Here is a 57,671-nt window from a genome sequence, read left to right on the forward strand (position 1 = left end):
GCGGAGTCGCCGACCTGAAGGACCACCTGCAGGACGTCCTGCGAGGCCCCGTCGAGCAGCTGGAACGCCTCGGCGGCCCGTTCCAACGGGAACGTGTGACTGATGAGCTCGGTCACCCGCAGGGCTCCGGACTCGGCCAGCGACATCGCCGTACTGTCGAGCCGGAACCGGTTCCAGCGGTGCTGCAACGCCGGCGCCACCCCGGAGATCTGGGTGGACACCACCTGGACGCGGTTGTGGTGAAACTCCTCGCCGAGCCGCAGCCCGATGCCGTCGCCCTGCATGAAGCCCGCCGCGCAGACGCGGGAGCTGTAGGCCACCGACCGGATGGCCTCGTGGAGCGCCGCGTAGTTGCCGGTCACCTCGAGGCACACGTCCGCGCCCCGTCCGTCGGTCCGGGCCCGGATCCGCTCCGCGACCTCGCCGTCCGCGGGGTCGAGCGCCTCCGCCGCGCCCAGTTCGAGCGCCAGCTCACGACGCGAGGCCACGCCGTCGACCGCGATCACCCGCGCGCCGTTCAGCCGGGCGAGCTGGGCGACCAGCTGGCCGGGCACCCCGAGCCCGAACACGGCGACGGTCTCTCCGACGTGGATGTCGGCGTCGAGCACGACGTTGAGCGCGATCCCGCCGATCTGCGAGAACATCCCGACCCGCGGGTTCACCTCCGGAGCCAGCACCCGGCCACGGGTGTACTCACCGGTGACGACCGTCTCGCTGCGGTGCCCCCACGTTCCCCAGATGCGGTCTCCGACGGACAACCCCTCGACGGCGGCGCCGATCTCGACGACCTCACCGACCTCCTCGTAACCCCAGCCGAGCAGGGGGTACTCACGCGAGGCCGTGCCGTCGACGAACAACCGAAGCCGGTTGTCCCACTGCTTCGTCAGATAGGGGTTGGTGCCCCGGTAAGCCGTCAGCTCCGTACCGGCGGAGATGCCGGAGAAAAGGGTGCGTACGCGGACGTCGTGCTCGGTCATCGGGCGTACCGGCTCCTCGACCACCTCGGCGACGCGCGAGGCGGTGAAGCTCACCACTTTGTTCATTACTGCCTCTCTGTTTATTTGGAGGGCTCAGGCGTCCCAGTCGGTCAGCGGTTGCCGGTACGCCGAGGCCGGGGGCACCACGGCGGAGCCGGGCATCGCCCAGCGCACGGCGTTCGCGAGGACGAGCCGGACCTGCGGGTGGCGATAGACGGGGTAGGCCTCATCGCCGGGACCGAAGTAGAAGACGCGGCCCCGGCCACGGCGATACGTCACGCCGGAGCGGAAGACCTCGCCGCCGGCGAAGGAACTGATGAAGACGATCTCGTCGGGATCGGGGATGTCGAAAGGTTCCCCGTACATCTCCTGCTCGCCGATGACGATGGGCTGGTCGACCCCGGCCGCGATCGCATGGCCCGGAGCGATCGTCCAGACCAGTTCGCGCTCTCCGTCGTTTCGCCACGCGAGGGAGCAGGTCGTCCCCATGAGCTTGCGGAAGATCTTCGAGTAGTGCCCGGAGTGGAGCACGATGAGGCCCATCCCGCCGAGCACCCGGGACGCGACCCGCTCGACCAGGCCGTCGTCGACCTGATCGTGCGCCGTGTGACCCCACCAGAGGAGAACGTCGGTCTGCTCGAGCAGCTCCGGGGACAGTCCTTGATGGGGCTGCTCAAGCGTGCCCGTCCGGACCTGGGAGCCCGGCAGGGCCGCGCGGAGACCGTCGGCGATCGCGCCGTGGATTCCGTCCGGATAGATCTCGGCCATCTCCGGTTTGGTGCGCTCGTGGAGGCCTTCGTTCCAGATTGTGACTCGCACGGTGATGATCATCCTTTGGGAAGGCAAACGACCTGTCTTGGCTGACCCCAGCCCTGCGGGAGGCTCACGGAACCCCCACGCGGTGCGACGCTAACGGCCCGCACAGGGGTGGAACCATGCAGTTTTCTGCACGGTTCCTACGGTTTATTCCAAACGGACGATAAGCCCAAAGTGATGAATACCATGCAAAACCTGATATAACGGTCAAAATTAGTAAAAAGTTGATAAACCCTGTCAGAGATCACCCAGATGGAGGTACGCGTGAGCAAGATGCAATAAATGTTCATGTACGAAAACGCGGCAGGATAAAGTCAAGATCTTCGGAGGGGGTCCGGTGGGGAGACTGAGCAGGCGCGGGCTGCTGACCGCCTCTGGCGCGGGCGTGGTGGCCGGTGCGGCGGCGACGGCGGGCGCCTTTCTGCTGGGTGAGCCGGAGCCGTCGACGAGCGCGGCCCCGGCACCGGTCGTGGACTTTCATGGGCCACACCAGGCGGGCATCGCGACGCCCGTACAGGACCGCCTCCACTTCGCGGCCTTCGACGTGACCGTGGGCACGCGCGAGGAGCTGATCTCCCTCCTGGTCTCCTGGACCAGGGCCGCCGAGTTGATGACGGCGGGTCGTGTCAGCGCCGCCGACGACTCCGGCGAGGCCCTTGACCTGCCCGCCTCCAGCCTGACGCTGACCGTCGGATTCGGGCCCACGCTGTTCGAGCGTGCGGGGGAAGATCGCTTCGGCCTGGCCGCCTCGCGGCCTCCCGCGCTGGCCGACCTGCCCTCCTTCCCCGGTGAGAAGCTCGACCCGGCACGCGGTGGCGGCGACATCGCCGTCCAGGCATGCGCCGACGACCCGCAGGTCGCGGTGCACGCCATCCGCACGCTGGCCCGCATCGGGCTGGGCCGGGTGAGCGTGCGATGGTCGCAGCTCGGGTACGGCAAGACCTCCTCGACCACGCCCACCCAGCTCACCCCGCGCAACCTCATGGGCTTCAAGGACGGCACCGACAACATCCCGCACGACGACCACGCCGCGCTCGACCAGCACGTCTGGGTGGGTGCTGCCGACGGGCCGGCGTGGATGGCGGGCGGCAGCTACCTGGTCGCGCGGCGGATCCGCATGCACCTGGAGTCGTGGGACCAACTCTCCCGGCAGGACCAGGAGGCCACGATCGGCCGTACGAAGACCGAGGGCGCCCCGCTCGGTGGCAAAGGCGAGCGCGACGGCTTCGACCCGGCCGCGCTCCCCGCCGACTCCCATGTGAGCCTGGCCCATCCCTCGGCCAACGGCGGCGTACGGCTGATGCGGCGCGGCTACTCCTTCGTGGACGGCAGTGACACACAGGGACGCCTCGACGCGGGCCTGTTCTTTCTCGCCTACCAGCGCGACCCGCGCCGCCAGTACGTGCCCGTGCAGCGCAGGCTGTCCGCCGAGGACCGGCTCTCGACCTACATCCGGCATGTGGGGTCGGGGCTGTGGGCATGTCCACCCGGCGTGTCTCCCGGCGGGCACTGGGGCGACACGCTGCTGGGCTAGAAAAGCCCACCCGTGCCGGGCTGGAAGGCTAGAGCTCGTCCGGCTGGACCCAGCCGCCGGGTACCAGCCGGGCGAGCTGTTCGCGCAGCAGGTCGCGCAGCGGCCCGGCGGGCTGCTCGCCATAGAGCTGGAGCAGCCTGCCCGGCCGCTCCAGGATCTCCTCGGGGTCGTCCTGGCGGTCGGTGTACTCGGCGATCAGCTCCGGCAGGCGGACGGCGACGTGCTCGTCCAATCCGAGCCGGACCGCCGAGCACAGCTCGTACTCCCAGGCCACCAGATAGCGCCAGAGCTTGTCCTCGCCCTCAAAAAAGGCGCGCTCCAGCCGGGAGAAGGCGCCGAGCACCGCACCATGGTCACCGTCGCGGTAGGCGAGCACGACGAGGTGGAACAGCGCCCACTGATGCCCGCGCCGCAGCAGCTCCGCCCGCTCGAAGGCAGCCCGTGCCTCGGCGCGGGCACCCAGCAGGTAGAGCGTGTAGCCCCGCACGTAGTGGGCGTCGGCCGAGCCGGGAGCCTCCTTCAGCAGCCGCTCGCTCTCGTGCAGCAACCGCCCGAACGTCCCGGGAACGTCCGGCCCGTCCTCCGCCGCCTCGATCAGCTCGGCGATCGAGGCCGGCCCGGTGACCGGGGTGTCAGCGGGCACCGCTCACCATCCTCCGGAGTGGCCGGTGGATCTGCCGTTGGCCATCCAGCGCTTGGCGGTGGCGCGCAGCTCCCTCTCGACCTCAGGCAGCATACCCGGGTGCTCCCTGATGAAGCGTTCGAGATCCCTGGCGGCGGCCTTGAAGCCTTCGCCGTGCCGCCCGCTCTCGAAGCCGGTGTCGCCACGGTACCTGTCGCGGATCTCGCGCTTGACGGAGTTGGCCCACTCCGACGGGGACAGCCAACCGCAGGGGTACTTGGGACGCGGGCTGTTGTGGACGAGGACATCGGTCCCGCCCTGGACCACGTGGTAGGTGTTCGGACCGTCCACGCTGAGGTTGTGGACACGCTGACTGTCGCGATGCTCGGTCTCCACCGCCGACACCTGGACGAGGGTGCCCGCCGAGGTACGCAGCCACATGCCCGGCCGCAGCGCGGAGGCGGGCAGCCAGGTCTTCAGCGCGGGCACCCAGAACGGGTGGTTGTCGGTGGCGACCAGCACCCCGCCCGCGATGCCCACCTTGACCAGGTCCTTGGCGCCCTGGCTGGTCATGGTGGCCACGACCGGCTGCGAGCTCGTCTGCCCGGTGGCGGGATCGGTCGCCAGGACCCGGTCTCCGACGGCCACCTCCTCGATGGCCCTGGCGCTGCCGTCGGCCATCCGCACCTTGGTGCCTGGCACGAAGCTGCTGGTCAGGCGGCAGGTCTTGCCGACGCTTTCCACCGCCTCGTCGCCGTACTTGCCGAAGCGGGCGAACTTGGTGCCGCCGAAGGTGATCGAGCCCAGGGCGCCTTCCAGGCAGCCCTTGCCGAAGCCCCGGGCGTAGTCGCCGAAGGAGTGCTTGCGGCCGAGCAGCGCACCGGCGACGGTGTTGATCAGGCCGTTGCCGACGCATGCGCCCGCGGCGGCGACCAGCTGCGGCGGGATCGTGCCGTCGGGGTCGGTGTAGTCAACCGGGTTGCCCAGCGCGTACTCGTAGAGGTTGTAGCCGCCGCCGAAGCCGATGGTGTCCTCGGAGACGAAACGACGCAGCGACGGGGAGTACAGGCGGGATCTGTTGTCCTGCAGCCCGCCGGGGATCGGCGGGCCGGAGACCCGGCCGGTCCAGCGCACGGTGTTGGGGTCGTTGGCCGTGGAAGACGTGGTGGCGCCGAACAGGTCGTAGCCGTAGGTGGTGGTGATCTGGCCCGAGCCGTCGGTCAGGGCCAGTGTGGAACCGAGCGCGTCGGGGAGCAGTCCCTGGACCTGGCCGTCGCCGCTGATCCTGGCGAGGGCCTCGTCCTGGCCGAAGCCGTTGAGGAAGGAGACCTCCGCCCCGCCCGGCCCGCTCTGACCGATGAGGGCGTCGCCGTCGAAGCGGAAGCGGGTGGTGTCGGAGCCCGTGGTACTGCCGACCCTGCGCCCTGCCGGGTCGTAGCCCAGGGTCGTGGTGACGCTGCCGTCCGACACCGACACGAGCTCGCCGCGGGCGTTCCAGGTGTAGGTGAAGACTCCGTCGGAGGTCAGGTTGCCGGCCGGGTCGTAGCCCAGGGTCCTGCCGCCGTTGCCGGTCAGCCGGTTGGCGTCGTCGTAGGTGAGGCCGGTCGCGGGCGCGGGGAGCTGGGCGCGCACGAGGGCGCCGTGCATCCGGGTCCGGCGCCCGACCTGGTCGTATTCGTAGGCCACGTCGCCGACGCCGGCGGTGCCCCGCTTGTAGCCGATCGAGGTCAGCAGGCCCGAGTCGTCGTAGCCGTAGGCGGCCGTGATCCCGCCGGGCAGTGACTTGGAGGTCATCCTCGCGTCGTCGTCGTAGCCGTACACGGTGCTGACCGCGCCTCGGGTGACCGATTTGAGCAGGCCGTTGGGGAAGTAGTCGTAACCGACCGCCGGCTGGCCCGAGGCGATCATGGACTTCAGGCGCCCGGCCGCGTCGTAGGTGTAACCGACGCTCCCCGCCGAGCTGGTCTCGGAGGTCAGGTGGTCGAGGTCGTCGTAGCCGTAGGTGATCTTCCCCGCGCCGGCGGTACTGTCGGTCAGCTCGCGGATGCGACCCCTGTCGTCGTACTGGACGCTCTGCGTCGACTCGAAGCCCTGGCCGTTCTTGCCGAAGCCGGTGAAGGTCGCGCGGCCGAGCTCGTCGTAGCGGTACTCGGTGATCTTGCCGCGCCGGTCGGTGACCGTGGACAGGCGGTTCATGCCGTCGTAGGCGAAGGTGTCCTTCGCACCGAGCGGGTCGATGCGTTCGAGCAGCCTGTCGGCGGTGTCGTAGCGGTAGGAGGTGATCTTTCCGCGGGCGTCCTCGACCGAGGTGATGTTGCCGTTCTCGTCGTAGTCGAAGGCCGTCTCGTCGCCGCCCGCGTCGGTGACCGACCTGAGCATGTCGGCCGCGTCGTAGACCCGCTCGGTGGAGGTCCCGTCAGGGGCGATCGTCTCGATCACGCGATTGGCCGCGTCCCGGATAAAGCGGGTCTTGCGTCCCTCCGGGTCGGTCACCGTGCTCAGAGCACCGTCGATGTAGTCGTAGGTGGTGACGCGCCCCTGCGGGGTGGTCTGGGTGCGCGGGCGGCCCTGGGTGTTGTAGCTGGTCTTCCAGGTACGGCTGTTCGCGTCGGTGATCTTCTCCGGGTTGCCGTGCGCGTCGTACTCGAAGCGGGTGACGGCTCCCGTGGGGTCGGTCAGCGTGTCCGGCCTGCCGTACGGAGTGCCCTGGTAGGTGGCCCGGCCCGTCACGGTGGCCGACCCTGCCACGCCCTTGAGCTCCGAGGGGTTGCCCGCGGGGTCGTAGGTCATCGTCGTGGTGCGGCCGAGGCCGTCGTCGATCGTCCTGGGCAGGTCGCTGTCCGGGTCGCGGGTGATCCTGATGGTGTGCTCGCGGCCGGTGCCCGCCGCCTGGGTGTCGGTGACCAGGTAACCGAGGTTGTCGTAGGTGGTCTTGCGTACGGCGCCGTCCGGCTCGGTGACCTGGGTGGCGACGACTCGCGAGCCGTCGAGGGTGTAGGCGAAGACGTAGGTGCCCTGACCGAGGATCGTCTGGGTGGCGACCCTGCCGTTGGCGTCGTAGACGTTGGTCAGGTAGGTGTGGTCGCGGGCGTCGGTGATGGCGTTCATCCGGCCCGCGGGGTCGTAGCCGTAGGTGGTGGCGTGGCCGGTCGGGCCGGTCACGGTCCTGAGCCGGTCGCCCTCGTAGTCGTACGTCACCGAACGGCCCGCGTTGTCCTCCACCTTGGTGACCCGGTCGGCGGCGTCGTGCGAGTAGCTGAGCCAGAACCCGTTCGGCGAGCGGACCTCCGTGATCGGCCCGAGGTAGCTGCCGAAGCTGTTCTTGTACTTGCGCAGGATCTTGACGGTGTTGCCCTGCGCGTCACGGATCTCCTGCAACGGCGCCTCGTCGCCGAAGACGTAGGTCATGCCGTTGCGCAGTTTGAGATGCCAGAAGCCCCTGTTGCACTCGCCCACATAGCGGAAGCCGGACCCGGTGAACTCCGGCGAGGTGTCGCGTGCCTCGAAGACCGCGTCGCAGAACCCGGTGCCCGGCGAGGTCCGCACGTAGTGCACCTGGGACCCGTCGGGGAAGTTGAGGTCGGCCTCCTCGTACTGCTTACGCGACGACAGGTACATGTTGTACAGGTCGTTGCTCCCGATGCCCATGGAGCGCTTGCGGGTGTCGCCCGGGTTGTAGCCGCGGTTGACGGTCAGCGGCATGACATCGTCCACCATGAGATCGGTCTGGCTCAGGGTGAACAGTCCGCTGCCGAGGTCGACGGGGTCGCCCGCGGAGTTCATGAACTTCAGCAGCCATTTCCCCAACGGCTCCTCGTTGCCCGGCACGTTGATCATTGCGCCGTCGAAGTCGGAGATGGCCGTGCCCGCATCGGGGACGACCTGCCGGGCGGCCTGATCGACCTTGCCCGCGCCGAAGATCTCCCAGCCCTCGCCGCTCTTGTCGTAGTGCCAGAAGTTGACCCGCTGCCCCGCCGGGAGCTTCAGGTAGTTCGGGTAGACGATCCGGGCGGTCCCGCCCACCAGACGGCCTCCCGCGGGCTGGACCGTGTAGTAGACGGGTACGCGCACGCCGTCCGGCATGGGGATAGGCGTGCGGTCCACCGGGATCGGGGTGACGCCGACCCGCCGTACAGGCTTGCCGTCGGCGTCCTCGATCGTCACGCCCGCCGGGATGCGCACCTCCAGGCCGGGCACGCCCGGGTTGGAGAGCACGACCTCCTCGGTGGTCGGCGAGGGAATTTCGATCTCGTAGTCGGTGTCCAGGGCAGGCAGGTACGGCGTGTAGAACAACTCGTTGCCGCCCGCCTTGAGCGGCACCTGCACGTCGAACACGCCGTACGTGAGCTTGCCCGTCGAGGCGCTACGGCCGTCGATTCGCAGGAGGCGCACGCCTTGGCGCAGGTCGGTGAGGCGGAAGGCGCCCTTGGCGTCCGTGCGGGCCTCGCGGCCGTCGGCGCGCAGTGTGACGCCGGGCAGCGGCAGCCCCGCGGTGGTCTTCACGACCCCGGTGAGGCTCGCCGCCTTGGACCTCTTCGCGGTGAACGTCGCCACGGGCGCGCCGCGCTCGACTCCGTCGGGTAGTGCCTCCTGGTCCGTCTTGGCGGGTTTCGCGGCCTGCTTGCCGGCACGCGCGACGGTGGCCGCGGACGCGACGCGGATGGTGGCCGACCCCGTCTCGGCGTCCTTGGGACTGATCCTGAGGGTGTAGGCGCCGGCAACCGTCAGGGTGGTGGTGCGGTTGCCGTTCTTGGACAGGCACGCGGACCACAGGCGCGCACCGGTGGGCGGCAACAGCTCCGTGGTGAGGCAGCTCGTGTAGGTCTCGTCCACCATGGTGAACTTGACGCTCTGCCCGGCGGTGCCGGTGAAGGTGACCACCGAGTCCTGTCCGGCCTTGGTCGTGGTGACGACGACGTCCGGCCCGCCGACGGTCGCCGTCTTCTGCACGTCGGCGGGCACGCTCAGCACCTGCAGCGTCGGCGTGCCCGTCCAGGCGTCCTCGGGGTTGACCGTGAACCGGTAGACGCCGTCGGCGGGCAGAGTGACCGTGTCGAAGTAGTCGGTCGCCTGGTAGACGCAGGTGTCCTTGACCAACTCGGTGCCGTCCGGCTTGAACAGCCGCACGTCCAGGGCGCAGGAGGGCGCGCCCGCCGGAACGGTCAGCTTGGTGAAGACCCGCTGCCCCGCCGTACCGGTGAACGTCACCGCCCCGTTCTGGCCCGGCTTGACGATCGCCACCGAGGACGGGGCCGCGTCCGGCGAGGTCGCCACCACCACATCAGCGGGCACGCTCAGCACCTGCAGCGTCGGCGTGCCCGTCCAGGCATCCCTGGGGTTGACCGTGAACCGGTAGGTACCGTCGGCGGGCAGAGTGACCGTGTCGAAGTAGTCGGCCGCCTGGTAGACGCAGGAGCTCCCCTCCAGTTCGGTGCCGTCCGGCTTGAGCAGCCGCACGTCCAGGGCGCAGGAGGGCGCGCCCGCCGGAACGGTCAGCTTGGTGAAGACCCGCTGCCCCGCCGTACCGGTGAACGTCACCGCCCCGTTCTGACCCGGCTTGACGATCGCCACCGAGGCCGCAGCCGCGTCCGGCGAGGTCGCCACCACCACATCAGCGGGCACGCTCAGCACCTGCAGCGTCGGCGTGCCCGTCCAGGCGTCCTTGGGGTTGACCGTGAACCGGTAGGCGCCGTCGGCGGGCAGAGTGACCGTGTCGAAGTAGTCGGTCGCCTGGTAAAGGCAGGCGTTCTTGACCAACTCGGTGCCGTCCGGCTTGAGCAGCCGCACGTCCAGGGCGCAGGAGGGCGCGCCCGCCGGAACGGTCAGCTTGGTGAAGACCCGCTGCCCCGCCGTACCGGTGAACGTCACCGCCCCGTTCTGACCCGGCTTGACGATCGCCACCGAGGCCGCAGCCGCGTCCGGCGAGGTCGCCACCACCACATCAGCGGGCACACTCAGCACCGCCGCCTTGTATGTGCCGGTGACCAGGCCCTTGGGATCGACGACCACACGGTACGTGCCGGCTGCCGGCAGCGTGACGTTGTCGAGGAAGGAGTCGGCCGCGTACACGCACGTGTCCTTCGCCAGATCGGTGCCGTCGGGGGCGCGCACACTGACGGTCACGTCGCAGACCTTCGTGCCGGCCGGCATGCCGAGCTTGGTGAAGACCCGCTGGCCGGCCGTTCCGGTGAAGGTGAAGGCGGCCTGCTGGCCGGGGAGGCTCGTGGTGAGGGATCCCTGCGCCCCGTCCAGGGCGAGCGCGGCCGTGGCGTCGTCGACGGCGGAGGCCAGAACGTCCACCTTGCCGGTCTGGGCGTCCTTCGGGTCGATCAGCACGGCGTAGGTCCCGGCCTTCGAGCCTTCCGGCAACTCCCATTCCCACGTGGTCGTGCACATGTTCTGGCTGTGCAGTGTGGCTCCGCCGGGGCCGTACACGGTAAGGGGAAGGCAGTCGGAAAAGGTCCTGCCGGACATGTAGAGCATGGCGCGCTTGCCGGCCTCCACCTCGAACAGCGCCATCGCGATCTGCTCCGCCGCGCCGACCTGGACCGCGGTGAGGGTGTGCTGGGCCAGCCGCACCGCGCCACCGGTGCCGATGTTGGCGGCCAGGTAGGGCGCGGGCGGGACGACCACGTCACCGGCGGAGACCGCGCTACCGCCGGGGTTGACGACCTTCAGGTGCCCGAACGCGGGACCCGGCGGAAGCTTGACTTTCAGGTCGCCCGTGGTGGCATGCGTCACCTGGATCTTCGATCCGTTGAGCGAGGCGACGTTGCGCATCTTGTCCTCGTCGAAGCCGCCGCCGGACACGGCGAACTCGGCTCCCGCGTCGCCGACCGTGATGCCGGTCAGGGAGACATCGGGCTTGGGCGGGGCTCCGGTGACCTTGAAACCCTTCCAGGCGGCGGACTTGCCGCCGACGGTCACGGTGACGTCGCCCGAGGCGGCTCCACCGGGGACCTTCACGGTGATGGTGTGGTCGGTGACGGCGCTGGGGGCCGCGGTGGTGCCGCCGAAGGAGACCGTCACCGCGGACTTGTCCGTGCCGAACGCGGTGCCGTAGATCGTCACGCCGGTGCCCGGAGCGGCGTTGGGCGGGGAGACCTGGGCGACCGCCAGCGTGCCGGCAGGCAGGTCGCGGACCTCCGTGATGTTGCCCGCGGAATCATGGCTGATCTTCGAGCCGTCGCCCGGCTGGGCGAACACGCCGGTCACGCGGCCGTTGGCATCGTGCGCGTACGTCACGTCGGCGCTCTGCGCGGGCGCCTGCCGCTTGGTGACGGGTTTCTCCGCGGCCTGCGTCCGCGTCGTGGCGGCGACCGGAACCGCGCCCGCGGTGGTGGCCCGCGGTGGTGCGGCAGGTGAGGGAGGTGCCAGACTCGCGACCAAGGCAGCAACGACTAAACCCACGATCACCCGCATGAGAACGCCCCCGTCTCAAATAATGATCAATCTGGGCAAACCATAAGGATCATTACAAGGGATCGTCAATGATCTCGAACCAACTTGTAGACACCCGAGCTCGCCGCCCGACCCGAGACCGGGGAGATCCCGTCCATCGGTGGGCACATCGCGGCGCCGGCTGTCAGGCATCCCGAACCTCTGGCAGCCCCGACGTCGACGTGGTGCACGTGATGCCCCGCCAGGCCCGGTCCCGGCGGCCACCGCCTTGGCGGCGTCGACCGGTTCCCTGTGTGGATGGTCACCGCGACCTGCGGAAACACCAAAGGTCGTGTTGTCGCGCCGGACCATCCCACACTTGTGCGATCCAGGTGTCATCGCTGGTGAGAAAGCGACACGCGGCGCGAGACCCTACAACCGCGAGTGTAGGGATCCTGTAGTTGTGAGCAGTGGCGAGCATGTGGTGCACCTACTTGAGCACTGACTCCTGCGTGGAGTGCTGGGGTAGTTGAGCATTCGGCTGGGACTTCGGTGATGGATCTTTGGGCTGCCTGTCACGGCGGGGGCCTCCTCGTAGCCATTGGATGGGTTCTGATCCGCGTGGTTCGACGTGGGGCGGGTGGCTGAGCAGTTCGAGAACTTCTCGAACGTTCGCTGCGAATGCCTGTCCGGCTGGGGTGAGAGTCATGGTTCGTCTCTTGCCGTTGCGTTCGAGTAGGTGGACACCGGTGCGGCGTTCGAGAACGTTGAGTAGAGCGTGCACATTCGCAGAACTGATCCCGATTTCTGCAGCCGCCTGGCGCAAGGTGGCCTGCTGTGTTGCTGTCAGGAAGCGGTGGATTCGTCGGATACCGTGCGTCCCTTGGAAGGTGTTGACGACGCGCGAACGGTGACCCCCTGGCGACGGCCGAATGGTGACCCCCTTGTAGTCACTCTGGAGGGTGATCAAGGTGGAGGACTGGGCGGAGATCCGCCGGTTGTATCGAGCCGAGGCGATGCCGATCAAGGCGATCGCTCGGCATCTGGGCATCTCGAAGAACACCGTGAAACGGGCGCTGGCGGCCGACAGCCCGCCGAAGTATGAGCGGCCGAGCAAGGGATCGATCGTGGACGCGGCCGAGCCGCAGATCCGGGCGCTGTTGGCGCAGTTTCCGACCATGCCCGCGACGGTGATCGCCGAGCGGATCGGCTGGACGCGGTCGCTCACGGTCCTCAAAGACCGAATCCGTGTGCTGCGGCCGCAGTTCAAGCCGGTCGATCCGGCGTCGCGGACCGCCTATCAAGCGGGCGAGCTGGCCCAGTGTGATCTGTGGTTCCCGCCGGTGAAGGTGGCGGTGGGAGCCGGGCATCTGGCCAGCCCGCCGGTGCTGGTCATGGTCAGCGGCTACTCGCGGTGGATGATGGCCCGGATGCTACCCTCGCGCACCGCGGGGGATCTGTTCGCCGGACACTGGGCTTTGTTGTCGGAGCTGGGCGCGGTGCCCAAGACGCTGGTATGGGACAACGAGAGCGCGATCGGCCGGTGGCGGGGCGGCAAACCGCAGCTCACAGCGGATGCCAACGCCTTCCGCGGAGCGCTGGGAGTGGGCATCCTGCAATGCAGGCCGGGCGATCCCGAGGCCAAAGGGATGGTGGAGCGGGCCAACGGCTATCTGGAGACCTCGTTTCTGCCCGGCAGGGAGTTTGCCTGCCCGCAGGACTTCAACGCCCAACTGGCCAACTGGCTCCCCCAGGCCAACAGCCGTCATCACCGGCGCATCCAGTGTCGGCCGCTGGATCGGCTGCACGTCGACCTGGCGGCGATGGTGGCGTTGCCACCGGTCGCGCCGGCCGTTGGCTGGCGCACCTCGACTCGGCTGGCGCGTGATCACTATGTGCGTGTCGCCTCGTGTGACTACTCGGTGCACCCCTCGGTGATCGGCCGCCTGGTGGAGGTGGTCGCCGACTTGGAGGAGGTCACCGTGACCTGCGGCGGGCAGCTGGTGGGCCGCCACCGGCGGTGCTGGGCGCCGCACCAGACCATCACCGATGCGCTGCATGCCCAAGCCGCTGCCGCGATGCGCCGCACCTGCCTGCGCACCGCCGCTGCCCCGGCCAAAGCCGAGGTCGAGGTCGAGGTCGAGGTCGAGCAGCGCCGATTGAGTGACTACGATGCACTGCTCGGCGTCGAGGGGGTGGCGTGATGGCCACCGCCCAAACCCAGCCGAGCAGTGGACGTAACGTCGCGGCCGAGTTGGCCTATCTGACCCGGGTGCTCAAGGCCCCGTCCCTGGCCGCGGCCATCGATCGGCTGGCTGAGCGGGCCAGGGCCGAGTCGTGGACGCATGAGGAGTTTCTGGCCGCGTGTCTGCAACGCGAGGTCGCCGCCCGGGAATCACACGGCGGCGAGGCCCGGATCCGCTTCGCCCGCTTTCCGGCCCGCAAGGCGTTGGAAGACTTCGACTACGACCACCAGCGTTCTCTTAAACGCGAGGTCATCGCACATCTGGGCACGCTGGACTTCGTCACCGCCAAGGACAACGTGGTCTTCCTCGGGCCGCCCGGAACCGGCAAGACCCATCTGTCCATCGGGTTGGGCATCCGGGCCTGTCAAGCCGGCCACCGAGTCGCCTTCGCCACCGCCGCCCAATGGGTCGCCCGGCTGGCCGACGCCCACGCCGCCGGCACGCTGCAGGGCGAGCTCATCAAGCTGTCTCGGATCCCGGTGCTGATCGTGGACGAGGTCGGCTACATCCCCTTCGAACCCGAGGCGGCCAACCTGTTCTTCCAGCTGGTCTCCAGCCGCTACGAGCGGGCAAGTCTGATCGTCACCAGCAACAAACCCTTCGGACGCTGGGGAGAAGTGTTCGGCGACGATGTCGTGGCCGCCGCCATGATCGACCGCCTGGTCCACCACGCCGAAGTCATCAGCTTGAAGGGAGACAGCTACCGCCTCAAAAATCGTGACCTTGGCCGCGTGCCAGCGGCCAATCCCAGCAATGACCAGTAACAATCAAGTACACGACAGGGGTCAGCTTTCAGACGCCGATAGGGGGTCACGGTTCGGACGACGTCGACAGAAGGCCGCCCAAACATCAGGTGGGAAGGCCCGGGGTCCGCCGTAGGGCGTCAAGGGGTGGCGACAGTTTTCTGAGCCTCTGGCTCGGATCTCGATGTCCAGCTCGCGGGCGAGATCAGCTAGGTGAGCGCTGGCGATGCCCAGTTCTTCGGAGATTTCCTTGAGCGTGCGCTGCTGTGGCCCAAGTTGATCACGTAGCCATGCTGGTTCGATGACGAAAGCTCGCTGGCCACCTGCGGGAAAGGCGATCCCGTAGGCGCTGGCCAGGCGTTTGATGGTGGTGTAGCTGCAATTGAACCGGACCGCCAGTTCGCTGAGGCAGAGTCCTTGCTCGCGTCCGCGCTGGATCTGAGCGGCGTCGGGGAGCCTCGAGCGAGGAATCTTGACGTTGCCGCCTCGGGGGCTCGGGCCAGGTCCGGCCGCTTCGGGATGGCGAAGGGCCGCGACCCAGATGTGTTCGGGGCTCGTGCCGAGGGCTCGCGCGACGTCAGATGGCTTTTGACCTGCTCGCAGTAGCTCCCACAGGGTGGCGACATCCAGCTCGTCGGGGTGGGGCCCGGGCCAGTCGACTCCGGGTGCCCAAGCAAACGGCGGCTCCCAGCTGACGGGTTCGCTGATTCCCGCAGTGTGCAGGATGCGTTGCGCTTGGTCTTCCAGGTGTGCCGAAACCGCACCGGTGTTGCGAAGTGTCGCTTCTTCGTAGGTGCGAGCCTGGCGGTGGTCCAGCGGAGCGTGGGTGGACGTCGTTGGGTATTGAGGATGGTGGCCGGTGAGGAGTTCCACGACACGTAGTTGGTAATGCCGCAGCATGCCCGGAGAGGGCAGTCGTAGACCGGCGTGGTCGAAATGATCGCGCAGTAGATCGAGGTCGAGATCGACTGTGGCGAAAAGTTCACGGCGGCGGGCGTAGTCGATCGGGCAGCCGTGAGAGTCCAGACCGGCGCCAAGATGACAAAGCGCGGCCAGGAAACCGCGCCTGCTGTTCTCGGTCCGCAGATCCTGGGTCAGCCATGCCAGCGACCTGTTGCCTTTGGATGAGGTGGCGCCGTATCCACCCAAAGCGGTGTGGGCCTCCTGGAGGCTGGCGTCGTTGCCAACCAGAACGAGTGCGATGCTCAGCTCCGCGCGAAAGGCCAGACCTTGTCCTTGATGGACGCCGGTGTTCAGACGAAGAGCCCATCCAGGCCAGAACAGCGAAGGGATCTGCGTCGCGCGCCGCAGGTGGGTTCGCTCGGCTGGTGGTTGTGGGGCCGGCCCGTCGGTTTGGAAGCGCAGCCGGTCCACGATGCGCAGCCGGGGACCGATAGCGCGCAGCATGGTTTGTTGAAGTCCGGCCTCGGCGTTGGTCCACCTCTTCACCATCGGACTTGCGGCTTTGGAGTCGCGGATCTCGTGGCGAGCCAGCCATTTCATGATCTGTGGGTCAAGGTGCTCGGGTTCGACGGCGCGGGCGGCGACCGCGACGGCGATGGCGAAAGCCATCGTCGGGGCGTTGTAGTCGCGTGGGCCCAGGCGTGACCGCGATGAGTTGAGGAGCCCCCCTGAATCGGTACCCAACTCGGTGAGAACCTCACAGACCACGTCGGGTAGATCGCTTGAGGTACTCCGTTCGAGCGCGGATAGGCAGGAACGCGCGATCGCATGCAGATTGTCGAGCTCGACGACCAGGTCGGCTCCTGCCCGAGCGGTGGCGGTGCCAGGCAGGAGGTCGTCAAGATAGCGGGCGGCGGCCAGAACCAGGCCATCGCTCGGAAGCACGAGGGCCGCCGTTTCAGCCAACGATCGGCCACAGATGCCCATATCCCCGGCAGGGGCGCCGGCCTGGTCGATGACCGGGAGCTGGTCGGCGCGCAGCGGTGCACGGCACTGGCCGGGTTGCGAGGCCGATACTTTTTGGCCGTTCCAGTTGCTGCGAGGTCGCCGGGAGCACCGATCACAGGTGTCGGCGAGCAGTCGCCGATGTTCGACGCAGGCGAATGTCCACGGCAGTCGCCAGAGCAGTTTCCAGCGTCCGGCGCTCTGGTGCAGGCAGAGGGGACAAAACCGTGAACCGGTCAGATGTGGCCACCACCGCACCGGCCCGTGACGGCGAGCCGTCGGCGCGAGGGTCATGAGAGTGCCGTGGAAGCGTGAGAAGGTCATCGCATCCAGCTCCGCGACCGGCACGCCGGTCAGTCTGCTCAGTGCCGCGAAGTCTTCTGGTTGACTGAGCGCCGTCCACGGCCTGCTCGCCCACGCGGCTCCAGTCGGAGCGGCCAATCCCGCCAGCGCCATCAACTCGCCGACCTTGCACTGCAAGCGCCGGGCATAGGCCTCCAGCCAGCTGTCGATGGCTTCGCCGGGCAGCGGTGGCACCCGAATGGGGACAGTGTCCAGAATCGGTGTCATGTCGTCACCGATGCCGTTGGCCGCCTCTTGCCGGACTGCGGTGCACGAGACGATCGCGGGCGACTGGACAATCGTCCGCCCTCGATGGCGGCCTGCAGTTCCGTACGAGCCCGCTCGGCTGCCGCGTCGTTCTTGACCTTGGAGAGGATCTCAGCGGTCAGCCGTTCTTCGCCTTCTGTGATGCTCTTCGCGCAGCCACGCTTGATCAGCGTCATCAGAGACGCGAAATGGCCGGTTGAGCGGGCGAACAGGACGTCGGACAGGTCGTCGGCGACCATTCCGGGGTACTTGTCGGCCAGCACGACAGCTTTTTCGATGGTGAGCAGCAGCTTGCGCCACGTCGCTCTGCCGGGCTCGTCGTCGATGGTGAACGGCGCGACCGTCAGCGGAGTCCAACGGCGGCTGTTCTGGGCGAGTTCTTCCTGCCCCGGAGCCAGGCCCTCGTCGAGCAGGCCACGCCGTTCCAGGCCCACACCGACGTAGAGGAAGGTGACGGGGAAGTCGTTGGTCAACGCCTTGAAGTGGTTGGCGACGGCTCTGCCGCTCCTGCGTCTCATATCCAAGAAGTGCACGTCGTCGACGAGAATCAGGGTGCTGCCGCAGGACATGATCGCGTCGGCGGCCTTGTGGCCGAGATGGTTGGCGTTGCCGCTGTCGTAGCCGGGCAGGTTGAAGAACCGGCAGAGCATCGAGTTGAAGTCGCGTCGGGTGGTTTCGTCGGTGAGCTGGATGCGCACGACCGGGATGTGTTCGTGGCCTTCGACGGTCTGCTGGCCGTAAAGCTCGATCTGCCTGCGGTGGTAGTCACGGCCGAAGGCTTGGGCGATGGTGCTCTTGCCCAAGCCGGGAAAGGCGTCGATGACCGCGGGGAATCGCGGTTTGTCGCCATCCTCACGGTTGCTGGCCAGAATGTTCCATAGGTCTTGGTGGACATCGAGTAGCTGCGGGGTGTGGATCGGGCCGATGTTGGCGTTCCAGACCGCGCGGCATTCCTCGTACTCGTCCCTGGCCTGTGTGGACAGCTGGGCCAGCTGCGCGCGAGGCAGGACTTCGGGCCGTTCTCTCGCAGGACTCTCGGCGTATCGGCGCCACCCGCGTTTGGTGGACAGGCTGTAGCGGCGCTCCTGATTGAGCAGTCGGCCGCTCATGTGATGTCCATGGCGTCGCGGTAGAAGTCGCCCTCGACCTCGTCGACGACCAGTAGCTCACCGGGGAAGGGCTCGTCCAGCTCCTCCTCGCCGTCATCGTCACCGGCCTCCTCGATGACCTGTCCGGGGACCTGCGCGAGTGGCGAGGTCGTGGGACCGGTCGGCCGCGCGAGGGTGGAGGGGATCGACGGCAGCGGCTCGTCATCGACGAGGGCGTCGGCGGGAACCAGCCGCAGGCGCTGGTGGGACAGACGCACGGCCATCCGTCGCTCGGCTGGGTTATGGGTCAGTCCCGCGTCCCACTGTTCGAGCAGATCGATCAACGCGCGTTTGGTATCGGGGAAACGATGCTTGGCCGCGGCCAGCCGGCGCGCGTAGGCGAGCGCTTCGGCGCTGAACGGGCCCCGGCAGGCCTCGGCGTGCTCCCAGCGCAGGGCATGCCAGCCGCGGGTCCTCGGATGCTGGAAGTAGAGTCGGCTGACGTCGCCGGCGTCTACCCGAAACGGCCACTTGCCGCTATGTCGTCCCGTGTATGGGCTGGTCGTGTCCGCGAGATCGGCCAGGACCGGGCCGTTGTAACGCAGCCCGCCGTACTCGATGCCGTAGTGCTGGACGGTGCGCCATTCCACCTTGAGGAAGTCGAAGGCGAGATCGGGGCGGGCGGGAATCTGCAGGTAGCCGGCGCGGCTGACTCCGTGCCCATACATGTCCAACGGAGACAGGTGCAGACCCGGCACCTCCGGGATGCACAACCCGTCGTGCGCCTCACGGTGATAGACCTCCGCAATCCACTGTCGGATCTGCGCCTCGAGTTCGTCGAGAAAGTAGAACGCCTGCTGCTCCACGGCCAGGCCGCGGCTGTAGACATCAGGGCCCTTGTAGCCGGGAAGCCCGACCAGCAGCCCTTCCCGCAGGGTCCGGAAGAACCGCTCCAGGGCAGCCTTGTCACTGCCCTGGTAGGGCCTGGCCGGTTGAACGGAGATGCCCAACCTCTGACATGCCGACAACAACTGCTCCGACAGGTAGATCTTGCCGTGGTCCACCACGATCGTCTCGGCCGCGACTGAGGGCAGCAGCGGAGCTCCGTCGGCATCGACCAGCTTGTCGGCATCAACGACGATGCCCCTCGGCAGTCCGTGGTAGGTCTGCGCGTAGGTGATGCCGTTGCGAACCGTGTCCGGTAGCGGGCGCACCGTCTCGAACAACACGCCTGCGGCGTCGACGGCCTTGGTGGACACCGGGGTCAGCCGCAAACCGGTGATGCACCGGTCGTAGAGGTCCATCGCGATGGTGAGCTCGGCCTTCACCCAGCGCAGAGTGATCGGATCCATCGCGAAGACATCCAACGACGTGGTGTCCAATAGGACGTACTCGCCAGGCCTGCTCGCGCGCAGCCGGCCGTAGGGCGCCGCGGGACGGCTGGCGGTCGAGCGCTTGGTCTTCGTGCCGCCGAACGCATGAGATCCCCGTGACAGTTCGCGCAGTAACAGCCGCGCCCGCGTCGGACTCGGATTGGCGACGACTCCGTGACCGTGCTCGGAATCCAGGCGAGCGCGGATGCGCAACAACACGATGTTCTGGGTGGGACGGCTGGCATCAGCATGTTCGGCCAACACCGTGCGGGCCATGTCCAGCCATAACGGATCGGCCCCACCGAGGGGATCACGTCGCCGCTGTGTGCGCTCGTCGATGAGTGCTTCAGGTCCATCGCGGTCGAAATCTGCGATCCATCGGCGGATCGTGGACACCCCGACGCCAAGCTCGGCGGCCTTGGCCGCATAGCGTTCCAGCTTGGGAGCGCCCGGAGCGTAGGGCTCGCGTGGTTCCCCGGGCCGCGCCAAGACCTCGTGGCCGAGCCGATAACCGGTACGGACTTCTTGGACGTGTTCGATCCGAGCACGCACGGCGTCAAGGTTCCCGCCTGCCAGATTAGACAGCTCCACGCCGATGCCCTCAGGTGGTTCGCCCACCCCCTCGACCAGCAGACGCGCCTGCGGGGAGGACAGCAGATGCCCCAGCGATACCTGCCGGATCGCGGTGCCGCTGCGATCGGCTAGGAGCACACTGGGCGGCTCGATCTCGACGATCTCCCATGTCTTGCCGTCGTATTCCACGCGCAGACCGATCCGCAGCGGGACGCCCCACCCGTTCATCCGGCGGCCCACAGAACGCTGTCGTCGTCGAGAACCTGCGCCAGGTCGGTGGTCAGACGTTGCTGCCACAGCAGCCGCAACACCGCCGGTTTGATCTGATCCGGGGTGAGGAACTCAGCCAATCGGAAGGTGAGTGCGCGGATCGTGTCGCCGGGAACCAGAGCGGCCAGAACCATCGAGATCGTTTCGGGGGGAACAATCTCCGCACGGCGGGCCGCGGCCAGGAAGCGTACGTTGGCCAGCAGCACCTGCAGACCTTCGCCCGTCCAGATCTCGTGTGCCCACCCATGATCCTCGATCAGACGGGCAGGCCAGGACAACGCCTCGGCGACCTTCTGATCAGCCAGCCGTGATGCCGGTTTGACGTTGACCACGGTGACCGAGTGGTCGACATGGACGAGCAGGAAGTCCGGGACGTGCCGTCGCGACTGCCCATCGATGCGAGCCCGAAGAAGAAACGGCTGCGCGGCGATCCCGACAACCGTGGAGTCGAAATCAGCCAGCAGCAACCGAGCCAGCTCCAACCGGCTCTCGTACAGCACGAAACCGCCAGTCGTCGCCGACCAGTAGAAGCCTGCGTAGTGACGCTGCCCGCGTCTGCTACGCACCTCCCGCCACGGCTTGCCTGCGATTACCTGATCAGCCCCCAAGACCGCCAACGGTCGGTGGACCTCTGCTCCGTCCACGGAACGCACTGAAACGGTCACATCAGCCGGGGATGGGGCCATGACTCCTCCGAAAATTCGGACTCGTACACCACAAAGTGGTGCTCCTTTCACAAGCTGTACATCAGCCACCCGATCTGCGCTGCTCATTGCTCATTTGCGATAACAATTGCTCATTCGGTGCTCAAGTACCGAAGTCAGTGAGGTTTTCTCAACGGTGCTACTTCCAGATCCGGTTGAGAACCAGGGCCGCGCGGGCAATGTCTCCGATCCGGCTGGGGCTGAGGGTGACGTGCTGCAGGGTGCGCCACCGTTGCTTGAGCTCGGCGGCGGCGCGCTCACCTAGTGCGCGCATGCGCCTCAGCAGAGAGTTGAACGTACGGGTATCGACGTGGAGTGCTCTCTCGGACTGGCCCTTCGGGCGACGGACGGGGATATGGATGCCGATGCCCGCGCCGATGTATCCCTTGTCGGCCAGGGTTGGCATGCCGTCTGCCGCTGCCTTGTACAGGGCGGGCAGCGCGTGGATGCGCGCGGCGGTGATGTCAGGGGTGGAGCCGGGCTCGACGTCGGAGACCCACAGCGGGGTGCCGTCTGGGGCGGAGAGGAACTGCACGTTGCCGCCGAATGCCTTGTGCTTCTGGCTGAACCACAAGTCGTTGCCATTTTCCCGCGTGCCGGCGAGGCGATCCGAGGTGATCAGCGTGCCATCCAGCACGACGTGTGTCATCCCCTCACGCCGACAGCGGTCCAGGACTTCGTACAGGTCCAGGGCCTGGTCGGCGAGCACATCGATGCCTTCGTGGAGATAGCGGTAGCCGGTGGCCTGGGAGATGCCCGCGTCGCGGGCAAGGCAGTGGACGCAGCCACGTTCGCGAAACCAGCGCAGCACCAGTACTGCCTGCCGGAACGGCCCCAGGGCCCGGGAACCCCTGGGCGTTCCGAGCCGCCGGCGGTGGGCCGCGAGCAGACGGGCGAGGTACGTCACCACGTGGCGTGGCACGTCGAGCGCAGCAGCGTAGGTGATCAACGTGGAGTCCTCGGTTCAGGCATGTCGGTGGTAGGGGGAGGGGGCGTCCTCGGCGGCACCGATGATGCATACCACCGGGGGCCACGGCTGGCCTGTTCAGTCGGCAGCGGCCGGGGTACAGGGCCGGGTGCCCGCCCACAACAGAAGCGCGAGACAGCTGATCGCGGCCCCCAGCGCGCACACGGCACCCCAGCCGGCCACCGCATAGAGAGCGGTCGAGGCGATGGCTCCGAAGGCACTGCCGAGCGAGTAGAAGACCATGTAACCGCCGATCAGTCGGCTGCCCGCGTCCGGGCGAAGTGTGTAAATCAGACTCTGGTTGGTGACGTGGACCGCCTGCACGGCGAGGTCGAGGACGATCACGCCGACCACCAGTGCCCATAGTGACTGTCGGGCGAAGGTCAGTGGCAGCCACGAGGCGACGAGCAGGGCCAGGCCGATGCCGGTGGTCCGCTGGGAGAGCCCGCGATCGTTGAGGCGGCCGGCCGCGGTCGCAGCCAGGGCGCCCGCGGCTCCCGCCAGTCCGAACGCGCCGATTGCCGTGTGGGACAGAGACAGCGGAGGCGCGCTCAACGGCAGCGCGACACAGCTCCACAGAGTGCTGAAGGCGGCGAAGATGAGCAGCGCGAGCAGGGCACGGAGCCGAAGGAGGCGCTCCTGTGCGAACAGGGTGATCGTGGAGCGCAAGAGCTGCCCGTAGCGCATGGACGGTGCGGCGGTGTGGCGGGGCGGCAGGGCATGGTGCAGTGCCAGAGCGAGCGCGCAGGTGAGGGCCGCCGAGGCGAGGTAGACGGAGCGCCAGCCGGCGAGGTCGGCCAGGAGACCGGATACCGTACGGGCAAGCAGGATGCCGGTGACCACACCGCTGGTCACGAGGCCGACGACGCGTCCGCGTTGCGCCGGTGGGGCGAGCGAAGCGGCGAAGGCCACCAACGTCTGGGTCACCACCGCGAGGAGTCCCACGGCGGCCATACCCGCAAGCAGGAGCGCCGTGACGGTGGCGGTGCCAACCACCGTCAGCGCCGCCGCGAGCAGAAGCAGTTGCATCATGATCAGGCGCCTGCGGTTGACCAGGTCGCCCAGCGGCACGATGAAGAAGAGTCCCAGCCCGTAACCAAGTTGTGTGAGGGTGACGACGGCACCGAGTGTCGCCGGGCTGATCGCGAAGTCACGGCCCAGTGTCACCAGGAGGGGCTGCGCGAAGTAGACGTTGGCCACCGCGGTTCCACAGGCGACGGCGAAGAGCAGGGTGATGCCTCGGGGTAGCGCGAGGCTGGGAGTCCCCTCGTTCGCGCCCGCGATCAGCGGTGTCGTGGTCTCGTCGTTACTGGCCACTCGGCGTCCTCCCGAAGATTGGTTTCATCTTGCTACCAGATGGACGGTAACCATTCTGGTAGCATGTTGCAACCGATGTGAATGTGGAGGATGTCATGGTGAGGCGGACGCGTTTCAATGACAGTGACTGTCCCGTCGCGCGATCAGTCGACGCGATCGGCGACTGGTGGTCCTTGATGATCGTGCGGGACGCGTTTGACGGCAGCCGCCGCTTCGGAGAGTTCCAGCGCAACCTCGGCGTCGCCAAGAACATCCTCACCACGCGTCTGCGTGGCTTGGTCGCCGGCGGCATCCTCGACGTCGTCCCGGCCTCCGACGGCAGCTCCTACCACGAGTACGTTCTGACGCCGAAGGGCAAAGACCTCTTCCCCGTCATCGTGGCGCTGCGGCAGTGGGGCGAGGGACACTTCTTCGAGCCCGATGAGCCGCATTCGGAGATGATCGACCGACAGCGCGGGCGGCCCCTGCGCGTGCTAGAGGTCCGCTCCGCAGATGGGCGACGGCTCGACCCCGATGACACCACCGTCAACAAGGTCAATCAGCCCTGAACGCTGGCCGGGACAAGGCCCGAGTAGCCTTCTGACGCAATCGTGGCGCGACGGCCCCAACCAGCTGGCCCCACTTCCTACCGCCACAACGCCGACCAAGCGGCGAGTGGACCCGAACGACCTTCGCGGATCTCGGTCAACGGAACTGATCCTCCTCGATCGAACCCACGTCGACAGTTCGGGCTCTCGTGTCCCCACGCGTTTGACGAACTCCTGCCAGTCGGACGTGGACTGAGTAAGCGCACAACGGCACACCGCAGGACCCCACACAGGAAACCCCGAACCACCCATCCGGCCCTCAACCTCGCTGGATCCTGGGAACGCTCATCGGTGAGAAAACCTCAGTGCTCATCTAAATCGCGCCCCTACACCGAGGTCTAGTGAGGGGCCATGTCGACGAAACGGCTGTAGTGGCCCTGGAACGCCACGGTGACCGTGGCGGTGGGGCCGTTACGGTGCTTGGCCACGATCAGGTCGGCCTCGCCCGCCCTGGGCGACTCGCGCTCGTAGGCGTCCTCCCGGTGGAGAAGGATGACCATGTCGGCATCCTGCTCGATGCTTCCGGATTCGCGAAGGTCGCTAACCATGGGCCTTTTGTCCGTTCGCTGCTCGGGGCCACGGTTGAGCTGGGAAATCGCGATCACCGGGACCTCCAGCTCCTTGGCGAGGAGCTTGATGGCCCGGGAGATCTCGGAGACCTCGTTCTGGCGGCTCTCGGTCTTCTTCGGCGAGGACATCAGCTGCAGGTAGTCGATGATGACGAACCGCAGGTCGTTGCGCTGCTTGAGACGGCGGCACTTGGCCCTGATCTCCATCATCGACATGTTGGGCGAGTCGTCGATGAACAGCGGGGCCTCGGCCACCTCGCCCATTCGCCGGGCCAGCTTGGCCCAGTCGTCGTCGCTCATCGTGCCCGAGCGCATGGCCTGCAGCGACACCCGCGCCTCGGCCGACAGCAGACGCATCGTGATCTCATTGCGCGACATTTCCAGCGAGAACACCACGGTCGTCATGCCGTGCTTGATAGCGGCAGATCTCGCGAAATCCAGTCCCAAAGTCGACTTGCCGATGGCGGGACGGGCCGCCACCACGATCATCTGGCCGGGGTGCAGGCCGTTCGTGAGGGAGTCGAGGTCCTGGAAGCCGGTGGGGACTCCGACCATCTGGCCGCTCCGGCCGCCGATGGCCTCCAGCTCGTCGAGGGCACCCGGCATGATGTCGGCCAGGGGGATGTAGTCCTCGGAGGTGCGGCGCTCGGTGACCTTGTAGATCTCCGCCTGGGCGCGGTCGACGAGGTCGTCGACCTCCTCGTCCTGGCCGCCGTAGCCGTAGGAGACGATGCGGGTGCCGGCCTCGATCAGGCGGCGGAGGATGGCCTGCTCGCGGACGATCCTCGCGTAGTAACCGGCATTGGCCGCGGTCGGGACGACGGCGGTCAGCGTGTGGAGGTAGGCGCCGCCGCCGATCCTGGCGACCTCGCCTCGCTTCTGCAGCTCGTCGAGGATGGTGACGGCGTCGGCGGGGTCGCCCCGGCCGTAGAGATCGGTGATGATGTCGTAGATGATCTGGTGGGCCGGACGGTAGAAGTCGTCGGACCGCAGGATCTCGACCACGTCGGCGATGGCGTCCTTGGACAGCAGCATGCCGCCCAGGACCGACTGCTCGGCCTCGATGTTGTTCGGTGGGGTGCGCTCGAATCTCGGCTCGAAGACCGGCGGTTCCGCGATGCTCACCACACACCCCCTCTTTCGAACACAGTTACGTTATCTCTATTTGTAGCCGGTCGGTGTGACAGTTTCGCGGCTCCGCGCCCAGCTGGCAACGCGGCCTGTAGACAGAGGTGTGGATAAGCTGTGCACTTCTTCCCCAGAGGTGTGGGCACCCTGGGGACAGTTCTGTGGATAACTCTTGTCCACAGCTGTGCATAACCCTCTGACCAGGGAAAACGTCATCCACCGCCTGTGGAGAAAAGAAAGTTGGGGCGACACGCCGAAAGTCGCCCCAGATGGCATGCCCTGACGGGTTCATCCCGCCGAAGATCCACCCGGCGGTAAGAGGCACAATAGACAGGTGCCTCTTACCCCTCGATCCGCTCGGCCCGGCCGGTCTGATCGGCCAGGCCGATCCGGTCGATCCGGTCGCGACCACGACAGGCAGATCCTGCGGCTGGCGCTGCCCGCGTTCGGCGCCCTGGTGGCCGAACCGCTGTTCCTGCTGACCGACACCGTCGTCGTCGGCCGCCTGCCCGCCCCCGCGCTCGGCGCCCTGGGAGTGGCGAGCACGGTGCTGAGCTTCCTGGTGGGGCTCTGCGTCTTCCTGGCGTACGGCACGACCGCGGCGGTGGCCCGGCAGATCGGGGCGGGCGAGACCGGGCGGGCACTGCGGCAGGGGGTGGACGGTCTCTGGCTGGCCGCCGGGGTGGGAGTGGCGATCATCGTGGTCGTCTGGCCCCTGGCGCCCTCGCTGGTCCACCTGCTCGGCGCCGAGGGCGAACTCGCCCGGCAGGCGGTGACTTACCTGCGGATCAGCCTGCTGGGCGTCCCGGCCATGCTGCTGGTGCTCGCGGGCACGGGTGTGCTGCGCGGCATGCAGGACACCGCGACCCCGCTGCTGGTGTCGGTGGGGGCCTTCGCGCTGAACGCGGTGCTCAACGTCGTGTTCGTCCTGGGACTGGACTGGGGGATCGCGGGTTCGGCCTGGGGCACGGTGCTGGCCCAGTCGCTCGCCGCCGCCGTCTACCTCCTCCTGATCCTCGTCCGGTACCGCGCGCCGTTCCGTCCCGACCTGGCGGGCGTACGGGCGGCGGGCTCGGCCGGGATCGCTCTGATCATCCGTACGGCGTGCCTTCAGGTGGTGCTGGCCGTCGCGACCGCCGCGGCCACCCACATGGGAGAGCAGCAGATCGAGGCGCACACCGTCGCCATCAGGATCTGGACCCTGCTGGCGTTCGCCCTGGACGCGATCGCCATCGCCGGGCAGGCGATCACCGGCCGTGCCCTGGGCGCCGGCGACGTGGCGGGAGCCCGCGGAGCGACCGGGAGGATGGTGACCTGGGGGGTCGGCTCGGGCGTGCTGCTCGGCCTCCTCGTGGTGCTGGCCAGGCCGTTCGTGCCCACGGTGTTCGACGCCGGTCCCGTCGTCACCGCGGAGCTGCTCGACCTGCTCTGGGTGGTGGCCGCCCTGCAGCCCGTCGCCGGGGTGGTCTTCGTGCTGGACGGCGTGCTGATCGGTGCCGGAGACCGGCGCTACCTCGCCTGGGCGGGGGTGTGGACGACGATCGCCTACCTGCCCGCCGCGTTCCTGGTGGACCTCCAGGGCGGCGGCCTGGTCGCGCTCTGGCTGGCGCTCGGGCTGTGGATGGCGGCCCGGCTGGTCACCCTGTCGACGCGGGCGTACGGCACGGCGTGGCTGGTGGTCGGCGGCTGAGACGGCCGGGTGCCCGCCGGGGCGGCGGGTGGTTCACAGGTGACGGGCGGTGCCCGGACAGGTGATCCGGACGTGACACTGTGGTGTCCACGACGTGATCGGATAGCCCTTGTCCTGCGGAACTCCCCTGCGGCACTGTGAAACGAGTCCCACAATATAGGGTTATCAGCCCACCACGATTGGTCACATCGTGTCCGAAGGCCCTTCCCCCTCGATCGTTCGCCGCATGCCGCCGAGCCATGCCACCGACCGATGGACCGGTGCGCGCCACGGCCTTCCCACGGCCTATCGCGGGGCGGACCTCGTCGTCCTCGGCGTCGGTGTCATGATCGGCGCGGGCATCTTCGGTCTCGCCGGGCGCCAGGCGGCGAGCATGGCCGGACCCGGCGTGATCCTCTCCTTCATGATCGCTGGAATCACCAGCCTGCTCGTGGCCTTCTGCTTCGCCGAGCTGTCCTCCGCCATGCCGACCTCGGGAAGCGCCTACACCTTCGCCTACGTCATCTTCGGCGAGGTCTGGGCCTGGGTCGTGGGCTGGGCTCTGATTCTGGAACTCCTCCTGGCCGCGGCGGTGGTGGCCCGCGCCTGGTCGCATTACGCCGCCCAGATGCTCACCGACCTCGGCGTGAACCTTCCCGAGACGGTCGCGGGCATGGTTGGCCAGAGCACGGGTTTCGACCTGTTCACGCTGTTCATCCTGGCGGCCCTCACCGCCGTGGTGGCCCTGGGCGCCCGCGTCGGACTGCGCACCCTGTGGATCATCGTGGTCGCCAAGCTGCTGGCCATCGGCGCGGTCATCGTGGTCGGCGCCCTCCACTTCGACCAGCGCAACCTCGCGGCCATCCCGGTGCCGGCGGCACCCGCCGGACAGGCCGAGGACACCCTGCACTCCCCGTTGCTCGGCATCCTCTTCGGCCAGACGGGCGCGTTCGGCTGGTTCGGCATCTTCGCCGCCTCGGCGGCCATCACCTTCGCGTACATCGGCTTCGACGTCGTGGCCACCGCCGCGGAGGAGGCCGAGGACGCCCCGCGGTCGATCCCGAAGGGCATCATCCGCGGGCTGGTGCTCACCACGGTCATCTACATCGCGGTCGCGGTGGTCATGGTCGGGATGATCCCGTACGACAGGATCGACGCGGGTGCGCCGCTCGCCAGTGCCTTCCGCGACGCGGGCGAGGGCTTCATGGTGCACGTCATCAACATCGGGGCGGTGCTCGGCCTCACCACCGTCGTCCTGGTGCTGCTCGTCGGCCTGACCCGCGTGATGTTCTCCATGGCGCGCGACGGGCTGATCCCCCGCTCGCTCTCCAAGATCAACCGCAGCTACCGCAGCCCGACGAGGGTCACGCTGATCATCGGCTTCCTCGCGATCCTGCTGGCCGAGTTCGTGGACGTGCTGACGCTCGAACCGCTGGTCGTGATCGGTGCCCTGTTCGTGTTCATCGTCGTGGCCGGCGGGGTGATCAGGATGCGGCAGACGATGCCGGACCTGCCGCGGGGGTTCCGCACCCCGTTCTCTCCCGGCGTGCCGATCGCCTCGATCCTCGCCTGTCTGTGGCTCATGGTGAACCTCCAGCTCATCACCTGGCTGTACTTCATCATCTGGATGGCCTTCGGCGTGCTGGTCTACCTGGTGTACGGGAGGCGCAACAGCGTGCTCGCCGCGATGACGCGGCCCCCCGTCCCCGAGACTCCCGCCGGTCCCGCCCCGGGGCCGTACCACGGCCCTCCGCCTCCTCCGCCCGGCGGCCCCGGCATCGGCCCCGGCACCGGGTCCGCCGCCGGGCCCCGCGGCAGGCACCGGCGCTGAGGCCGTCCGCTGAGGCCTCGAAGGCCCGTCAGAGTCGCCGGGCGTCGATCACGCTCTGCACGAACTCCCTGGTGCGAGGCTCGCGAGGATCGGTGAAGATCTGCTCGGGGGTGCCACGTTCCAGGAGGACACCGCCGTCGAGGAAGCAGACGGTGTCGGCGATCTCGCGGCAGAAACCCATCTCGTGGGTGGTCAGGATCATGGTCATGCCCCCCTCCTTGAGCTCTCGGATGATCCCGAGCACCTCCTTGACCAGCGCCGGGTCCAGAGCGGAGGTGACCTCGTCCAGCAGCATCAGGCGGGGCCGGGTGGCCAGGGCCCTGATGATGGCGGCACGCTGCTGCTGGCCGCCGGAGAGCTGGTCGGGATAGGCGTCCGCCTTGTCCGCCAGGCCGAACCTGGCCAGCAGGTCGCGAGCCTGCGACTCGGCCTGTCTCCCGCCCACCTTGTGGACCTTGCGCGGGGCCAGCGTGATGTTGTCGAGCACGCTCATGTGCGGGAACAGGTTGAACGCCTGGAACACGATGCCCATGCGCTTGCGCACGTCGTCGGGGTCGGTCCCGGCGTCGGTGATCTCCTCACCGTCCAGGGTGATCGTGCCGTCGTCGGCGGTCTCCAGCAGGTTGACGCAGCGCAGCAGGGTGGACTTGCCGGAGCCGGAGGCGCCGATCAGGCAGACCACCTCGTGCGGCTCGACCTCCAGGTCGATCCCGCGCAGCACGCTGTGACCGCGGTAGTTCTTCCACAGGCCCTCGATGGACAGCAGGCTCATGCCCTCTCCTTCCGCGCCACCGTCTCACCGGGCGGTGGCACGCTACCGCCGTACGCCCCGCTTCGCCCGCTCACTGGCCCCGCCGCCTCTGCGATCGGGCCGCCAGGTAGTCGGTGAAGCGGGCCATCGGGATGGTGAGCAGGATGAACAGCAGCGCCGCCGCCAGGTAGGGGGTGTAGTTGAAGGTGCTGGCGACGTGGATCTGCGCCTGGCGCAGCGCCTCCAGGGGGCCGATCGTGGCGACGAGCGCGGTGTCCTTCTGCAGCGAGACGAAGTCGTTGAGCAGCGGCGGCACCACCCTGCGCACGGCCTGCGGCACCACCACGTAGCGCATGGTCTGGCCGTGGCTCAGCCCGAGCGACCGGGCCGCGGCCCGCTGGCTGGGGTGCACCGACTCGATGCCCGCCCGGAAGACCTCCGCCACGTACGCGCCGTACGAGAGGGTGAGCGCGATGATGCCCAGCGTCGCGAGGTCCGTCGGCGTACCCTGCAGGCCGAGCGCGGGCAGGCCGAAGCCGACGAGATAGATGACGAGGATCGTGGGCACGCCGCGGAAGACGTCGGTGTAGATCACCGCCAGGGCGCGCAGCGGGAAGAACACCGGCGCCGTGAGGTTGCGGGCCAGCGCGACGAGCAGTCCCACGACGAGGATCAGCGGCTCGGCGATCAGGAAGATCTTGATGTTGAGCAGGAACCCGCTCAGCACGTCCGGCAGCGCCTCGGTGAACTGGTCGAGGTCGAAGAACGTCTCCCGCACCCTGGGCCAGCCGGGAGAGGCCGTGAAGAGCCAGAGCAGCAGGACGATCACGAGGATCGTCGAGACCGACGCGACGGAGCCCGAACGGATCGACGACCTCCTGCGGAGCCGCTCCCGCTCGAGCTGCCGCTCGCTCTTCGCCCAGCCGTCGGGAACCCGCAGGCGCTCGTCGTCCTTCATCGAGCGCCGCCGTGGCGCGGACCGTACGCGCTCCGCGCCCGCGGCGGGACCCCGGCCCCGGTTCCGGCCCTGGACATGGGTGACGTCGGAGGGTACTCCAGAGTCACTTCAGCTCCGGTGCGCCCGCGGCGGAGCCGAGCCACTCGGTCTCGATCTTCGCCAGCTCACCGGAGGCGGTCAGCTTGTCGATGGCCTCGTCGACGCAGCCCACCAGCGGGCTGCCCTTCTCGAAGACAGCGCCGAAGACCTCGGGCTCCCCGGAGGCCGCGCCGAACTGGCCGACGATCTTGGAGTTCTCGACCTGTGCGGCGGTCACGTAGAAGGCGGTGGGCAGGTCCACCACCACGGCGTCGACCTGCTTGTTCTTCAGCGCGTTGACGGCGTCGATCTGCTCGTTGTAGACGTTGAGCTCGGACGAGGGCTGGATGACGTCCTTGACCGCCTGCAGCGAGGTGGTGCCGACCTGCACACCGATCTTGGCGTCCTTCAGGCCCGCCAGGTCGGTGGCGGAGGCGACCTTGGAGCCGTCCAGCGCGACCACGGCCTGCTTGACCGTGTAGTACCCCTTGCTGAAGTCGACGACCTTGGCCCGGTCGGGGGTCACCGAGACCTGGTTGACGTCGAAGTCGAACTGCTTGGCGCCCGGCGCGAACGCGGAGTCGAACTTCACCGTGGCCCAGGTGACGTCGCCCTTGGCGAAGCCCAGCTGCCCCGCGACGGCATAGGCGACCGCGCTCTCGAAGCCCTTGCCGTTGGACGGGTCGTCGTCGCTGAACCACGGCTCGTAGGCGGGCTTGTCGGTGCCGATGGTCAGCTTTCCGGGGGTCTTCAGCGCGGGACTGTCCTTGGCGCAGGCGCTGGGAGCCGTGGAGGCGCCGGAGGCGCTTGAGGACGCGGGGCTCGCCTGGGTCGTCGTTTCCGAGGCCGGCGCACAGGCCACCGCGGTCGCCGCGAGGGCACCGAGCGCGAACAGCGTCGAGGGACGGACCATGACAAAACCTCCAGGGCGAAGCAACGATTCCCGAATTGTATGTATTCGCAGTGACCTGGGGTAACGGGGTACCAGCATATGAACTTTCCCCGGGGGGAAAGGGGCTTTTCCCCGTCCTCCAGGACCCGCCGGAGGACCGGGAAAGAACAAGGGCCCCTCCCCGCGAACGGGGAGGGGCCCTTGTCTCACGGGGCCTGTCAGGCCGCGACGACCTCGACATCGAGGGACGCGGAGACCTCCGGGTGCAGCTTGACGCTGACCCGGTGAGAGCCGAGGCTCTTGATCGCGGAGGCGATCTCGATGCGACGGCGGTCGAGCAGGGGGCCACCGGCGGCCTTGACGGCCTCGGCGACGTCACCCGTGGTGATGGAACCGAAGAGGCGGCCGGACTCGCCGGCCTTCGTCTTCAGGACCACCTTCAGGGCCCGCAGCTGACCGGCGACTTCCTTGGCGGTGCCAAGGTCGCGAATCTCGCGAGCGTCGCGGGCCTTCTTGATCGAGGAGATCTGCTTCTCGCCGCCGCGCGTCCAGAGGATCGCGAAACCGCGGGGAAGCAGGTAGTTGCGGCCGTAGCCACTCTTGACCTCGACGATGTCGCCGGGGGTGCCGAGGCCGGTGACCTCACTGGTGAGAATGAGCTTCATCTGTCCGGACCTCCTTAGCGCGCGGTGCTCATGTACGGCAGGAGCGCCATCTCACGAGCGTTCTTGATAGCGGTCGCCACGTCACGCTGGTGCTGGGTGCAGTTACCCGTCACCCGGCGGGCACGGATCTTGCCGCGGTCGGAGATGAACTTCCGAAGCAGCGCCGTGTCCTTGTAGTCGACGTAGGAGATCTTGTCGTGGCAGAACAGGCAAACCTTCTTCTTGGGCTTGCGCAATGCCGGCTTGGCCATCGTGGTGCTCCTTTCAGAGCCCCGCCGTCAGGCGGGAATGGTCGCTGCGGATATGGACTGGGATGTCGGGCGCGGTCGCGGCCGTCCCGGAGGAGCGTCCCTAGAAAGGCGGTTCGTCGCTGAAGTCGCCGCCGCCGAAGCCGCCGCCACCCTGCTGCTGACCGCCGCCGCCGCCACCGCCGCCGTAGTTGTTGCCGCCGCCGCCGGAGAAACCGCCACCTTGCGGTGCGGCCGGCGCCGCGGAGGCCCACGGGTCGTTGGCGGGGCCGCCGCCGAAGCCGCCACCACCGCCGCCACCGCCCTGACGGGCGGTCTTGTTGACCTTGGCGGTCGCGTTTCTCAGGGAGGGGCCGACCTCGTCGACCTCAACCTCGTAGACGGTGCGCTTCTCGCCTTCCTTGGTCTCGTAAGACCTCTGGCGGAGCCGTCCCTGAACGATGACCCGCATGCCGCGCTGGAGGCTCTCGGCGGCGTTCTCCGCCGCCTGCCGCCACACGTTGCAGGTCAGGAACAGGCCTTCGCCGTCTTTCCACTCGTTGGTCGTCTTGTCGAGGAACCTCGGAGTGGACGCGATGCGAAACCGGGCCACCGCTTGCCCCGTGGGGGTGAAGCGCAGCTCCGGATCGTCGACGAGGTTGCCGACGATGGTGATCGTGGTGTCGCCTGCTGCCATGGCTAGCGCTGCCCTTCCTGCGGCCTTCGCTGGTTATCGGCTCAGAGTACGGCTGCCGTCCGACAAAATGCCGGAGATTAGTGCACGTCCGGGCGCAGGACCTTGGTGCGCAGGATTCCCTCGTTGAGGTTCATCTGCCGGTCGAGCTCCTTGACCGTGGCGGGCTCGGCGCTCAGGTCGATGACGGCGTAGATGCCCTCGGGCTTCTTCGCGATGTCGTAGGACAGCCTGCGGCGACCCCACACGTCGACCTTCTCCACGGTGCCGCCGTCGTTGCGGACGACCGTGAGGAACTGGTCGAGGGAAGGGGCGACCGTACGCTCATCGAGCGAGGGGTCAAGAATGACCATCACTTCGTAACGGCGCATGCTGACTTCCAACCTCCTCTGGACTCTTGCGGTCACGACACCGTGCCGTGACAGGAGGACGCTGACGTACTTCACCCCGGACTCCCATTTCGGCGCTCGGGGTGGAGGGTGGGCCATGACACACCCATTCGACGTAGCCGTGCCAGCCTACCAGCCCGTCAAGGGTTGGGCCGTCACCTCGCCGGGCACGTCCCCACAGAAGAGACGGGTTCGCCCTCACGAGGACACGCCCTCATGGTGAACCTCACGGGGGAAGGGGGCGGTGAGGATGCCTCATGTGTCCGGACACCACCGGAGCAGGCGTTTCCGGTTCAGACTGAACAGCGACGGGCGGCGCCACCCCCTGGAGAACGCGCTGAGCGTCTGCACGATCCTCTGCGGGCTGATCGCCTTCGCGGCCGGGCTCGTTCCCTCCGCGCACTCCGTCGCGTCGTGGCTGGGGGTGCTGGGGTTCTGCGGAGGCCTCTACTCCCAGTACGTCTCCGCGACGACGCCGGAGCGCGCGCTGAACATCGTGGGCATCGTGGCCTCGTTCGTCGGTGTGGCCTTCGGCATCCGCCACGGGGGTTTCCTCCCGTAGGGTCCCGAACCTGACGAGGGCCACACCGGCGAAGACCGGACCGTGAGGGCCGGACCGGCGCGGGGCACGCGGGCGGGGAACGGCTAGCCGGCCAGACGCAGGTCCACGCCCAGCAGGATGAGGAACCACAGGAAGACGGCGAGCAGGGCCTCCGCGATGTCCTTCAGGAGCGCGGGGGTGATGTAGTCGTACACCCAGGCGACGTAGATCCCGATCAGGATGTAGATGAGGCCGATGAGACTGATCCCTCTGCGATAGCGAGCAGCCACTTGGAACTCCTTGGGGGTTGGCCCGTGGGGGCGGGCGGTGGGGCGCGACCTGCGACTGCCCCTGCCCTCGGCGTTGAAACGGCTACTCTCGGATACATGCCGCTTATCGGAGCTCATGTCGACCAGGACGACCCGCTGGCGCATGCCAGGGCGCGCGGCGCCGAGGTCGTGCAGTTCTTCCTCGGTGACCCGAAGGGGTGGAAGGCCCCGGTCATCGGCGAGAAGACCCGGGAGATCAAGGACTCGGACGTGGAGGTCTACGTCCACGCCCCCTACGTGATCAACGTGGCGACCGCCAACAACCGGGTGCGCATCCCCAGCCGCAAGCTGCTGAGCTCGCACCTCGCGGCGGCGGCCGAGCTGGGCGCCCGGGGGCTGATCGTCCACGGCGGGCACGTGAACGCCGGGGACGACCCGCAGAAGGGCTTCGACAACTGGCGCAAGGTGTTCGAGCGCCTGGAGGAGCACGAGGTCCCCGTTCTCATCGAGAACACCGCGGGCGGCGGCAACGCGATGGCGCGCAAGCTCGAGCGCGTCGCCCGGCTGTGGGACGCGCTCGACGGCTTCGACGTGGGCTTCTGTCTCGACACCTGTCACGCCCACGCGGGCGGCGAGGACCTGGCGGACGTGGTCGAGCGGGTCATGGCGATCACCGGCAGGATCGACCTGGTCCACTGCAACGACTCGCGCGACGCCTTCGACTCCGGCGCCGACCGGCACGCGAGTCTCGGCGCGGGCCAGATCGACCCCGAGCTCATCCTGGGCGTGTGCCGGAGCGCGAACGCGCCGATCGTGGTGGAGACCCCCTTCGACGGCCAGGCCGAGGACATCGCCTTCCTCAGGACGAAGCTCTAGGACGAGGGTTCACGTTCGGGATCCAGGGCGAGGCCGCACGCGAAGTTCCGGAGGGGCCACCGGACGGGGTTCCCTGGACGAGACCCCGGATGAGGCTCCGAGGTGAGACGGACCCATCGGCGGACATTGATCCACAGCCTGTGGATAACTTCATGGGATTACTTTTTCCGAAGAGTGGGTAAGGGGGAGCCCCCCACGGCTCAGCCCACCCAGGCGCCGTCGGCGAAGATCAGCGTGTTGAGCGCCATCAACGGGCCCACCACCAGGGCGTAGACGATGATGATCCATCGTCGCCACGGCGCCGGCCCGCTGCTCGCCTTGGCGATCAGGATGAAGAGCGGCCACCACAGCAGCGCCGAGCGCGGCACCGACAGGTAGTAGGCGGAGCACAGCAGGGCGCCCACCTGGAGCCCCACGTAGACGAACTCGCTCCACCTCCGCAGACAGAGCAGGACCAGCACGAGTGCGATCCCGACAACCGCCCCCGCGATCTCCAACCGGAACGCCCAGGCGAACCGCCCCTCGCCCATGGCCGCGTTCCAGGTCGTGATCAGCGACTCCCAGGGCCACACCATGTGACGCCCCCAGCCGGCCTCCTGCGCGGTCTTCCAGGCCAGCCAGTCTCCCGTCCGGGAGTACTGGTAGGCGGAGTAGAGCGCGAGCGGCACGAACGGGAGGAGCAGCCACCCCGCCCGCCGTACGGGCTGCCTGCGCGCGACGAACTCCACGAGCAGCGCGAGGGCCAGGAACAGGCCGGTGATGCGTACGCAGGAGGCGCCCGCGGCCAGGGCCGCGGCGAGCGGCCAGCGGCCCTGACGCGCCGCGAGCCAGGCGGGGACGGCGAAGGCCAGGAAGAGCGACTCGCTGTAGCCCGCGAACAGGAACACCGCCATCGGCCAGAGCAGCAGCGCCAGCACCGCCCACCGGCCGGCCTCCGGCGATCCCTCGAACTCGGCCAGCCTGGCGAGCGCCGTCATCGCGACGGCACCGGCCACGAAGGAGATCAGCAGCCCGGCGAGCGTCCAGTCGTCGATCACGAGATGCACCGCGCGGAGCATCAGCGGCATTCCGGGGAAGAAGGCGGGCAACCCCTTGTCGGGCTCGCTGCCCGGGGCGCCGTCGTAGCCGTGCTCGGCGATGGTGATGAGAAGCCCGGCGTCCCAGTTGCGCCAGCGCTCCAGGAACGGCTTCGGTACGGCGTCCCCCTCCATCAGCGCCTGAGCACCGACGACGACCAGGATGACGATTCCCAGCCTGGAGGCCAGCCAGAGCAGCAGCCCTTCCGTCGCGGTGTCGCGCGGAGGAGCGGGAGGAGTGATCACAAGGTCGGATTGTCCCGGATCACCTCGGCGGCCCGCCAGACTCGGACGTTCGCTGAACAGCCCCACCTTGTGCCCCCTGTCATCTCGGCGGACCGCCGGACGCTTCCTGAGGCGCTAGGAGAGCGCGAGCCGGAAGCGGTCGGGTGCCCCGTCGAAGACGCCGCCCGCCTGGTCGTCGGTCCCGTCCTGGCGGACCACGTCCCTGTCCGGGACGAAGATGTCCCGGACGACGAACGCCATCATGATCAGGATGGTGATCGCGCGGGCCCACACGGCGGTGAAGTAGGTGTCGCCCGCGATGCCCAGGGCCTCGTTGCCCGGCTGGATGCCGACGAGATAGAGCCAGATCGCGAAGAAGTACCAGCACTCGGCGAGCTGCCAGAGCGCGATCGGCTTCCAGCCCGGCCTGGCCAGCACCGCGAAGGGAATCAGCCAGAGCACGTACTGCGGCGACCACACCTTGTTGGTCAGCATGAACGCCGCCAGGGTGAGGAAGCACAGCTGCATCAGGCGGGGACGGGTCTTGGCCGTCAGGGTGATCACCGCGATCGCCAGGCAGAACGCGGCGAGCGAGACGACGCCCAGCTTGTCGAGGAGCTCGGAGTCACCCAGGATCGGCCACTGCTTCTGGTTGAAGAAGTACCAGATGGAGCCCCAGTCGGCCGGCCGCTCCTGGCTGAAGACGTAGAACCTCTTCCAGCCGTCGAAGGCGAAGTACATGATCGGCACGTTGACGACGAGCCAGGCGCCCGCGACCCCGCCGATCGTCTTGAGGAACGGCACCCATCTGCCGGTGCGCAGCGTCAGCAGGAACAGCGGGCCGAGGAACATCAGCGGGTAGAACTTGGTGGCGATCGCCAGGCCCAGCAGGATGCCCGCGAGCCACTGCTTCCGCTTCGACCAGGCCAGCAGCGCGCCCAGCGCGAGGGCGTTGGCCGCCAGGTCCCAGTTGATGTACGCGGTGAGGATCAGCGCGGGGGCCAGGGCGTACCAGAGCGCGTCCCAGCGCCTGGCGGGACCGGCCAGCGTGGCCATCAGCAGCACGCCGACGACCAGGCAGAGCGCCATGAGGATGACGGTGAGGTCGTAGAACGCCGTCCCCGGGTCGCTCATGTTGGTGACGATCCGGCGGAAGAACTCCATGATCCCGCCGATGCCGACGGGGTACTCGACCGGATAGTCGAAGTAGGGGACCTTGCCCTCGTTGAGCTTCTCGTTCCACCACAGGGGATAGATGTCGGTGTAACAGAAGTTCGTGAACTGCAGGGTCCCGTGGTTCCACGCCCCGCCGACGCGGCACGGCCACTTCCAGAACCAGGCCAGGACCGCCCCCAGCCCCGCGAACAGGGCCAGGGGCACGTACGGGATGGCCCGGATGCCGAACTCGGGCAGCGAACTCCGCGGCGACAGGAGGTTCTTCATCAGGGACGTCGTCCGCTCGCCGTGGGTGTCGGCACGAGGGCCGCGGCCGGCGTGCCGGGGGCGCCGACCGCGCCCGGCGCGCCGCCCTGCCCGATCTCGCCGATCGGCGGCTCGTCGCCCGAACCGCCGTCGCCTCCGCCGCCGTCGTTGCCGACGTCGCACGAGCCGTCCCAGGGCAGGCACTCGCGGCCCTCGGGCTGGTCCGTCTCGCCGCCGCCGTCGGGGTTGTCGTTCGGCCAGCCGCCGTCGTCACCGTTCTCGTCGGGGAAGGGGTTGGTGTCATCCATCGTCGGCGTCGGGGTGGGCGTCGGGCTGGGCGTGGCCAGGTTGTTCCGTACCCCGCTGTTGGCCCTCGGCGGGAACTGCAGGACCTCGTCCTTGGCGGTCACGGCCTGCATGTAGTCGTGCCAGATCTGGGTCGGGGTGCCGCCGCCCCCGATGAAGGAGGGCATGGGCTCCTCCTTCCAGAGGATCTTGGAGTCGTCGAGCTTCCGGTTCGGCAGGCCGTACTTGTCGACCTTGAGCTTGCGCGTCCCGGCCTTGTTGTAGGGCACATCCTTGGACATGCCGACCGCGGTGACGAGCTGCGGGGTGAAGCCGACGAACCAGGCGTCCTTGTAGCCGTTGTTCGTGCCGGTCTTGCCTGCCACCGGCCGGGTGCCGATGTTGGCGGCGCCACCGGTGCCGCCCCTGACGACGGCCTGGAGCGCGACGGTCGCGTCGGCGGCGGACTCGGCGGTGATGACCTGGTTCTCGTGGATCTGCTCGTCCAGCACGGGAGTGCCGTCGACCTTGGTCACCTTGGTGACGGTGTGCCAGTTGAAGTGCTTGCCCTCGTTGGCGAAGATCCCGTAACCGGCGGCCTGCTCGACCGCGGTGACCGAGGCACTGCCGATGGTGACCTGGTACTTCTGCTCGGCGACCGCGTAGTCGACCGCGTTCTTGCCCTGGTAGCGGGGGTCGTACTTGGCCGTCTCGCCGACCCCCGCCTCCTTGGCGATCCTCGCCACCTCTTCGAGCTTCACCTCATCGCCCATCTGCACGAAGACAGTGTTGACCGAGCTGGCCATGGCCTTGACCATGTCGATCGGCCCGAACGCCGCGTTCCCCGAGTTGCTGATCGGGGTGGTGCCGGGCATCTTGATCGTCCGCATGCCGTCGACCAGGCTGTCGAGCGACTTGCCGCTCTCCAGCCAGGCCGCGAGCACGTAGGGCTTGAACGCCGACGCCGCCTGCTTGGTGGAGTCGAACGCGCGGTTGTTGTAGTCGTTGACGAAGTCGTCGCCGCTGTAGAAGGCGAGCACCCGGCCGTTCTTCGGGTCCACCGAGGCCACCCTGGCGTGGATGGTCGGCTCCAGGCCGGAGGTGCGGGCCTTCACCGCCTTGTACGCCTGCTCCATCATGCCCTTGTCGAAGGTGGTGTAGACCTTGTAGCCCTCGGTCTCCAGCTCACTCTGCTCGATGTGCCGCGCCTTGAGCTCCCGGAAGACGATGTTGAGCATGTAGCCCTTGAGACCCTTGAAGGTCTGCGCGACCTTGACCTTCTCGAACTTCAGGTCCTCGAAGGAGCTTCCCGCGTACTTGCCGTACGCGGCGGGATCGAGCTCCGCCATGTTCCTGATCGCGGCCTCGAACCGCTCCTTGGTCGCGGCGTAGTTGCCGGCCTTCTCCTGGTTGTCGAAGGTGGTCGGGTTCTGGATCCGGCCGGCCAGGTAGGCGCCCTCCGGCACGGTCAGCTCGCCGACGTTCTTGCCGAAGTACGCCTTCGCCGCGGCCTGGATGCCGTACGCGTTACGACCGAAGTAGACGAGGTTGAAGTACTCCTCGAGGATCTGGTCCTTCTCCAGCGTCTTGCTGATCTTGACCGCGACGAAGATCTCCTTGATCTTTCGCTGGATCGAGACCTCCGCACTGAGACCGTCGTAGTAGCCGCGCGCCATCTGCTGGGTGATGGTCGAGGCGCCCTGAAGCTGGGTGCCGCTGACGGTGCTCCAGAGCGAGCGGGCCATGCCCGCGATGTCGATGCCGCTGTCGGTGCGGAAGGTCTGGTTCTCCAGGGCGATCACCGCGTCCTGGACGTGCTTGGGAACCTGTGAGAGCTTCACCGGGGTGCGCTGGATGCCCAGGCGCGCGATCGGGGTCTTCTTGTCGCGGTAGTAGATGACGCTGCCCCGGTCGTCCACGCTGGCCTGCGTGGACAAGGGGATGGGCGTGTTGGCGTAGGCCACCGCGATCATGCCGAAGACGCCCGCGCTGAGAACCACGAAGCTGGCCATGACGATCTTCCAGTTGGGCAGGAAGCGCGTCCATCTCTTGACCTGGGGCTCGTCGTCGCCGTCATCGGGACCGTGTCCCCCAGGTCCCCCGGGCCCCTCGGGGCCGCCGGGTCCACCCGCGGCGGGACCGCTCGCCCCGCGCCCGCGACGCCTGCGCCCGCCCTCGCCCGGTCTCGGGCCGGCGGAACGCCCGCCGCCCGCCTGGGCGGCGAGCATCGCCTGGGTGTCCTCGAAGGCGGCCTCGGCGCGGCGGCCGGTCGGGTCGGTGTCGCGGCGGCGTATCTCGCCGCCCCGCTGTTCGGCCCCACGCTGTTCGGGGCCGCGCTGTTCGGGGCCGCGCTGTTCGGGGCCGCGTGGAGGCATGCCACCGGGGGCGCCCGCGTCGCGCCGGGGCGGTCCGCCAGGCTGCTGGGACGCGCCACCGGGATAGGGCATCCCGCCCTGAGGCATCATCGCGGTCCGGGGATCGGCTCCCGCCGCCTGCGGCGGCCGGGCCTGCGGTGCCTGCCGGGGAGAATCCCAGCTCGCGCCGGTTTGGGGGTTTTGCGAAGGGGGAACTGCACGGGGAGCGGCTCCTGGGCTTGAGCGACGGCGCCGCCCCTGGCGAGCCGACCCATCGGCGCCCTCCTGGCGCCCGTCCGACTCCGGGTCATTGCTGTGGCTGTAACTCACGCGTCCTCGTTTGGTCATCGGGGTCTACGACGGCGTGCAGGCGGGCGAGACTACCTCCTGATCACCGGAGATCTCGCCGCCTTGGCTCACTGGTAGCCGGCCTATTCGGGTGGATCTCCATTCCCGGGGACGAACGAGATCGTCAGGTGGTTCCAGCAACAACCTTGGCAGACCTCTCCCACGTTGACGTGGGATTCCCGGTATTGAAAAGCGGTCCACGCCGCGTGGGGGCCGTGTCCCACCACCGCCTGCTGTGACCACATAAGCGTCAGACTACGGCTTTTTTTCGTTTGCTCCCAACCTCTTGGGAAAGTCGCTGATTGCAGCCTTATGTTGGATGGACGTATCCTGTCGATGTATCGGTTCGATACATCGACGCGAGAGGTGGTGGTTTCCAGTGGCCGGCGGACGTGGCGGCGTGCTGGAGCTGGCCGTGCTCGGGTCGTTGCACGAGACCCCGCTACACGGCTATGAGCTGCGCAAACGGCTCAATGCCCTGCTCGGTATGTTTCGGGCGTTCTCCTACGGCTCGCTCTACCCCTGCCTCCGTCAGTTGCTCACCGACGGGCTGATCGTCGAAGACGGCGAGGCCGCCGCGGCCACCACGGCCGCCGACAGCGCCATCGTGCTCCCCGGCCGCCGTTCGAAGATCGTCTACAAACTGACCGCGGAGGGCAAGGAACGCCTGCAGGAGCTCCTCACCCAGGCCGGTCCGTCCGCCTGGGAGGACGAGAGCTTCGGCGTGCACTTCGCCTTCTTCAGGCACACCGAGGCCGAGGTGCGCCTGCGCATCCTCGAAGGCCGCCGCAGCCGGCTCGAGGAGCGTCTGGACGGCGTGCGCACGGCACTCGCCCGTACGCGCGAGCGGCTGGACAGCTACACCCTCGAGCTCCAACGTCACGGCCTGGAGTCGGTCGAACGCGAAGTGCGCTGGTTGAATGAGCTGATCGCCACCGAACGGCGAGCGTCGCCGCCGGAGGGGGAACGGCGACCCGCGCGAGATGAGACGTCCAGGGCGCCCGCGCCAGGGACGGGTACGACGGGGCGGCACGCCACCCCGGAAGAGAACTGATCACTGAGAGAACAAAGGGGAGCGAGTGCCATGGGTTCGGTGCGCGTAGCCATTGTCGGTGTAGGCAACTGTGCCACGTCGCTCATTCAGGGCGTGCACTACTACCGGGACGCCGACCCCGGTGCCCGGGTGCCGGGCCTGATGCACGTCAAGTTCGGCGACTACCACGTCGGCGACGTGGAGTTCGTCGCGGCGTTCGACGTGGACGCCAAGAAGGTCGGGCGTGACCTGTCCGAGGCGATCGTGGCCTCGGAGAACAACACGATCAAGATCTGCGACGTGCCGCCGCTCGGCATCACGGTGCAGCGTGGCCCCACCTTCGACGGCCTCGGCGAGTACTACCGGGAGATGGTCGAGGAGTCCGACGAGACGCCGGTCGACGTCGTCCAGGTCCTCAAGGACAGCAAGGTGGACGTCCTCGTCTCCTACCTGCCGGTGGGCTCGGAGGAGGCCGACCGCTTCTACGCCCAGTGCGCCCTCGACGCGAAGGTCGCGTTCGTCAACGCGCTGCCGGTGTTCATCGCCTCCGACCCCACGTGGGCCCAGAAGTTCGTCGACGCCGGGGTCCCGATCGTCGGCGACGACATCAAGTCGCAGGTCGGGGCGACCATCACGCACCGCGTGATGGCCAAGCTGTTCGAGGACCGCGGTGTCGAGCTGCTCCGCACCTACCAGCTGAACTTCGGCGGCAACATGGACTTCATGAACATGCTGGAGCGCAAGCGCCTGCAGTCCAAGAAGATCTCCAAGACCCAGTCGGTCACCTCGCAGATCCCGCACGAGATGCAGAAGGCCGACGTGCACATCGGCCCGTCGGACCACGTGCCGTGGCTCGACGACCGCAAGTGGGCGTACGTGCGCCTGGAGGGCAGGTCCTTCGGCGACACTCCCCTCAACCTGGAGTACAAGCTGGAGGTCTGGGACTCCCCCAACTCCGCCGGCATCATCATCGACGCGGTACGCGCCGCCAAGATCGCTCTTGACCGGGGCATCGCCGGGCCGATCCTGTCCGCCTCCTCGTACTTCATGAAGTCACCGCCGGAGCAGTACTCCGACGACGAGGCACGCGACTACGTGGAGAAGTTCATCCGCGGCGAGGTCGAGCGCTAACCCGTCGGCGTCGAGCGGTGAACGGCGAGAGCCCCCGGACCACACGGTCCGGGGGCTCGCCCTTCTGGCGGTCGTCGCGACATCCCGGCTCGGGGAGTACGACGGACTTCGGGATCCGCTCCCTTCAGGGGCGGAAGGAACTGACCGCGGAGCGGGAGGGATACGTCCGAAGTTGTGAGACGTGCCGGATCGTCGGGATCGGCGGGCGTACCGGCAAGCGGTGACGCAACGGCCGGGCGCGAACGAGGCCGACAAGAAGGGGGTACCGCCACTCGCAGGAAGATGAGCACGTCCACATCGCCGACCGGATGCGGAAGAAGGTATCGATGTGGCGCCGGATCGTTCAACCGAGGAACGGCTGAACGCGAGACTCGTCGAGAGCGTGACCGATGCGCAGTCGCTGCGTGGGGTGCATGTCGAGTGCGTCGAGTTCCGCGGGAGACACCCACCGTACTTCGCTCGCCTCGTCCGTCGCGTGAGCCGTGCCCGACACCGGCCGGGCGCGGAGGCAGACGTTGAACTGCTGGCGGACCTCGCCGTCACTGTAGGCGATCACGTGCTGAGGGTCGCTGTAAATACCGACGACGCTGGTGATCTCCACGGTCACGCCGGTCTCCTCGCGGACCTCGCGGGCCACGGCGTCGGCGATGGTCTCACCCAGGTCCATCACTCCGCCGGGCAGGGCCCACAGCCCGCTGTCGCGTCGGCGGTGCAAAAGAACACGCCCCAAGTCGTCGATCACTACCGCGGAACCTCCGGGCACGACGGAGTTCGGTGCGGGGGCGTTGGGATCGTTGTAGTAGTCGGTTCGGGTCATGCCCGATCGCCTACCCGGTGGTCACGGTGTCCAGCCGCCGGGTCGTGCCCCAGATCTGGCCGGAGCGCGGCGGCTCCCTTCCCAGGCGTGCGCCGCCGTGACCACGAGCGGACTGGCCGACGCACCTGGAGCCCCAATAGGCTCCTGTCATGATCCGCGCTGTGGTCTTCGACGTCGGCGAGTGCCTCGTGGACGAAAGCCGCGAGTACGGCACCTGGGCCGACTGGCTCAACGTCCCCCGCCACACCTTCAGCGCCGTCTTCGGCGCGACCATCGCCCGCGGCCTCGACTACCGCGAGACGTTCCAGGTGTTCCGGCCTGGCTTCGACCTCCACAAGGAGCGCGAGAAGCGCGCCGCCGCCGGGCAGCCGGAGACCTTCAACGAGGAGGACCTGTACGCCGACGTACGGCCGGCCCTTGCCGCCCTGCGCGGCGATGGGCTCTGGCTCGGGATCGCAGGCAATCAGACCGTCCGCGCGGGCCGGATCCTGCGCGAGCTGTTCACGCCGGATGTCGACCTCATCGGCACCTCCGACGACTGGGGGGCCTCCAAGCCGGATCCGGAGTTCTTCAAGCGGGTCGCCGAAGTCGTCCCCTTTGAGGCACACGAGATCCTGTACGTCGGCGACCGCCTGGACAACGACGTCCTCCCGGCAATTGCAGCCGGGATGCGCGCCGCGCTGATCCGGCGCGGCCCATGGGGGGTAATCCAGCAGGCCGACCCGGACGCCGATCGCGTGCCTTCGCTACGTATCGACTCCCTGGCCGAGTTGCTGGACAAGGTGCGCGCGTTCAACGCTGCAGCGCGATGAGGGTCGTACGCCACTCGTACAGCTGATCATCCAGTTGTGTGACGCAGTCGAGATCGTTCCACTGCTCCAGGGCTCGCCGCACCTCATGGATTCGCTCCATGTCCGTCGGTCAACTGACCAGCGAGGCGTCGCCGTTCGTGGACTTCACGAGGAAGCCAGCATGCAACGTAGATCCTGAGCGGAGTCCGCGAGCGTCGATGTCGGGCCCGTCCCAGCACGCTCGATGCGGTCGGTGACGCGAAGCAGCAGGTTGGCCGTACGTGCGGAACCGACCTCACTCGCCTGCCCCATCACATCTACGATGACCGGCTCGGCCTCACGCCACGCCTGCGCGTGCACAAGGGCATTGAGCAGCTGGGCGGCGTACTGGTATCGGGAACGTCCCCGGACGGATCGCCCGACGAAGGCCTCTGCGATCGGGGCGACAGCCTGCCGCCACTCGCCCAGCTCCGCGTGAGCCATGCCCTCGTGCCAGGACAGCTCGGCCTCGTCCATCCACCATGTCCAGTAGGGATCGCGCGCACTGATGCTTTCAGTGAGGGCGGACCGCGCCCGCTGAAGCGCATCGAATCCTCGCGCCTTATCGCCCATGGTGGCGAGCGCACGTCCGCGCCGCACATCGAATATCGCCGCCACGCGAGGGGGAAGGCCACCGTTGGTGAGTACATCGTCGGCGATGCGCAGCGCCTCGTGCGGGCGACGCCGATACAAGGACAGCATCGACAGGTGACCCAGCTCGAACAGCTCCATACCGCGATCTCCAGCGAGGCGGGAGAGCATCAACGCCTCCTGGATGATCTGGCGCGAGGCATCCTGACGATCGGCGTCGTACGCCATCCAGGCGGCGACCTCTCCGGCCTCTCCGGCGACGGCTTCCAGATCTCGCTCGATTCCGGCCGTGAAGTTTCCCTCGGCGAGCTTGGCACTGGCGGTTCGGAAAACCCGCAGAGAAAGAGGGAAGACCTCGTTTCCACCATGCGCGCCGTCCAGCGCGACGAGTGCCTGAATGGTTTGCCGGAGCATCGTCACGTAATCCATGTCGGCAGGTCGGCCGTTCACAGCGAACGAATTAAGGACACTCATGTCGCCCAGTGTTGAACTATTCAAAACATGCGGGGCATTGTCATCGAACAAGACCGCTTCGTCGAGGCCGAAGACCAGCGCGAGCAACTGCGGGTAGGGGGAGCGAGGCCGGGCCCTGCCGGTCTCCCAGTCCCTGAGCATCCGGGTCAGAGATTCCCTGCCCGGTATGCGGATACCGGCATGCTCACGAGCCGCCTCGGTGAGGCGTCGGGCCACCTCCTTCTGCGTCCAGCATTCGCCATGGCGTGCGGCCTTCAAGCGCGCGGCCCAGGTCGGCAAACCCATGATCACCTCGCGGACGTAGGAGGACTCCGCTTTCCTCCTCCATCCTCCTCTACCGGATAGCGAATGCGCCGCGTTCTGATGGATCCGTCGTGTCGGTGACATGGCATCCATAAAAGGCGGAGCCCGCCACGGCATTGCGCGCCGGGACGGGCCCCTTGATCAGGAAGGCACTCCTGACCCGTGAACAACCCTAATGCTCCGGTTCTCGACCGAACCACAGAGAGCGGCTGCGCCTGCTTCGCCGAGGCCCCGCCCCTGCCGATGGGCTGCGCCGACTGCGGACACGCCCCCTACGCCCACGGCTGCCCCGGCCAGGTCGCCGGCCACGAGTACGCGCAGCCGACCGGCGCGCTGATGGCCGGGCGCCTCGACGCGCGCCGCCGCCTCGGACTCGGCCGCACCCTGCCGACCTTCGAGCCCGCCCGTGAGATCCCGGCGCAGCCGATTCCGCTGGTGCCCGCGCCCCGCCAGGCCGAACCCGAAGCGACGCCGCGCACCCGACCCGCCGGACGCACCGACACCCGCCGCCCGGCAACCCCCGCCGCCCGCCCGTACCGGCCGGTAGAGACGCGGGAGAGCCGCGCGGTCCGCCTGGCGCTCGCCCGCGATCCCCTCGCCCACCGCCGGGCCCGCACCGTCGCCCGCGTACACGAACACGGCGCCCCGCCTCCGGGCACCGTCCTCTCGAACCTCTCGAACGCCCGGCCGCCGCTCTCCCTCCTCGACCACCAGACCCTCCGGCCGGGGCCCGCCGTCGCCCCCGGCCGGGGCCGCTCCCCGGACGCCCCTCCAGCACGACGGCACGAGCCCCGGCGGGAGGTCGCGGCATGAACGCGATCCCACCGCAGGATGACCCCATGAGCAGGCGCGGCGGCGTGTCTCCTTCCCAAACATGCGCCGCCGCGCCGTCGGCCGACACCGAGAGCCAGGCCGTCGCGCGGGCCAAGGAGCTGACCCTCGTACTCAGCGAGGTGTACGGCATCTCGTCCGACGTCCACACGCTGCGCTCCGGCAACGCCGTCGTGTCCCTCCATCACGGGCTCCTGGCCTACACCGACGGCGAGAGGTTCTGGTGGACCGGTCCCAGGCTCAGCGACTCCGGCGCATCCGTGCTCAGCTCCGAGCTGACGCTGTCCGCCGCCGCCGAACAACTCGCCGGGCACTACGCGATCCTGCGCGGCAGGAGCCTCACCGCCATGCCGCCGCTCGCCGACGAATTCATGACCGATCACGCAGGACCGGTCTGAGGAAGGAGGCAGTCGTGATCCCATCGCCTGGCGCACCGGCAGGCGACCGGCTCGGCGCGGCCACCTGGCGGCCCGGCGCCATCACCGCCCTGCGGCACCTGCGCACGGCTTTGCACGACCACCGGATCTACCCGGCGATCTCCTACGACGAGGGGCAGCCGCGCCTCGTCATCAGCGCCGACCTGACCGTGTGGGCCGACCGCGAGGGCGGGTTCTTCTCGTGGGGAGCCGTCCACATGGAGGAGCCCGCCGAGTCCGCTCGGGCCGACGACGTGCCGAGGGTCGCACGTCAGATCGCCCAGCGACTCGGCGAGCACTACACCGAGCCGACCACGGCCCCATGAGCGGCGCGGCGGCGCGGCGAGTGGCCTCCCGCGCCGTCGCGCTCACCCTCCCCGCAGGCGGTGGTGCGCGAGCAGGGACCGAGGCGGGGCGAGACGCGGGGGGCCGGGAGTCGTCGCCAGGCTCCCCGCATCCCCAGAGAGGAGCTCCGGATGCCAACCACCCCCGACGCCCCGGGCAGTGATCTGGACGCCCGAGGTGAATGGACCTGCCCCGGCATCAGCCCGCACCCCGTACGCGTCGCCCCGGGCCGCCGGGCGCTCGGTTGGGAGGCGTTGGCACCGGGACCGTACCGCGTGCTGGAGCACACGTGCGCCTGCCGGGCGGTCTACTTCGAGCTGATCGCCTGCGGCGGCACCTACATGATCCACAGGGTGATCCAGGGCAGGCCGACAGAGCACGCCTTCGCCGGGCGGTGGACGCACCGCGAGGCCCGCGAGATATGGCTCCGGCTGCTGACCGGGCAGGCACGGTAGCCGACATCCGGACACGCGGAAAGGCGCCGGGCCGAGGGGCTCGCCGTGGAATGGCCGACGGTGTGAGAGACCCTCACACCGCCGGGACGGGAGATCACCGCTTCGGCGGGCGGCGGGTGGGTCAGCGGGCGGCGGGCGGCAGGTCGGCGGGATCGGCGGCCCGCCAGGCGAGCGGGTCGGCGCCGAGCTCGGCCAGCTGGGGGACCTGCTCGCGGCACCATGGGGAGATCGCCAGACGGTCGCCGAGCACCCCGTCGGTGAACTCCTTCCACGGCATCCAGCGCACGTCGTCGACCTCGTCGGGGTTGGGCGTGGCCTCCGCGGTCACGAGCACCCGGTAGACCGGGCACAGCTCCCGCTCGACGGTGCCGTTGTCCATGACCGCGCGGTAGGAGAAGCGTGGCAGGAGGAGATCGACCTGGCCGGCCGCGAGGCCGAGCTCGTGGGAGAGCCTGCGGGTCACCGCCCCGGGGAGCGGCTCGCCGGGCAGGGGGTGGCCACAGCAGCTGTTGGTCCACACCCCCGGCCAGGTGATCTTGTGCAGTGCGCGGCGGGAGAGGAGGACCCGCCCCTGCTCGTCGAACACGTAACTGGAGAAGGCCAGGTGGAGGGGAGTGTCGAGACCGTGCACCGTGGCCTTGGCCGCCGTGCCGATCGCGTTTCCCTCGGTGTCGACGAGCACAACGTGTTCATCAGGTGTCACTCGACCGAGGGTACGTGATCATGTCGGTTTACCGCGCCCCCTAAGCGATACGTAGGCAAAGGTGGTAAATGCCCGTCTACCTAATCAGGGATGTTCCCGATGCCCGCCCAGGGTGGCTGCACATAGGCTGAGCGCGTGTCATTTGTATCCGATCTACGCGTGGTCCTGGAAGGTCGGGACTTCCGGAGGCTGTACGCGACCCGCCTGGTCTCGCAGTTCTCCGACGGGATCTTCCAGTTCGGCGTGGCCGGATTCGCGTTCTTCAGCCCGGAGCAGAGCACCAGCGCGGTGGAGATCGCCGCCGGGCTGGCCGTGCTGCTGCTCCCCTACTCGATCCTGGGCCCCTTCGTCGGGGTGTTCATCGACCGCTGGTCACGACGGCAGATCCTGGTCATCGCGCCGCTGGTCCGCGGGGCGCTGCTGCTCGTGGCGGCGGCGCTCGTCGCCGCGGACGCCCCCGACGCGGTCTTCTACGCCGCCGCACTCGGCGTGCTCGGGGTGAACCGGTTCTTCCTGGCCGCGCTGGGGGCCTCGCTCCCGCACGTCGTGCCGGCCGACCGGCTGATGGTGGCCAACGCGGTCACCCCCACCTCGGGCACCGTGCTCACCTTCGTGGGCATCGGCGCCGGCTACCTGCTGCGGGCGGTCTTCGGTTCCGGTCACCCGGGCACGGCGGTGCTGCTGGTCGTCTCCGGGCTCGTCTTCGGGCTCAGCGCGCTCATCGCCAGGACCATGGGCAGGCAGCTGCTCGGCCCCGCCGACGACCCCGACCGGCCGCAGGCCCGCAAGGCCGTACGCCACGTGCTGACCGGCCTGGCCGACGGCGCGCGGCACCTCGCCCGGCACCGGGCCGCCGCGGCGGCGATGGGCGCGATGGCCACCCACCGGTTCATGTACGGCATGTGCACGGCGATGCTCGTACTGCTGTCGCGCTACTACTTCGCCGAGAACGCCGAGGACGCGCTGAACGCGGTCTCCATCGTGGTCGCCACCTCGGGGGTCGGCTACTTCCTGGCCATCCTGGTCACGCCGTGGGCCACCGAGCGCTTCGGCATCGAGCGGTGGGTCCCGGCCATGCTGATCACCGCCGGAGCGCTGACGCTGGCGCTCTGCGCGCCGTTCCAGCAGTGGGGGTTCGCGGCCGCGGGCTTCGTCCTCGGCATCGCCGGGCAGAGCATCAAGATCTGCGCCGACACCGCCGTCCAGCGGGACCTCCAGGACGCCTACCTCGGCCGGGCCTTCTCCATCTACGACATGCTCTTCAACGGCAGCTACGTGCTGGCCGCGACCCTGGCCGCGGCGCTGCTCCCGCCGGACGGCAGGTCGCTGCTCGTGCTGGTGGTCATCGCCGCCGGATACGTCGTGGGCGCGGTGATCTACCGGATCGTCACGCCGACCAGAGTCGTCGAGCCGCTGCCGTCATCGCCGTCGTGACCCTCACAGTCGTCGAGCCGCTGCCCTCGTCGCCGTCGTGACCCTCACAGTCGTCGAGCCGCTGCCCTCGTCGCCGTCGTGACCCTCACAGTCGTCGAGCCGCTGCCGTCATCGCCGTCGTGACCCTCACAGTCGTCGAGCCGCTGCCGTCATCGCCGTCGTGACCCTCACAGTGATCGAGCCGCTGCCGTCATCGCCGTCGTGACCCTCTCCAGGTCGCCGTCGCCGATCGAGTAGGGCGGCATCGCGTAGATCAGCCGTCCGAACGGGCGGAGCCAGACGCCGTGCCGCATGACGAGGTCCTGGACGGCGGGGACGTCGACGGGCTCGCGAGCCTCGATCACCCCGATCGCGCCGAGGACCCGCACGTCCCTCACCCCGGGCACCCCCGAGGCCCCGGCCAGGCCCGCGAGGAGGCCGGCCTCGATCCGGCCGGCCTCCTCGCGCCACGGGCGCTCCCGCAGGAGTTCCAGGGAGGCGTTCGCGACGGCCGCGGCCAGCGGGTTGCCCATGAAGGTCGGCCCGTGCGCCAGCACGCCGACGCCCTCGGCCACCCGATCGGTGCACAGCGTCGCGGCCATCGACAGGTAGCCGCCGGTCAGGGCCTTGCCCAGGCACATGATGTCGGGCCTGATCCCGGCGTGGTCGCAGCCGAACAGCTCCCCGGTCCTGCCGAACCCGGTGGCGATCTCGTCGGCGATCAGCAGGACGCCGTGCTCGTCGGCCAGCTCGCGGAGCAGCCGCAGGTAGGCCGGGTGGTAGAAGTGCATGCCGCCCGCCCCCTGGACGACGGGTTCCACGATGATCGCGGCCAGCTCGCGGGCGTGCCGGGCGACCAGGTCCGCCAGCCGGGTCGCGTAGCCCTCGTCGTACTCGCGCGGCGGCCGGTCGGCGAACACGTGTTCGGGCAGCACGCCGGAGAACAGGTGGTGCATGCCGTTGACCGGGTCGCAGACCGACATCGCCCCGAAGGTGTCGCCGTGGTAGCCGCCCCTGACCGTGAGCAGCCGTCCCCTGCCGGTGAACTGGAACGCCATCTTGATCGCGACCTCGACGGCGACCGACCCCGAGTCGGCGAGAAACACCTTCGGCAGCCCGGTCATCGCGGCGAGCGTGGCGGCCAGCCGCACGGCGGGCTCGTGGGTGAGCCCGCCGAACATGACGTGCGCCATGTCCTCCAGCTGTTCCTTCAGCGCCCGGTTGAGCCGGGGGTGGTTGTAGCCGTGGATGGCCGCCCACCAGGACGACATGCCGTCGACCAGCTCGCGCCCGTCGGCGAGCGTCAGCCGCACCCCGTCCGCGCGGGAGACCACGTGTGGCGCCACCGGCTGGGGCGTGGCCGCGTAGGGGTGCCACACGTGCTCACGGTCGAGCAGGGCGATCTCGGCCGCCTCATCGAGGCGGCCGGGGCTGCCGGGACCGTCAAGGCCGTCCAGATCAGGAGAGCCGTTCAGAGTCCACCTCGCCGCCCACCTTCTCGTCGGCCTTGTCGGCATCGCCCGCCTTGTCGGCGCCGCCCGCCCCGTTCGCCCGCGCCCACTCGCGGAGGGCGTCCGCGGCGGCCTCCTTGCCGAGGACGCCCCGGTCGAGGCGCATCTCCAGCAGGAACCTGTAGGCGCGGCCCACGAGGGGGCCCGGCGGGACGCCGAGGAGCTCCTGGATCTCGTTGCCGTCGAGCTCGGGACGGATCTTGCCGAGCTCCTCCTCCTCGGCCAGCCGGGAGATGCGCTCCTCCAGCTGGTCGTAGGTCTGTGACAGGGCCTGGGCCTTGCGCCGGTTGCGGGTGGTGCAGTCGGCGCGGGTCAGCCTGTGCAGGCGCTCCAGCAGGTGTCCGGCGTCGCGGACGTAGCGGCGTACGGCCGAGTCGGTCCACTCGCCCGTGCCGTACCCGTGGAAGCGCAGGTGCAGCTCCACCAGGCGGGAGACGTCGGCCACCACGTCCTTGGAAAACTTCAGCTCCGCCATGCGCTTCTTAGTGAGCTGGGCGCCGACCACCTCGTGGTGGTGGAAGGAGACCCGGCCGCCGGGCTCGTGGCGGCGGGTCTTCGGCTTGCCCACGTCGTGCAGGAGCGCGGCCCAGCGCAGGATCCGGTCGGGGCCGTTCTCCTCCAGGTCGATCGCCTGCTCCAGCACGATCAGCGAGTGCTCGTAGACGTCCTTGTGCCGGTGGTGCTCGTCGATCTCCAGACGAAGCTTGGGCAGTTCGGGCAGCACGTGGTCGGCGAGCCCGGAGTCGACGAGGAGCCGCAGGCCCGCGCGGGGGTGGTCGCCGCCGATGAGCTTGTCCAGCTCGTCGCGGATGCGCTCGGCGGAGACGATGTCGATCCTGTCGGCCATCGCGCCCATCGCGGCGAGCGCCGCCGGGTCGACGGTGAAGCCGAGCTGGCTGGCGAACCTGGCGGCGCGGAGCATCCGCAGCGGGTCGTCGCCGAAGGAGCGCTCGGGGGGGCCGGGGGTGCGCAGCACCTTCGCGTGCAGGTCGTCGAGGCCGCCGTGCGGGTCGACGAACTCGCGGGACGGCAGCCGCAGCGCCATCGCGTTGACCGCGAAGTCGCGCCGGGCCAGGTCGCCCTCCAGCGTGTCGCCGTAGGCCACGTCGGGCTTGCGCGACTTGGGGTCGTACGACTCGCTGCGATAGGTGGTGATCTCCAGCAGCCACCCGCCCTTGCGGACGCCGACGGTGCCGAAGTCGATGCCGATCGTCCAGATGGAGTCGGCCCAGTCGCGGACGAGCTCCAGGACCGTCTCGGGCCTCGCGTCCGTGGTCAGGTCGAGATCGTTGCCGATCCTGCCCAGGAAGACGTCGCGTACGGAGCCGCCGACGAGGGCGATCTGGTATCCCCTGGCGGCGAAAAGCTCGCCGAGCTCGTCCGCCACGGGTGCGATCTTCCGGAACAACTCGCTCATGCCGTGGCGCTGGCTCTGGGTCAGATTTGAAAGGGACAAGCCGGGTAGGTCCTTCGGTTACGGAACATGTTCCCCTGCGGGGATACACCTGAAGCGATCACCAGGTTACGGTCGGTCAGGGAACCTCGGGGACTGTGCGTCGAGGCAAGGAGCACACACATGAAGGATGCGCTCGCGATCCACCGCTGGCTCCTCGCACACCAGGTCCATCATGAGATCGTACGCCTTCCGCGCGCGATGACATGCTCGGACGAACTCCCCGAGGTGCTGTCGGCGAGTCCCGAGATCTGCGTGGGAGTCACGGTCTTCGAGGTCACGACGCGGATCGGCCGCGAGCCCGTGGCGGTCGTCACCTCCGTCGGATCCCCGCCCCGCCCCGGCGTGATCGGCGGCATCCTGGGGGCCCGGCGGGTCAGGCCGGCCTCGGCCTTCACCGTCAACTCCGCCACCGACTACGCCTCCGGCCTGGTCTGCCCGCTGCTGCTGCCCGCCACGCTCACCGTGCTGGTGGACGAGCGGCTCACCCGCAGCGCCACACCCGTTTACGTACCCACCGGAGAGCGCCGGACGGCACTCCTGATCCGTGCCGACCATCTGCTCACACTGGTATCAGGAAAGATCGTCAACCTGACCCGGCAGGGCTCCCGCGGGGAACCGGCGACCTTTCCCCTCGCCGGTTAGGCCATAGCATTACCGGCGTGCGCCGTACTCGACCCCTGGCCGGCACGTGATCCACAAAGCCGCGCTGCTCGCCCTGCTCGCCACCACGCTGCTCGTACCCGCGGCCGTGGTCGTTCCGGGTACGGCGAACGCCCGGACGGCCTCGGTGAGCCGGGCGGGCCTCCAGGTCGTGCTGGAGGCGATCGGCCCCGACGCCCCCCGTGACCCGACCACCGAGATCAAGCTGTCCGGTTCCCTGGTCAACTCGGGCACCGAGCCCCTGAACGGGCTGCGCATCCGGATGCACTTCTCGCCCCAGCCGTTCGCCAGGCGCACCGACCTGGAGACCTACCTGGCCGGGCAGGGCCCCCAGCTCTCGTGGTGCTGCGAGAGTTTCCTCCAGGCGCCGATCGCCGCCTCGGGCAAGCTGCCGTGGGAGTTCTCCTTCACGCCGCAGGAGCGGGGGTTCTCCCGCTTCGGCGTCTACCCGGTCATGGTCGAGGTGCGCGACGCCTACGGGGAGCAGGTCGCCACCATGCGAACCATGGTGACCTACATGCCCAGGGAGACCAAGGTGGCCCGCACCCGGCTCGCCACGGTGCTGCCCATCGTCGACCAGCCGCGCCGGTCCGGCGACACCACCTTCGCCGACGAGGGCCTGCCCGCGGCCATGGCCCCCGGCAAGCGCCTGGGCGACCTGCTCAAGATCGCCCAGGACACCTCGTCCGCCAAGGGCCTCACCTGGGTGGTCGACCCCGCCCTGCTCGACGACGCGCGGGCCATGGGCAGGCCGCACACGGTCAGGGTCAAGGACCGCGCCCAGGAGCGCCCCGCGACCCCCGAGACCGCCCAGTGGCTGAGCGACTTCCGCGAGGCCGTCGCCGACCACCCGGTGGTGGCCACCCCGTACGGCGACCCCGACGTGGCGGCCCTCGCCCACAACGGCGTCGACGACGCCACCGGGACCGGGATCGCCGCCGCCGCGATCGTCGCCAGGGAGACCCTCGGCCGCGACGTGATCACCAACGTGAACTGGCCGGTGGGCGGCCTGATCGACTACGACGGGCTGGACCTGCTGGCCACCGGCGGCGTCAACACCGTGCTGCTGAACGTGCTGAACCTGCCGCCGGTGACGACGCCCCCGGTCACCACCCCCGACGCCTCGGCGACCCTGGAGAGCGTGAACGGCCCGCTCACCGCCCTGGTCGCCGACGCGGTGCTGAGCGAGACCGTCGGCGCCGACACCTCCGCCCCCGGCGCGGCGCTGACGAACCGCCAGCGGTTCATCGCGGAGACCGCGATGATCAGCTCGGAGCCCGTCACCACCGCCAGAACGGTGATCGCCGTCCCGCACCGCCGCTGGGACCCCGACCCCGAGTACGTCACCGACCTGGTCGAGACGGCCGCCACCCTGCCCTGGCTGGCACCCGTCACGCTCGACGCGGTCAAGCGCGGCAAGGGCGTCCCGGTCCCCCGGGCCGGACTGACCTACACCGACCAGGACCGGAAGCTGGAGCTCGCCAAGCAGTACCTGACGGGTGTCAAGAGAGTCGGCGCCCGCGCGGACCTGACCGCCGCGATCACCACCGCCCAGGACCTCGACGTCTTCGACCTGGCGCTGCTGCGCCTGACCTCCTCGGCGTGGCGGGGCAGAACCGGCGGCGCGGCACCGTACGTCCAGCAGGTCGCCGAGGCGATCGACGGCCGGATCGCCAAGGTCAACATCACCGGCAGCGAGCAGTCGCGGCTGCGCACCCTGGCCGGCAGCAACGGCGACGTGCCGATCAGCGTGCGCAACGAGCTGAGCGGCGAGGCGAGCCGGATCGCGGTCCGGCTCAAGGTGACCTCCGACCAGCCCGATCTGCTCAAGATCGAGCCGTACGAGGACAAGCTGGAGATCCTCGGCGGCCAGAACCAGACCATCCGGATCCCGATGACCTCCACGGCCAGCGGCCAGACGACCGTGACGGTCCAGCTCACCACCGACGACGAACGCAACTACGGCAAGCCGGTCGAGCTGACCGTGCGGACCACCGGCTACACCGGGGTCGCCCTGGTGATCGTGGGGGCCGCCCTCGTGGTGATGCTGGCCGCCGTCGTCCTGCGCGTCCTGCGCCGCAGGGGAGGCCGCCGCCCCGCGGCCGCCCCGCCGCCGAAGCGCGAGCGCGAACCCGCCGGCACCGAGTCCTGAGCGCCTGGCGCTCCCAGCACCTAGCGAAGGAAAGCGCATGAGCAGGGTCCTGCGCGCGAGCGCGATCATGGCTGCGGGAACGATGGTCTCCCGCGTCACCGGCTTCGTCCGGACGGCGGTGCTCGCGGCGGCCATCGGAACCTTCGCGCTGGGCGACGCCTACAACGTGGCGTACACGATCCCGTTCATCCTGTTCGACTCCCTCCTCGGCGGGATCCTGAGCAGCGTCGTGGTGCCGATGATCATCCGGCGGCAGCGGAGCGACCCCGACGGGGGCCGAGCCTACGAGCAGCGGCTGATGACGCTCGGGGTGCTCGCGCTGACGGTGATCGCGGTGGTCTCGGTCCTGCTGGCCAAGCCGCTGATCGGTCTGTACAGCACCGACTGGGGCCCTCGGCAGACCGAGGTGGCGGTCAGGCTGGCCCAGTACATCCTGCCGATGATCGCCTTCTTCGGGATCGGCGCGATCGCCGGGGCGATCCTCAACACCCGGGACAGGTTCGCCGCCCCGATGTGGGCGCCCGTGCTCAACAACATCGTGATGATCGCCGTCGCCGTCGTCTACTACCTGAAGCTGGGCGGCGCGGGCACGGACGTCGACACGATCACCGACGCCGATCTGGCCCTGCTCGGGCTCGGCACCACCGCCGGCATCGTGGCGCAGTGCGTGGTGCTGGTCATCGCGCTCCACCGGGTCGGCTTCCGCTTCCGGCCCCGGTTCGACCTGCGCAACGCCGGGCTCGGCGAGATGGGCCGCACCGCGGTCTGGACCTTCGCCTACGTCGGGATCGGCCAGATCACCTTTCTGATCACCACCAGGCTCGCGACCGGCGCGGGCCAGCGGGCACCCGGCGCGGGTAACGCCGCCTATGCCTACGCCTACCAGCTCTTCCAGCTCCCGTACGGGATCATCGCGGTCTCGGTGATCACCGCGATGCTGCCCAGGATGAGCCGGGGGGTGGCCGACGGGCAACTCGACACGGTCCGTGAGGAGTTCTCCTCGGGGGTGCGGCTGGTGTCGGTGCTGCTGGTGCCCGCCGGGCTGCTGCTGATGGTGCTCGGCCCCGCGGTGACCGTGCTGGTCTTCTCGTGGGGCAACATGACCGTCGACTCGGCGGTCTACATCGGCAACGTGCTCCAGGTCTTCGGGCTGGCGCTGGTGCCGTTCTCGATCTTCCAGCTGCTGCTGCGGGTCTTCTACTCCTTCGGCGACACCCGCACCCCGGTGTTCCTCGCCCTCGGCAACCTGGCGGTGAACGCCACGCTCAGCCTCGTGGCCTACTACACCCTGCCCGCCCGGTACATCGTGATGGGCCTGGCCTCCGCGTTCACCGTCGCCTACGTGGTCGGCGCCGCGGCCGCCTGGATCCTGGCCGCGCGCCGCGTGGGGGGCCTGGCGGGGCGCAGGGTGGCCGCAGGGCTGTCCCGGATGTACCTGGCCGCGCTCCCGGCGGCGGCGCTCGCGCTCGGCGTGCTGTGGCTCACCCAGGAGCTCACCGGGCTGGACGCGCTGAGCGCCGCCATCATGCTGGCGGCGGGCGGCGGACTCGGTATGGTTCTTTACTTGGCGATCGCCCACCGGATGCGCA

General features: G+C 68.7%; 47 protein-coding genes (2 of these 47 only partly in view). 19 read left to right on the forward strand and 28 right to left on the reverse strand.

Features of this window, described 5'->3' with window-relative positions; genetic code table 11:
- Together OG587_RS07180 and OG587_RS07185 are read right to left on the reverse strand one after the other, a co-directional pair.
- Positions 1-1,043, reverse strand: partial view of a zinc-binding dehydrogenase gene (locus OG587_RS07180; RefSeq protein ID WP_329088010.1) — the 5' portion only. The gene continues 4 nt to the left of window position 1, outside the view; only the first 1,043 of its 1,047 coding nucleotides appear in the window; the start codon lies at positions 1,041-1,043; the stop codon falls past the left edge of the window.
- A 27-nt stretch (positions 1,044-1,070) separates the two neighbouring features.
- On the reverse strand, positions 1,071-1,796 hold the full coding sequence (locus OG587_RS07185; RefSeq protein WP_329088012.1) for a ThuA domain-containing protein: 726 nt from the start codon (positions 1,794-1,796) through the stop codon (positions 1,071-1,073).
- A gap of 334 nt (positions 1,797-2,130) precedes the next feature.
- On the opposite strand from OG587_RS07185, the gene efeB reads away from it, so the two are divergent.
- Positions 2,131-3,327, forward strand: coding sequence for an iron uptake transporter deferrochelatase/peroxidase subunit (gene efeB / locus OG587_RS07190; protein WP_329088014.1), 1,197 nt, complete (start codon positions 2,131-2,133; stop codon positions 3,325-3,327).
- Between the two features lie 28 nt (positions 3,328-3,355).
- Here the strand turns inward: efeB and OG587_RS07195 are convergent, their stop codons facing one another.
- The 3 genes from OG587_RS07195 to OG587_RS47070 all read right to left on the reverse strand — a co-directional run bounded on the left by OG587_RS07195 (position 3,356) and on the right by OG587_RS47070 (position 12,380).
- Positions 3,356-3,970 (reverse strand): hypothetical protein, encoded by a 615-nt coding sequence (locus OG587_RS07195; protein WP_329088015.1) that lies wholly within the window; start codon positions 3,968-3,970, stop codon positions 3,356-3,358.
- A 3-nt stretch (positions 3,971-3,973) separates the two neighbouring features.
- A complete protein-coding gene (locus OG587_RS07200) occupies positions 3,974-11,338 on the reverse strand; it encodes an RHS repeat-associated core domain-containing protein (RefSeq protein ID WP_329088017.1) in 7,365 nt (2,454 codons plus the stop codon).
- 481 nt (positions 11,339-11,819) lie between these two features.
- The gene (locus tag OG587_RS47070; RefSeq protein WP_443075609.1) at positions 11,820-12,380 is read right to left on the reverse strand and encodes a LysR family transcriptional regulator; all 561 of its coding nucleotides are present in this window, start codon (positions 12,378-12,380) and stop codon (positions 11,820-11,822) included.
- Between OG587_RS47070 and istA the strand changes: the two genes are divergently transcribed.
- Both istA and istB read left to right on the forward strand, forming a co-directional pair.
- A complete protein-coding gene (istA, locus tag OG587_RS07205) occupies positions 12,292-13,533 on the forward strand; it encodes an IS21 family transposase (RefSeq protein ID WP_329083819.1) in 1,242 nt (413 codons plus the stop codon). The two genes, OG587_RS47070 and istA, sit on opposite strands and share 89 nt — an antisense overlap.
- Positions 13,533-14,339, forward strand: coding sequence for an IS21-like element helper ATPase IstB (gene istB / locus OG587_RS07210; protein ID WP_329093758.1), 807 nt, complete (start codon positions 13,533-13,535; stop codon positions 14,337-14,339). Before istA ends, istB begins: the two co-directional genes overlap by 1 nt.
- 21 nt (positions 14,340-14,360) lie before the next feature.
- On the opposite strand, the gene OG587_RS07215 is transcribed toward istB, so the two are convergent.
- The 6 genes from OG587_RS07215 to OG587_RS07240 form a co-directional block, all read right to left on the reverse strand.
- Positions 14,361-16,796 (reverse strand): TniQ family protein, encoded by a 2,436-nt coding sequence (locus OG587_RS07215; RefSeq protein ID WP_329088019.1) that lies wholly within the window; start codon positions 16,794-16,796, stop codon positions 14,361-14,363.
- Complete coding sequence (locus OG587_RS07220; protein WP_329088021.1) at positions 16,793-17,944, reverse strand: ATP-binding protein; 1,152 nt, start codon at positions 17,942-17,944, stop codon at positions 16,793-16,795. Before OG587_RS07220 ends, OG587_RS07215 begins: the two co-directional genes overlap by 4 nt.
- Positions 17,941-20,058 (reverse strand): helix-turn-helix domain-containing protein, encoded by a 2,118-nt coding sequence (locus OG587_RS07225; RefSeq protein ID WP_329088022.1) that lies wholly within the window; start codon positions 20,056-20,058, stop codon positions 17,941-17,943. The genes OG587_RS07220 and OG587_RS07225 overlap by 4 nt, the downstream gene beginning before the upstream one ends.
- Before the next feature lie 35 nt (positions 20,059-20,093).
- Positions 20,094-20,783, reverse strand: a complete 690-nt coding sequence (locus tag OG587_RS07230; RefSeq protein WP_329088024.1) for a TnsA-like heteromeric transposase endonuclease subunit — start codon at positions 20,781-20,783, stop codon at positions 20,094-20,096.
- 199 nt (positions 20,784-20,982) lie between these two features.
- Positions 20,983-21,792 carry a transposase family protein gene (locus tag OG587_RS07235; RefSeq protein WP_329088026.1) on the reverse strand — a complete coding sequence of 270 codons (810 nt, stop codon included), beginning with the start codon at positions 21,790-21,792 and terminating at the stop codon, positions 20,983-20,985.
- A 96-nt stretch (positions 21,793-21,888) separates the two neighbouring features.
- Positions 21,889-23,127: an MFS transporter gene (locus tag OG587_RS07240; RefSeq protein WP_329088028.1), complete on the reverse strand. Its 1,239-nt coding sequence runs from the start codon at positions 23,125-23,127 to the stop codon at positions 21,889-21,891.
- A gap of 95 nt (positions 23,128-23,222) precedes the next feature.
- Here OG587_RS07240 and OG587_RS07245 point away from each other — a divergent pair, with 95 nt between their 5' ends.
- Positions 23,223-23,675: a winged helix-turn-helix transcriptional regulator gene (locus tag OG587_RS07245; RefSeq protein WP_329088030.1), complete on the forward strand. Its 453-nt coding sequence runs from the start codon at positions 23,223-23,225 to the stop codon at positions 23,673-23,675.
- Between the two features lie 377 nt (positions 23,676-24,052).
- Here OG587_RS07245 and dnaB read toward each other — a convergent pair whose 3' ends face one another.
- Positions 24,053-25,408, reverse strand: coding sequence for a replicative DNA helicase (gene dnaB / locus OG587_RS07250; RefSeq protein ID WP_329088032.1), 1,356 nt, complete (start codon positions 25,406-25,408; stop codon positions 24,053-24,055).
- A gap of 337 nt (positions 25,409-25,745) precedes the next feature.
- On the opposite strand from dnaB, the gene OG587_RS07255 reads away from it, so the two are divergent.
- Entirely contained in the window at positions 25,746-27,101 is a 1,356-nt protein-coding gene (locus tag OG587_RS07255; protein WP_443075497.1) for an MATE family efflux transporter, read from the forward strand.
- A 226-nt stretch (positions 27,102-27,327) separates the two neighbouring features.
- A complete protein-coding gene (locus OG587_RS07260; protein WP_329088034.1) occupies positions 27,328-28,911 on the forward strand; it encodes an APC family permease in 1,584 nt (527 codons plus the stop codon).
- Between the two features lie 28 nt (positions 28,912-28,939).
- Here the strand turns inward: OG587_RS07260 and OG587_RS07265 are convergent, their stop codons facing one another.
- From OG587_RS07265 to rpsF, 7 genes are all read right to left on the reverse strand, one after another.
- Positions 28,940-29,683, reverse strand: coding sequence for an amino acid ABC transporter ATP-binding protein (locus tag OG587_RS07265; protein ID WP_329088037.1), 744 nt, complete (start codon positions 29,681-29,683; stop codon positions 28,940-28,942).
- Positions 29,684-29,753: 70 nt separating this feature from the next.
- Positions 29,754-30,620: an amino acid ABC transporter permease gene (locus OG587_RS07270; RefSeq protein ID WP_329088039.1), complete on the reverse strand. Its 867-nt coding sequence runs from the start codon at positions 30,618-30,620 to the stop codon at positions 29,754-29,756.
- A gap of 103 nt (positions 30,621-30,723) precedes the next feature.
- Positions 30,724-31,611, reverse strand: coding sequence for an ABC transporter substrate-binding protein (locus OG587_RS07275; RefSeq protein ID WP_329088041.1), 888 nt, complete (start codon positions 31,609-31,611; stop codon positions 30,724-30,726).
- Between the two features lie 197 nt (positions 31,612-31,808).
- Positions 31,809-32,255, reverse strand: a complete 447-nt coding sequence (gene rplI, locus OG587_RS07280) for a 50S ribosomal protein L9 (protein ID WP_329088042.1) — start codon at positions 32,253-32,255, stop codon at positions 31,809-31,811.
- A 14-nt stretch (positions 32,256-32,269) separates the two neighbouring features.
- Complete coding sequence (gene rpsR, locus OG587_RS07285; RefSeq protein ID WP_012895699.1) at positions 32,270-32,506, reverse strand: 30S ribosomal protein S18; 237 nt, start codon at positions 32,504-32,506, stop codon at positions 32,270-32,272.
- Between the two features lie 100 nt (positions 32,507-32,606).
- On the reverse strand, positions 32,607-33,179 hold the full coding sequence (locus OG587_RS07290; protein ID WP_329088050.1) for a single-stranded DNA-binding protein: 573 nt from the start codon (positions 33,177-33,179) through the stop codon (positions 32,607-32,609).
- 77 nt (positions 33,180-33,256) lie between these two features.
- Entirely contained in the window at positions 33,257-33,547 is a 291-nt protein-coding gene (gene rpsF, locus OG587_RS07295) for a 30S ribosomal protein S6 (RefSeq protein WP_030919721.1), read from the reverse strand.
- A gap of 268 nt (positions 33,548-33,815) precedes the next feature.
- Here rpsF and OG587_RS07300 point away from each other — a divergent pair, with 268 nt between their 5' ends.
- Positions 33,816-34,127 (forward strand): hypothetical protein, encoded by a 312-nt coding sequence (locus OG587_RS07300; protein WP_443075498.1) that lies wholly within the window; start codon positions 33,816-33,818, stop codon positions 34,125-34,127.
- Between the two features lie 83 nt (positions 34,128-34,210).
- Here the strand turns inward: OG587_RS07300 and OG587_RS07305 are convergent, their stop codons facing one another.
- Positions 34,211-34,396, reverse strand: coding sequence for a hypothetical protein (locus OG587_RS07305; protein ID WP_329088054.1), 186 nt, complete (start codon positions 34,394-34,396; stop codon positions 34,211-34,213).
- 96 nt (positions 34,397-34,492) lie between these two features.
- On the opposite strand from OG587_RS07305, the gene OG587_RS07310 reads away from it, so the two are divergent.
- The gene (locus OG587_RS07310; RefSeq protein WP_329088056.1) at positions 34,493-35,251 is read left to right on the forward strand and encodes a deoxyribonuclease IV; all 759 of its coding nucleotides are present in this window, start codon (positions 34,493-34,495) and stop codon (positions 35,249-35,251) included.
- A 200-nt stretch (positions 35,252-35,451) separates the two neighbouring features.
- On the opposite strand, the gene OG587_RS07315 is transcribed toward OG587_RS07310, so the two are convergent.
- The 3 genes from OG587_RS07315 to OG587_RS07325 all read right to left on the reverse strand — a co-directional run bounded on the left by OG587_RS07315 (position 35,452) and on the right by OG587_RS07325 (position 40,706).
- Positions 35,452-36,573 carry a hypothetical protein gene (locus OG587_RS07315; protein WP_329088058.1) on the reverse strand — a complete coding sequence of 374 codons (1,122 nt, stop codon included), beginning with the start codon at positions 36,571-36,573 and terminating at the stop codon, positions 35,452-35,454.
- Between the two features lie 114 nt (positions 36,574-36,687).
- A complete protein-coding gene (locus OG587_RS07320) occupies positions 36,688-37,995 on the reverse strand; it encodes a glycosyltransferase family 87 protein (protein ID WP_329088059.1) in 1,308 nt (435 codons plus the stop codon).
- The gene (locus OG587_RS07325) at positions 37,995-40,706 is read right to left on the reverse strand and encodes a transglycosylase domain-containing protein (protein WP_329088060.1); all 2,712 of its coding nucleotides are present in this window, start codon (positions 40,704-40,706) and stop codon (positions 37,995-37,997) included. The genes OG587_RS07320 and OG587_RS07325 overlap by 1 nt, the downstream gene beginning before the upstream one ends.
- A gap of 634 nt (positions 40,707-41,340) precedes the next feature.
- Here OG587_RS07325 and OG587_RS07330 point away from each other — a divergent pair.
- Together OG587_RS07330 and OG587_RS07335 are read left to right on the forward strand one after the other, a co-directional pair.
- Positions 41,341-42,015, forward strand: a complete 675-nt coding sequence (locus tag OG587_RS07330; RefSeq protein WP_329088061.1) for a PadR family transcriptional regulator — start codon at positions 41,341-41,343, stop codon at positions 42,013-42,015.
- Positions 42,016-42,045: 30 nt separating this feature from the next.
- Positions 42,046-43,125: an inositol-3-phosphate synthase gene (locus OG587_RS07335; RefSeq protein WP_329088062.1), complete on the forward strand. Its 1,080-nt coding sequence runs from the start codon at positions 42,046-42,048 to the stop codon at positions 43,123-43,125.
- Positions 43,126-43,468: 343 nt separating this feature from the next.
- Here OG587_RS07335 and OG587_RS07340 read toward each other — a convergent pair whose 3' ends face one another.
- Positions 43,469-43,942 (reverse strand): NUDIX domain-containing protein, encoded by a 474-nt coding sequence (locus tag OG587_RS07340; protein WP_329088064.1) that lies wholly within the window; start codon positions 43,940-43,942, stop codon positions 43,469-43,471.
- A gap of 149 nt (positions 43,943-44,091) precedes the next feature.
- Between OG587_RS07340 and OG587_RS07345 the strand changes: the two genes are divergently transcribed.
- Positions 44,092-44,754 carry an HAD family hydrolase gene (locus tag OG587_RS07345; RefSeq protein ID WP_329088066.1) on the forward strand — a complete coding sequence of 221 codons (663 nt, stop codon included), beginning with the start codon at positions 44,092-44,094 and terminating at the stop codon, positions 44,752-44,754.
- A 144-nt stretch (positions 44,755-44,898) separates the two neighbouring features.
- Here OG587_RS07345 and OG587_RS07350 read toward each other — a convergent pair whose 3' ends face one another.
- The gene (locus OG587_RS07350) at positions 44,899-46,128 is read right to left on the reverse strand and encodes a hypothetical protein (RefSeq protein ID WP_329088068.1); all 1,230 of its coding nucleotides are present in this window, start codon (positions 46,126-46,128) and stop codon (positions 44,899-44,901) included.
- Between the two features lie 174 nt (positions 46,129-46,302).
- On the opposite strand from OG587_RS07350, the gene OG587_RS07355 reads away from it, so the two are divergent.
- From OG587_RS07355 to OG587_RS07370, 4 genes are all read left to right on the forward strand, one after another.
- Positions 46,303-46,953: a hypothetical protein gene (locus tag OG587_RS07355; protein WP_329088070.1), complete on the forward strand. Its 651-nt coding sequence runs from the start codon at positions 46,303-46,305 to the stop codon at positions 46,951-46,953.
- The gene (locus OG587_RS07360) at positions 46,950-47,369 is read left to right on the forward strand and encodes a hypothetical protein (RefSeq protein ID WP_329088072.1); all 420 of its coding nucleotides are present in this window, start codon (positions 46,950-46,952) and stop codon (positions 47,367-47,369) included. The genes OG587_RS07355 and OG587_RS07360 overlap by 4 nt, the downstream gene beginning before the upstream one ends.
- Before the next feature lie 14 nt (positions 47,370-47,383).
- Complete coding sequence (locus tag OG587_RS07365; protein WP_329088074.1) at positions 47,384-47,713, forward strand: hypothetical protein; 330 nt, start codon at positions 47,384-47,386, stop codon at positions 47,711-47,713.
- Positions 47,714-47,863: 150 nt separating this feature from the next.
- On the forward strand, positions 47,864-48,187 hold the full coding sequence (locus OG587_RS07370) for a hypothetical protein (protein ID WP_329088076.1): 324 nt from the start codon (positions 47,864-47,866) through the stop codon (positions 48,185-48,187).
- A 121-nt stretch (positions 48,188-48,308) separates the two neighbouring features.
- Here OG587_RS07370 and idi read toward each other — a convergent pair whose 3' ends face one another.
- On the reverse strand, positions 48,309-48,890 hold the full coding sequence (gene idi / locus OG587_RS07375) for an isopentenyl-diphosphate Delta-isomerase (RefSeq protein ID WP_329088077.1): 582 nt from the start codon (positions 48,888-48,890) through the stop codon (positions 48,309-48,311).
- A gap of 135 nt (positions 48,891-49,025) precedes the next feature.
- Here idi and OG587_RS07380 point away from each other — a divergent pair, with 135 nt between their 5' ends.
- Positions 49,026-50,324, forward strand: coding sequence for an MFS transporter (locus OG587_RS07380; protein WP_329088079.1), 1,299 nt, complete (start codon positions 49,026-49,028; stop codon positions 50,322-50,324).
- A gap of 167 nt (positions 50,325-50,491) precedes the next feature.
- Here OG587_RS07380 and OG587_RS07385 read toward each other — a convergent pair whose 3' ends face one another.
- Positions 50,492-51,820: an adenosylmethionine--8-amino-7-oxononanoate transaminase gene (locus OG587_RS07385; RefSeq protein WP_443075499.1), complete on the reverse strand. Its 1,329-nt coding sequence runs from the start codon at positions 51,818-51,820 to the stop codon at positions 50,492-50,494.
- Positions 51,762-53,231 (reverse strand): CCA tRNA nucleotidyltransferase, encoded by a 1,470-nt coding sequence (locus OG587_RS07390; protein ID WP_329088081.1) that lies wholly within the window; start codon positions 53,229-53,231, stop codon positions 51,762-51,764. Before OG587_RS07390 ends, OG587_RS07385 begins: the two co-directional genes overlap by 59 nt.
- 159 nt (positions 53,232-53,390) lie before the next feature.
- Between OG587_RS07390 and OG587_RS07395 the strand changes: the two genes are divergently transcribed.
- The 3 genes in view from OG587_RS07395 to murJ are tightly spaced (at most 46 nt apart) and all read left to right on the forward strand, a layout consistent with a single transcriptional unit that may run on beyond the window.
- The gene (locus OG587_RS07395; protein ID WP_329088084.1) at positions 53,391-53,912 is read left to right on the forward strand and encodes an aminoacyl-tRNA deacylase; all 522 of its coding nucleotides are present in this window, start codon (positions 53,391-53,393) and stop codon (positions 53,910-53,912) included.
- Positions 53,913-53,958: 46 nt separating this feature from the next.
- Complete coding sequence (locus OG587_RS07400; RefSeq protein WP_329088085.1) at positions 53,959-56,082, forward strand: DUF6049 family protein; 2,124 nt, start codon at positions 53,959-53,961, stop codon at positions 56,080-56,082.
- Between the two features lie 37 nt (positions 56,083-56,119).
- Positions 56,120-57,671, forward strand: the 5' portion of a protein-coding gene (gene murJ, locus OG587_RS07405; protein ID WP_329088087.1) for a murein biosynthesis integral membrane protein MurJ. The gene runs 53 nt beyond the window's last position; only the first 1,552 of its 1,605 coding nucleotides appear in the window; its start codon is at positions 56,120-56,122; its stop codon lies beyond the right edge, outside the window.

It is taken from the genome of Streptosporangium sp. NBC_01469 (assembly GCF_036227305.1).
In the GTDB taxonomy this organism is placed as follows: Bacteria; Actinomycetota; Actinomycetes; order Streptosporangiales; family Streptosporangiaceae; genus Streptosporangium.

Coding starts and splice junctions, on each gene's coding strand:
- OG587_RS07245 (WP_329088030.1), top strand. CDS start 23,223: ATGGTGAGGCGGACGCGTTTCAATGACAGTGACTGTCCCGTCGCGCGA.
- OG587_RS07360 (WP_329088072.1), top strand. CDS start 46,950: ATGAACGCGATCCCACCGCAGGATGACCCCATGAGCAGGCGCGGCGGC.
- OG587_RS07325 (WP_329088060.1), bottom strand. CDS start 40,706: ATGCCCTATCCCGGTGGCGCGTCCCAGCAGCCTGGCGGACCGCCCCGG.
- OG587_RS07395 (WP_329088084.1), top strand. CDS start 53,391: ATGAAGGATGCGCTCGCGATCCACCGCTGGCTCCTCGCACACCAGGTC.
- OG587_RS07260 (WP_329088034.1), top strand. CDS start 27,328: ATGCCGCCGAGCCATGCCACCGACCGATGGACCGGTGCGCGCCACGGC.
- rpsR (WP_012895699.1), bottom strand. CDS start 32,506: ATGGCCAAGCCGGCATTGCGCAAGCCCAAGAAGAAGGTTTGCCTGTTC.
- istB (WP_329093758.1), top strand. CDS start 13,533: ATGGCCACCGCCCAAACCCAGCCGAGCAGTGGACGTAACGTCGCGGCC.
- rplI (WP_329088042.1), bottom strand. CDS start 32,255: ATGAAGCTCATTCTCACCAGTGAGGTCACCGGCCTCGGCACCCCCGGC.
- OG587_RS47070 (WP_443075609.1), bottom strand. CDS start 12,380: ATGCCCAGATGCCGAGCGATCGCCTTGATCGGCATCGCCTCGGCTCGA.
- OG587_RS07370 (WP_329088076.1), top strand. CDS start 47,864: ATGCCAACCACCCCCGACGCCCCGGGCAGTGATCTGGACGCCCGAGGT.
- OG587_RS07340 (WP_329088064.1), bottom strand. CDS start 43,942: ATGACCCGAACCGACTACTACAACGATCCCAACGCCCCCGCACCGAAC.
- OG587_RS07270 (WP_329088039.1), bottom strand. CDS start 30,620: ATGAAGGACGACGAGCGCCTGCGGGTTCCCGACGGCTGGGCGAAGAGC.
- rpsF (WP_030919721.1), bottom strand. CDS start 33,547: ATGCGCCGTTACGAAGTGATGGTCATTCTTGACCCCTCGCTCGATGAG.
- OG587_RS07385 (WP_443075499.1), bottom strand. CDS start 51,820: ATGCCGACAAGGCCGACGAGAAGGTGGGCGGCGAGGTGGACTCTGAAC.
- OG587_RS07275 (WP_329088041.1), bottom strand. CDS start 31,611: ATGGTCCGTCCCTCGACGCTGTTCGCGCTCGGTGCCCTCGCGGCGACC.
- OG587_RS07290 (WP_329088050.1), bottom strand. CDS start 33,179: ATGGCAGCAGGCGACACCACGATCACCATCGTCGGCAACCTCGTCGAC.
- OG587_RS07265 (WP_329088037.1), bottom strand. CDS start 29,683: ATGAGCCTGCTGTCCATCGAGGGCCTGTGGAAGAACTACCGCGGTCAC.
- OG587_RS07335 (WP_329088062.1), top strand. CDS start 42,046: ATGGGTTCGGTGCGCGTAGCCATTGTCGGTGTAGGCAACTGTGCCACG.
- OG587_RS07300 (WP_443075498.1), top strand. CDS start 33,816: ATGCCTCATGTGTCCGGACACCACCGGAGCAGGCGTTTCCGGTTCAGA.
- OG587_RS07390 (WP_329088081.1), bottom strand. CDS start 53,231: ATGAGCGAGTTGTTCCGGAAGATCGCACCCGTGGCGGACGAGCTCGGC.
- OG587_RS07310 (WP_329088056.1), top strand. CDS start 34,493: ATGCCGCTTATCGGAGCTCATGTCGACCAGGACGACCCGCTGGCGCAT.
- OG587_RS07345 (WP_329088066.1), top strand. CDS start 44,092: ATGATCCGCGCTGTGGTCTTCGACGTCGGCGAGTGCCTCGTGGACGAA.
- OG587_RS07220 (WP_329088021.1), bottom strand. CDS start 17,944: ATGAGCGGCCGACTGCTCAATCAGGAGCGCCGCTACAGCCTGTCCACC.
- OG587_RS07215 (WP_329088019.1), bottom strand. CDS start 16,796: ATGACACCGATTCTGGACACTGTCCCCATTCGGGTGCCACCGCTGCCC.
- OG587_RS07320 (WP_329088059.1), bottom strand. CDS start 37,995: ATGAAGAACCTCCTGTCGCCGCGGAGTTCGCTGCCCGAGTTCGGCATC.